The organism is Nitratidesulfovibrio sp. HK-II, from assembly GCF_003402415.2.
Lineage (GTDB): Bacteria > Desulfobacterota > Desulfovibrionia > Desulfovibrionales > Desulfovibrionaceae > Cupidesulfovibrio.
Genome location: NZ_AP036014.1, coordinates 115,344 through 173,014 on the forward strand (window position 1 = coordinate 115,344; position 57,671 = coordinate 173,014).

Sequence of the window (57,671 nt, forward strand, 5' to 3'; positions counted from 1 at the left end):
GGCCTTCGTGTCGGCGGACTACCAGCGCGACTACGCCCCCCTGCTGCTGCTGTGGAAGGGCATCGGCCAGTTCATCCTCAAGCGCCCCGGCGTGCGCCGCCTGTTCGGCCCGGTGAGCGTGAGCCTGGACTATACGCCCTACTCGCTGAACGCCATCATGGACTACCTGACCCGCCACCACGGCTGCGAGGCCACGGCCCGGCTGGTGCGCGGCCGCGCCGCCCCGTCCATCCGCCAGCCCGGCTGCCTGCGCCGCATCGAGCCCGCCGGGCTGGACTGGAACGCGCTGTGCGCCCTGGTGCGCGACATGGAGGGGGGGCGCACCATTCCCATCCTGTTCAAGCACTACCTGAAGCTGGGCGGGCGCATCGCCACCTTCCACGTGGACCGCGCCTTCGGCTCGCTGGACGCCTTCCTGATCATCGACCTGCTGGAATCGCCGCCGCGCATGCTGCAACGCTTCATGGGCGCGGAGGGGCTTGAGCGCTACTACGCCCAGACCCCGCGCGCGGCCGGGGAGGTGGCGTCCGCCGACGCGGGCCCGGTCGCCCTGGCCGGGGAGGCGTAGGTGTTCGCCCGGTTGACAGACGCCGCCATGCGGGTACCCTTGCCGCCATATACCGGCGAAATGCCGCGCACGCCGCATGGTGGCGGCGCGGGCCGCAGGGCGCTGTGCGCCGTCATGTCCGTGGGCCGGAACATGGGGGGCGGCATGCGCCGCGCGGCAGGCTACGCGGCGGGCTGCATGGCCCGCCTGCGCGCACGGCGGGGGCCGCTTCCCGCGTCCGTGCCCGCCCTGCCCGCGCCCGTCCGTGTTCCCCGCGCGCAGACGCGCGGGGCCGCGCGGCCGCCGGAAACGGAGGCACCCATGATCTACGTGGTCAGCGCCTGTCTTGCGGGCGTGGCCTGCCGCTTCGACGGAGAGGCCAACCCCCGCGAAGGGGTCATCGAACTGGTGCGGCAGGGCCTGGCCCTGCCGGTCTGTCCGGAACAGCTGGGCGGGCTGGCCACGCCGCGCCCCCCGTGCGAACTGCGCGACGGCCGCGTGCTGTGCCGCGAGGCCGACGGAACCTTGTCCGACGCCACCGACGCCTTCGCGCGCGGCGCGGAGGAAGGGGTGCGCCTGGCGCGGCTGGCCGGATGCACGGAGGCCATCCTGAAGGCGCGCTCGCCCTCGTGCGGGTGCGGGCGCATCTACGACGGAACCTTTTCCCGCACCCTGGTGGACGGCGACGGACTGTTCGCCGCCGCCCTGCGCAAGGCGGGCATCGCGGTGCGCTGCGACGAGTAGCCGGGGCTGGCCGGGCTCAACCGGACCGTGCGCCCGGCCGGATGCATCGGCGCATTCGGCAACTGGTGACGGCTGGCGACGGCGCGGTCATCCGCACTGCGGCAAACCAATTTCCGAAGCCGGAAGGAGACCACCATGTCTTCCTTCCGGCTTCGTACGTTGTGCCGGGGCGGCGTGCCGTCCCCGGCGGCGCGGCCGGTATGGCGGCGGATGCCCGTGCCGCGCTTGTGCATACGTGGGACCGGGGTGATTTGCACACGTGCAAGGCTGTTTGTGCAAAGCGCATGTGCATCGTGTTGCACAAGAAGAGTCTGCACATTTTCATGAAAAATGGTAACATGCTGAAAATATGTGTGTTCAATGTTTGGCACGCCCTGTGCTTATTCCCCGACAGCGCATGACAACGCTGCCCTTCACAGAGTGCAAGCCCTAGCCTGATCCCCCTGGCCGCCGCGACCCGCCGGTCGCGGCGGCCCCCCCCTCCCCCCGGCATCGGCCAGCGGAAGGGACAGGGCAAAGCGCTTCGAAGGCAACCCCCCACGTGCGGCCCGGCACGTTTCGGGCGGCAAGGGAGCTTCGCGAGTCCCCTCGCGGATACGGTGGACGTGTGGCGTCCCGTTCCCCCGCCGCCCCTGGCCCCCCTCCGGTTCCCCCTTGCGGAGATGGGCACGGGCGATGAATTCGCGGCAACGGCCGCCGGGCCAAGGCGACGGCCCGAACGGCCGAAGCGATACGGGAGCATCGGCAGCAAACCGAAACGCCCCCGCACTGTGCCGGACAGACCTCCTCCAGTCCGCACGGTATCTCCAGCCGGGGGCTCGTAGCCCCCGGAAGCGACCAGCGGCCGCCACGGCGACCGACGACATAGTGCCCAAAGCACACCGAGACAGCGACCAGCCCAAACTCCTCCTTCGTTGATGCAGTGACCGCAGGGGCGGCGGGACAGCCCACCCGCCGCCCCCCCTTCAGCCCAAGTCCTGATTCCCCCTGATTCTCCTTGGTTCCCCCGCCTCTCTTGGACAATCCGATCCCCTTGCAGGACCCCGGCCGACACTGGCCGGGGTCTTGTTTGCGCGGCGCGGCCCGCCGCCCGCGTTGACACCCGTCGCCCCCCGCGACTACCATCCGCGCGGCGGCCGGACGCTTCCGGCCCGGAAATTCTTCCGGCCCCACACCCCAACCGGCTTCGTATAAGGACAGGCATGGACAGCTACATCGTTCGCGGCATCCTCATCGGCGGCTCCCTCGGCGTGTTCGCGGCACTGCTGGGCTTTAGCGACAGCATCCCCCGCGCCTTCGGCGTGGGCATGATCGGCGGGTTCCTGGCGGGCATCACCCTGGAGCGCCGCCGCAGGAAGTAGCCGTAGCGGCCGCCTGTAGCCGTTTATCCGCCTTTCCCGATTCCTCTCCGGCCGTATCGCCGCGCCCTGTGCGCCGCGCCAAATGCAAACGGGCCGCCCCGGCAATGCCGGAGCGGCCCGTGTCGCGTCTGCGTTGTGCAGCCAGTTACTTCTTGGCCTTGGCCGCCGCCTCCAGCGCCATGTCCACGGCGTCGGAGAACAGGTCCAGCGGCAGCGAGCCGCGAATGACCAGATCGTTGACCAGGAAGTACGGGGTGCCCTGCACGTTCAGGGCGCGGGCCTCGGCCATGTCTTCCTCGATGATCTCCTTGACCTTCTTGCCCTTGATGTCCTGGGTCAGGCGCTTCATGTCCACGCCGGCTTCGGCGGCGGCCTTCTTCAGGAAGGCTTCGCCCTCGGACATCAGCCGTTCGCGGTCGCGGAACACGGCTTCGTAGAACGCCCAGGCCTTCTTGCCGTCCTGCAGGCTGGCGGCCACGTGGTATTCCGAGGCCAGGCGCGCGTTGTCGTGGCTGTCCAGCGGCATGTGCTTGAAGACGTAGCGCACCTTGTCCTTGTAGTTGGCCATCAGCAGTTCCATGGTGCCCGCCGCCTGCTGGCAGTACGGGCAGGTGAAGTCGGAGTAGGCCACGATGGTCACCGGGGCGTTGGCCGGGCCGCGCATGGGGCGGCCTTCCAGGTTGGCCTTCTTGGGCTGGGTCTGGTCCACCTGCCACTGGGCGATGAGGGCCTTCTTGCGGCGCACGTTGGAGCCCTGCTGGGCGATTTCCAGCACGGTCTCGCTGTTGTCGCGCAGCACTTCCATGATCAGTTCGGGATTTTCCTTGAGCAGGGCGCGCAGGGCGGCCTTGAGCTCTTCATTGGAGGCGGATGCGGCCTGCACGGGCGCGGGAATCACGGAAGTTGCGGCAAGGGCCAGCGCCAGCAGCAGGGCGATGAACAGGGTGCGGAGCATGCGTCTTCTCCCGGAAAGGGGGGATGGAGGTCGGGGCAGGGCGCGCCGGGGGAACAGCCCCGGATCGGTGAATCCGCCGATCGGTCGCATGGCAGGGCCGTGCGGGAGCGGGCGCGCGACGGTACCCGCCCCTTCTACACGCCCGCGATTGCGGGGGCAAGTTGGCGCGCGCTTGCCGACGCTGGCGCAAAAGACGGCGAGGCGGGGCCAATGGAGCGGGATGGCGCGACCTTGCGGGGGCGGGGCGGGGGGGGCGACGGAACACGGTGCGGGTGGTGGCGGCGCGGCGAGGAGGGTGCCGCGCCGCCACGGGTCCGGTCCGTCCGCGCAGGGAGAAGGAGGAAAGGCGGAAGAAGGAAGGCGATTGGCAATGTATCCCGGTGTATTCGGAAAACTGCTCCTAGGCCATGCCGAAAAAGCGTGCATACGCCACCGAGGCCATGCCCACGGCGATGGTGCCGAAGAAGCTGCCCGTGCGCCAGGCCACCAGCGTGGCGGGCACGGCGGCCAGCAGGTACAGGTTGTCGGCGGCAACGTGCACCGCGCCCTGTTTCATCAGCAGGTCCGGGGCCAGCAGCGCGGCCAGCACAGCGGGCGGCACGAAGGACAGCCAGCGGGTGATGACGGGGTTCAGCTCGCGCTGCGACAGCAGTTGCAGGGGCACGGCGCGGGGGATGTAGGTGACGGCAAGCATGCCGCACAGCATCAGGAAAAAGGTGGTGGTCATGTCCGGTCTCCTCGCGGCGGCTACAGGGTGGGGGCGCGGCCTGGCCCGTCAAGTTGCGCCAGCCCGGCCAGGTCATCCGTTGCGCTTGGGCTGTCCGGTCCGTCCGCGTTGCTGGCCGCGTGTTGCGCGGCATCGGCGCGCGTGGGCAGCAGGGTGCACAGGGTGGCCGCACACACCGTGGCGATGATCACGTTCCATTGTCCGGCCCCGGCCAGCGCCAGCAGCACGGACAGCGCCCCCGCCAGCACGGCGGCCAGCGCGAAGCGCCGGGCCTTGCGGCAGTATGGCAGCAGCAGGGCGATGAACATGGCGGGCAGGGCGTAGTCCAGGCCCAGGGGGCGCACGTCGGCCACCAGTTCGCTGCCGAACACGCCGATGATGGTGCCGATGACCCACGCGGACTGCGCGGTCATGTTCAGGGCCAGGGTTTCGGCGCGGGGCGGTTCCGGCCGCGCATCACCGGGGGACGCGGGCAGGCGGCTGACGTGCAGGGCGAAGGTTTCGTCCGTCAGCTGGAAGGCGAACAGCGCTTGCAGCATGCGCGGCCAGCGGCGCAAGGCCGGGGCCAGCGCGGCGGACATGAGCAGGTGGCGCAGGTTGACCACGAAGGTGGTCAGCACCACCGTGGCCGGGGATGCGCCGCCCGCCAGCAGGCTGACCGAAATGAGCTGGGCCGACCCGGCGAAGACCATCAGCGACATGCACACCGCGCCCGTTGCGGGCATGCCGGTCTTGCGGGCCAGCACCCCGAAGGCGAAGGCCACCGGCACGTAGCCGAGCACGATGGGCAGAGCCTGGCGCATGCCGGACAGCACGGCGGACAGGCGGGATGCGGGAGCGATGGCCCCGGAATGGCGTGATGCCATCGGGTGTCCCTTGCCGGGCGACGAAGCGGTATCCATGGTGCAACCTCCGGGTTGCACATGACCATGAAATCTGTCACCTGAACAGATACAGTCAAACGCAAAAACAAGCATAACAGATGGCGTGGCAACTGGCGTTGACCTGGCCCGCCCCGCCGCATCCCCCCCGGGCCCCACGTCCGGCGCATTCGCAAGGAGGCCCCATGCCCACCCGCCCCTTTGTCGCCACGCCCCCCGGCATGGACCGGGACGCCGGTTTCGACTCCCCCGCCGCCCCCGGCGCCGCATCATCCGGCGATGCCGCCGCCTTCCAGTACCACCGGGTGGAACGCCACGTGGCGGACATGATCCAGTCCGGGCGGTTCCGCCCCGGCGACAGGCTGCCCTCGCTGCGCGGGCTGGCCACCTCCATGGGTCTGTCCATCGCCACCGTGGGGCATGCCTACCTGGAACTGGAGCGCAAGGGCATCATCGAGGCGCGGCCCCGCTCCGGCTATTTCGTGCGCAGCGGCATGCGCGGCCTGCCCGTGCCGCAGGCCCGCCCGGAACCGCCCACCGGCCCGCGCGAGGTGAACCGCGCCCGGCTCATCTCCACCGTGCTCGAAGCCGTGGGCAACCGCGACCTGGTGCCCTTCGGGGTGCTGTGCCCGGACGAAACGCTGCTGCCGGGCCGGGCGCTGGGGCGCATCCTGTCCGAGGTGATGCGCTCGCGCGCGGGCGAGGCCGCCGCCTACGCCACCATTCCCGGCGACCTCGAACTGCGCCGCCAGATCGCCTGGCGGCACCGCGAATGCGGCGTGGGCGCTGGGCCAGACGACATCCTGATCACCAACGGCGCGGTGGAGGCCCTGTACATCGCCCTGCGCTGCCTGACCCGGCCCGGCGACATCGTGATGATTCAGTCGCCCACCTACTACTGCTTTTTGCAGCTCATCGAATCGCTGGGGCTGCGGGCCATCGAGGTGCCCAGTTCGCCCGAGGCCGGGGTGGACCCGCGCGACGTGCGGCACATCCTTGACCGGCACCGGGTGGCGGCGTGCGCCTTTTCGCCCAACTTCAACAACCCGGACGGCAGCCTGACCCCCGACGACGCCAAGCGCGAGATACTGGACATGCTGGCCGAGCGGGGCATCCATCTCATAGAAGACGACGTGTCCACGGACCTGCATTACGGCCCCTCGCGCCCGTCCACCTTTCTGCAATGGGACGTGCACGGGCTGGTCACGCTGTGCTCGTCGTTCTCCAAGACCGTTGCGCCGGGTTTTCGCATGGGCTGGATGGTCACCGGGCGCATCGGCGAGCGCGCGCGGGAGATAAAGGCCACCACCAACGTCTGCGGGGCCACCCTGCCGCAGTTCGCCATGGCCGAATACCTGAGGCAGGGGCTGTTCGAGCGGCAGCTGCGCCGTTTGCGCACGGCCTTTTCGCGCCAGATGCAGGCCATGCGGATGCACCTGGCCGACTGCTTTCCGCCCGGCACCGGGGTTACCCGGCCCGAGGGCGGCGGCGTGCTGTGGGTGGAACTGCCGCCCGGCACCGACGGGGTGGAATTGTTCTTTCGCGCGCGGCAGGCGGGCATATCCGTTGCGCCGGGGGCCGTGTTCAGCACGCAGGAAAAGTTCGCCAACTACCTGCGCCTTGGCTGCAACGGCCTGTGGAACGAACGCATGGCCGAAGGGCTGCGTACCCTGGGACGGCTGGCCGGGGAGTGCCGCGTGGGATAGGCCGGGATAGGGCGGGATAGGCCGGGATAGGTGCGGGCTGGGCCTGGGTCGGGTGGTTCGGGTCGAGGTCGGAACGGACAGGGCACGGCGAAGCATAGGGCAGACATGCCACGGGCCGGAGGAGCAATCCTCCGGCCCGTGGCGTTTGCGGAGGGGAAGCGCGGCGATGGGGCGGGCATGGGAGTGGCCCGGCCTGCCGTCATGGCGGTGCGCTCACGGGGGGAGGCGGTTTTCGCGCATTGTGCGCCGTTTCGCGTCCGATCCGGCATGGCCGGGCCCCTTTCGGACCGCCCCGCAACCTCCTTCCCGTCCCCCTGCGGCCGGATGCAGCCGAAAGGCGCGGGGGTACCGTGGCTCCGCGCCATCGGGGCGCGCAGTTCCCTGGCGGCGGGGCGGCCGACGTCCGCCCCGCCGTTTTGCCTGCACCACACGGGTACGCCATCTGGCGTCCGAAGCACCGCACCCATCTATACACGGAGGCACATATGAACTACGGCTTGTCCACGACCGGGCTGAAGAACATCGCTGACCCTCGCCGCCGCAAGTTGGCGGGCTCGCTGGAAGGCGCGGTGGGCCGCGCCCGCTCGGCGCGCACCATGCAGGAGTGGTATGGCGAACTGGTGCAGGGCATCCGCTCCATCGACGCCTTCGGCCACGACGGGCAGGACCCGCTGCCCGAGGACGAGGACAAGGATGTGCGCCAACGCTTTCAGCGCACCATGTTCGACGACACCGACGTGCGCGCCTTGCCCGACTATGCCGCGTTCCGGCAGCCCCGCGACCGGGGGTACGACATGTTGCAGGAAGAACGCATGCGCGACCTTTTCGCGGGCAGGAATGCGCCGCAGCCCGCACAGGCGACCCTGGTGGAAGATGCTGCGGCGTCGGAGGCCGCGGTCGGCGGTCTTCTGGGCGGCAACGGCGCGCAGGGCACACCGTGGTGGCAACGGGCCATGGAGAATGCCTTTCCGGGCGACGCGCATCCCTGGCAGACCCCGCCGCTGGTGCCCTGGAGTGCGAGTGCCCCGCGCAAGAACGGCATGGAACGTCAACGGGCGGGCGAAGCCGGAGGCAACGGTTCCGACGCCCAGGCTTCCCGAGGTGGTTCGGTGCTGCCGTCGCACGGACAGGACGACCCCTTCGCGGGCACCCTGCTGGCGGCCAACGCCAACGCCCGGCAGAATGGCAATGCCACGGACGCGGGGGGCGGCGCGGGGCGCGGCCCAGAGGACGGCAAGGCCGCGCATGGCCGCCGCACGCCGCCGCTGGAGGATTTCGCCGACCCGTCAAAGAACATCCTGCGGCCGGACAAGATACAGGACTACTACCGCAAGCCCGGCGACATCACCAAACTGCACGAGACCACGGCCAAGGAATTGGCAACCGTATCCAAATCAGGGTCGTGCGGGCCGTACCAGCTGACCGGGGAAACGCTGGGAGATTTCATGAAAAGCCCGGAAGCTGCGAACCTGCCGGAAAAGTATCGGGCGTTGAAAGACAACCCCAAGGCCATTGCCGCCGCTTGGCCGGAAATGGCCCGCGAGCACCCCGACGCGTTGGCCGCCGCCAACGAGGCGTTTATCAAGAGAACCCATTACGAGCCGACACTGAAAGCCTTTGAAAAGGCTGGCCTTGATACGGGATCGGAAGCCATCAAAAACGCGGCCTTTTCCATGGGTGTGCTCAGGGGGCCGAACGCATTTTTGAAAAAAGTGGCGAAGCATCTCCCGGATAGAGACACATTGCAGAACATGGGAGTTGAAGAGCAGTTGGATGTATTGGGGAGGGCGTTCAAGATGGGGTACGGTGGTGACAGAGAAGTGAAGAAGCGAGTTGATTGTGAGTTTAATGGAAATTTGATAAATCTCCATCGAGCATTGAAGTCGAAAGCGGAGGCCGCAGGTGGCAAGAAATAGGATTGCACATTTTGCAATGTTGGCCTTTTTGGTCATCTGTGCAGATTGCCATGCATCGAGTGAAGAATGGCAGGGTGTGCGAACGGGAATAGTGGGCATGTATTCAATATATTATTCAGGAACAAGTTCCGGATTGGGTATCGATACGAGCGTTACACGCAGCATCCATGCAGTCTGCGCATTCGGTGACCTGTGCCGTATCGTGGGTGTAGAGAAGAAGATAGAGCGCCTTGGGAACGAGTTTGTCCTTGTTCGTTCGGTGCGGCGTCTTGTCGCAGCGGCACCGGGGGATTTCGATGTAACGGGCGTTCTTGGCAGGCAGACGAATGGGTATCTGTTTCTGAATTCCCCGCTGGGCACAGCGGACAATCTGGTAATTCCCGAAGGGTTTCCCTTGGAAAGAACGGTGCGGTCCGTGTGCGCGGAAGGCGACATCTGCCGGGTTCGAGGCAAAGGTACGCGGGACCCTTCTTGGCGGCAGATGGTCATGCCCTCGGAATTGCACGAGGTGGAACTGGTGCAGCGTGCTCGCCTGGTGACGGTGGAGATGACGGGCGTCTACTCCGGCGGCAGCGCGGGGAACTTTGATGTCGTCGGGGATGAGGAGGACCAGTTTCTCGACGGGCTGGAGCGGTTCGCGCATACCCCTGTGGGGCGCACCATGCCTTCCTGCGAGCGGTACCGGGTGGTCGCATTGGTACGGGATACCGATCCCCACCGCGTGGTGGACCTGCTGGCTGTGGGCTGTGCCCGCCCGGACCAGGATGACATTCCGGCGGCGGTGGAGGGTGGGCCGCAATAAGCGGCGCATGCCGGGGACAGGCGAACGCGGGAAAGGATGTCATCAGATCGTGGGCGATTGCCGGGGACTGGGAACATGGAGCGAAACCACGCAAACGGGCCGAAGGATCACTCTTTCGGCCCGTGGTGTTTGTAGGGAATGGGGTGGCGTGGCGCGCAGGCTACCGCGCCAGCGGGTCGGTTTCGCTTTCCGGCGCGAAGAAGAAGGCGGTGTCGAAGGGGCCGAAGCTGCCGGTGTCGGCCATGATGGTGAAGAATTCCACCCGGCCGTAACGGCGCAGGCGTTCTTCGGTCACGCCGTTGCGGGCGTAGTAGTCCGCGCGGGGCTGCGGGTTGCGGGTTTCCGTCAGGTCGTACACGGCCTCGTCGGTTTCGCCCCAGGCGTGCAGCACCCACTTGCCGTGCAGGTGCAGCCAGGCGTGCACCACGCGGCAGTCCTCGCATTCGCTGGCCACTTCCAGCGCGGCGTCGAAGCAGGACGGGCGGTGCGCCCCGGCGGCGCACTGGCAGTCGTGGTCATGGGCATGGTCGTGGCCGCAGCCGCAGGCGTCGGCTTTGGGGGGCTGGAAAGGATCGTGGCTGTGCATGGCGTATCCTTGCGTGCCGCATGGCGGCGGTGGTGCGTGATGATGGTTGCGCGCGTGTACTGTGGGGACGGACCGGATGGCCGTCTGCGTTGCAGGGGCCGCGCGCGTTGCAGGAACTGCGCATGATGTGCGCGGGTGCCTGCCCGGCCCGGTGACGGTGCGCCGAAAGGGCGGTGCGCGTCAAGATGGCGGAGTGCGGACAGCGCGCCGAGAGCGGGAAGGGAGCGTTGCGCCGTTCGCGCCCGCGTTGTCGTCCGTTCCGTTGCCGCGTGTTCAGTCGTCTTCGTGCCGTCTCGCGTCACTTTCCGGCGGCATCCCCTTCGCCCAGCGCCAGCAGGGCCGCGCCCAGGGCGTTGCCCACGTCATACCGGCCGGGAAAGGTTACCGTGGTGGACAGCGCCCGCGCAACGGCGGGCAGCAGGTGGCGCGATGCCGCGCCGATGCCCACCATGGGCACCCCCAGCGACACGTTCACCCGCAGCAGCCCATGCCGGTGCCGCTGGGCCAGATAGGCCGCGAAGTTGCCGCCCACCTCGCGCCGGGCCACGTGCTGGACCACGGCATCCTCGATGCGCTGGCTGGCGGCGGTCAGCACGGCGCGGGCCGCGTCCTGTGGGGTATTGGGCGGGGTGTGGGGAGTGATGCTGCCTGGGGGCAGCAGGGCGGCCAAGGCCCGCGCCCCGGCCAGCGCGGCGGCGGCGTTGCCCGCCCCGGCAGGCACGCCGGGCAAGGCGGAAAGATCCAGCAGGCCCAGCACGTGCAGGGCGTCGGTGGGGGTGAACCCGGCCACCTGCACGGCGCGCTGGCGTACCAGCCGATCTATGGCCCGCTCCAGCGTGCTTTCCGGCAGGCGCAGCGCGCGCAGCAGGTCGCCCGCCGGGGTGGGGCCGTGGACGTTCAGATGATCCAGCACCGCGCGCTCGGCGGCGTCCCTTGTCGACGCGTCGTGCTCGTCGCTGTTCGTGATGTCCGGTCCTTCGCATGCGCCCTCGCGGCGCATGGGACAGATGCACCGCGCCCGGCCGCCGGGCCGCAGCCATTGTGCCGGGTCGGGCAGGGGACCGGCCATGCACAGCGGCACCACCCGCAGCGGCCCCACGGACAACGTGCCGTCGGCCTCCGGCCGCACCAGGCTGTCGCCGCCGATGCCCACGGTGAACATTTCCACGGCTTCCACGTGGGTTTCCCAGTCGCCCACCACCATGCCGTCGGCCTGGATGACCGGGCGGCCCCGGCGCAGCAGGGTGACGTCGGTGGTGGTGCCGCCCACGTCCACGATGAGGGCGTCCGGCGGGGGCGGGGTGTCGGTGCCTGCCCATGGTTGGGTTGATGCATTCGGCGATGCGTTCGGGGTCGTGGCTGGCGCTGCGGCGTCCTTGCCAGCGTCCTCCACAGGCAGCCGACCGGCTGCATGGGCCGCGCCGTACCCGGCCATGGCGGCGGGGCCGCTGGCCACGGTGGCCGATGCGTTGCGCAGGGCCTCTTGCATGGGCATGGCCGTGGCGTCGCCGCGCACCACCACCACGGGGGCGGCAATGCCAAGGCCGTCCAGCGCGGTGCGCACCCCGTCCAGAAAGCGGCGCATCACCGGCAGCAGTCGCGCGTTGAGCACCGCTGTGGCCGCGCGCTCCTTCATGCCCGCGCGCGCACTGGCCAGGTGCGAACAGAACACCGGCTTGGGGTCCACCATGCCTATGGCCCGTTCCGCCACCAGCTCGTGGGCGGGGTTCACGAAGCTCATCATGCCGCACACGGCGTAGGCGTCCACCCTGTCCTGCATCAGGCGGATGGAGTCCACCAGCCGGTTGAGGGCCAGCGGGGCCTCTTCCGAGCCGTCCAGCTTGTGGCCGCCGGGGATGGCGTCCATGGCCGCGCAGGGCACGGTGATGCGCCCGGCGTAGCCGATGATGAACAGCCCCACCTCGGCCCCCTGCCCTTCCACCACGGCGTTGGTGGCCAGGGTTGTGGACACGGAAACCAGGTCCACGGCGCTGGCGGGCAGGCCGGACGCGGCCAGCGCGGCGGCCATGGCCCCGGCCATGCCCCGGCCCAGGTCATGGTGGGTGGTGGGTCGCTTGGCCGACGCCACCACCCGGCGGGAGTCTGCATCCACCAGTACGGCGTCGGTGCAGGTGCCGCCGGTGTCCACGCCCATCACGTAACGGACGGGGCGGGATGTTTGCGTATCGGGGGCCGTGGCGGTGGGGATATTGGCGTGGGTGGTCATGGAAAAACCTTGAAATGCATGGGGATGATGTCGGAAATCCGTTGGCTGGCGGGCTGTTCTGCCTAGGCGAGTTTCAATCCATTGTCCACGACCCGCTCCGGCACCGCCAGCACCACGCTGCCGTCCGCCTGCGCGAACCCGGTGACCAGGAATTCCGAGCGGAACGGCCCGATCTGCCGGGGCGGAAAGTTCACCACGCCGATGATCTGGCGGCCCAGCAGGTCGTCCGCCTTGTACAGGTGGGTGATGCGCGCGCTGGACTTCAGCACGCCGATGCCGGGGCCGAAGTCTGCCCACACCTTCCACGCGGGGCTGCGGGCTTCCGGAAATTCCTCCACCTGCACGATGGTGCCGGTGCGCAGTTCCACCTTTTCGAAGTCGTCCCAGGTGATGGCGGGCAGGCCGGATGCGGCGGCGGGGGTGGTCATGTGGGTTTCTCCGGTGATGGCGTGGTGTGTCCCGGCTGCGGCGCGCGGCGGCGCGCCGGTCATTCGGGCTTGGTGGCGGCGAACAGCGCCCCTTCGGTGACGGATGAACTGCGGAACCCGGTGCGGCCGATGCAGACCGCGTCGTGGAATCCCGCCTCGCGAAGCATGGCCAGGAACGCCGTTCCCGGTACCGCGCCGCCTTGTCAGCGAAACCAGCTGGACACCACGTCCGCGCCCTGCGGGGCGGGGCCGTCCAGTGCCTGGTCGGCCAGGCGCAGGCGGCCGCCCGGCCGCAACACCCTGTGGATTTCGCGCAATGCGGCGGGCTTGTCCACTATCAGGCTGAACACCCCGTTGGAAATGGCCACGTCGAAGCTGTTGGCGGCAAAAGGCAGGGATTCCGCCCCGGTCTCCACGAAGCGTATGGGCGCGGACTGTTTCGGGGCACGGCTTGCGGGGGGCACGGCCCGGTCCGTGGCCGCACGGTTGGCGCGGGCGCGGTCCAGCATGTGCGGGCTGGCGTCGGCCCCGGTCACCGTGCCGTGGGGCCCGGCCAGCAGGGCGGCGCACAGGGTGTCCACCCCCGCGCCGCAGCCCACGTCCAGCACGGCATCGCCGGGGCGCACAGGACAGGCGGCCAGTTCCGGCGGCAGGCAGCGGTCGTGGGGGGCCCCATCGACAGGCCCGCCGACAGGGTTGCCGTCTGGCGCCTCGTCTGGCTCGTCGGTCAGGCTGTTGCCGAAGCACACCGGGGCATCCAGCTCCGCGTCCGGCATGTCGCAAAAGATGTCGCCCGGCACGCCGCTGCCCGAGGCGGAGGGGTATGCGGCGGGGGAAGGTTCCGGCAGCAGACACGCGGGCGGCCACACGCAGGCGTCCACCGTGGCGAAAGGGTTGCCCACGCCGCAGAAATGCGCGCGCACTGCGGCGGGCAGACGGCCGGTGAGCGCTGCGTCATAGCCCAGCCCGGCCAGCCCGGCGTCGCCCACCGGGTAGCGGAACTTGCCTTCCGGCCCCTGGGCCACGGCGGTGAAGCGGTCACGCACGGCGCGGGCGACCACCATGCGCTCGGCGGGGGTCAGCCCCGGCGTTGGCGCTGCGGCGGGTGGGGATGCGGCGGCCCCGACCGGGGCCTGCGGCGGCGCTCACACCCCAGTGGAGCAGGAATCGCCCCCGAAGGGCGGCGTGCGGCGGTGCATGGGTGCCTCGTGGTGGAGGTTGCAATGAAGGCGCGGGCCGGTTTGCGTGGTATGCGCGGTGCGCCCGGTGTGTGGAGGGCCGCGTGGTATGCGCCCTGCCTGCCGCCGTCATAGGGGGCGGCGTGGTGTGGCGTCAATCAAGGCGAGGAGAGTGACAGGGTGGTTGGGTGATATGCGGCCTGCCACAAAACGGGGGGCGAAGCCTTGTTCCCCGCACCCCTTCTCGAAAATTTTTATTTGTATTTTCTACATAGTAGGCGAGCACAAAAGACGGGGTTCCAAGGGGCGGTAGCCACGTGGCCGCCGGAGGCGTCCAAAAAACAGATGTTGCCAACAAGTTGAACGGGGCGCGGGTATCCCGCGCCCCGTGGCGTATGCATCCGTGGCGACAGGCTATTCCCCGGCGGCCTCGGCCAACTGGCGGCCCAGGGCGCGGCAGCGTTCCAGCCCTTCGTCGTCGGGGTTCCAGGCCTCGCGGGCCGGGTCGCCCACCTGCGAGAAGCCGCACTTGGCCAGCCGCTCGGCCAGCACCTTGGGCGATTCGCCGCTCCAGCCGTACGAGCCGAAGGCGGCGGCCTTCTTGCCCCGGAACTTCAGCCCTTCCACCTCTTCCAGCAGGCCCGCGACAGAGGTCAGCACGCCCCGGTTCACCGTGGGCGAACCCACGGCCAGCACCTTGGACCGGAATATCTGGGTGATGATGTCGTTCTTGTCCACCAGGCCGGAATTGAACAGCTTCACGGTCAGCGTGGGGTCGGCCTGCGCGGCCCCGGCGGCGATGGCCTCGGCCATGCGCCGGGTGGAGTTCCACATGGTGTCGTAGACCACGGTCAGCTGGTGCTCGGCGTAGTTGGCCGCCCATTCCTGGTAGCGCCGCACGATCTGCAGCGGGTCCTTGCGCCAGATCACCCCGTGGCTGGGGCAGATCATGTCCACGGCCAGGCCCAGCCCCAGCACCTCGTCGATCTTCTTGGTCACCAGCGGGCTGAACGGGGTGAGGATGTTGGCGTAGTACTTGATGGCCTCCGCCCACAGTTCGCACTCGTCCACCAGGTCCGCGAACATCAGTTCCGAGGCGTAGTGCTGGCCGAAGGCGTCGTTGCTGAACAGCACGTTTTCGCCGGTAAGGTAGCACATCATGGAGTCTGGCCAGTGGAGCATGGGCATTTCCACGAACACCAGCTCGCAACTGCCCAGCGACAGCGTGTCGCCGGTGCGCATCACCCGGAAGTCCCAGTCCGCGTGGTACTGGCCTTTCAGCGATTTCACCCCGTTGGCCGAGCAGTACACCGGCGTCCTGGGGATGTGGCGCATCAGCTCCGGCAGCGCGCCGCTGTGGTCCGGCTCGCCGTGGTTGGCCACCACGTAGTCGATGGACGAAAGGTCCACCACTCGCGCCAGGTTGTCCACGAATTCGCGGGCATACGGCCCCCACACCGTCTCGATGAGCGCGGTGCGGCCGCCGGGGTCGCGCACAAGGTAGGCGTTGTAGCTGGAGCCCTTGTGGGTGGAATATTCCTGCCCGTGAAAGGTGCGCAGTTCCCAGTCGATCTTGCCCACCCAGCGGACGCGGTCGGTAAGTTGCATGGCCTGCCCTCCCGGCGGCGCACATGGCGAACCCTTCCGGCCGCGCCGCGTGGCGCGGAAGGGTGGAAAAGAGGAATGCCTATTCTGGCAAGCTGGCAGGATACGCGGCAGGTGTCAACGCGCCCGGCAGGCCACGCCGGACAGGCGGCGCCGGAGGCCGGACAGGATTGACCGGCCAGGATGGACGGGATGGCCCGAATGGACCGGATGGGCTGGACTGGACGGGCGGGGCAAGCCGCCCGGCATGAAAACGGCGGAGGGATGGTCCCTCCGCCGTCGGGTGTGGCGAGTGCGCCCGATGCCCCGAGCCGGAACCCGGAACGGTTTCCGTGAATACGGGGCGATGCGGTACGCTGTGCCGCCGGGGTGCCAGTGCGGCCCGGCGGACGGTGCGCGGCGTGCCGCGCGGGGTTGCGGCGTCGGCGGGATGCCGTCCCGACGTCGGCGGAACACCTTGCTGACGGCAGGGGAGCATGCCTTCCCGACACCGGGGATGATGCGGAATCAGGCGTGGCAACCGGCGCGGATACCCTCCTCGCCGGGCACCCACACGCATTCCTCGGACGAGGCGCGGGGGATGGTCACGGTCAGCACGCCGTCGTTGACCGAGGCGGAAAGGCCCTCGGCCACGGCGTCATCCGGCAGCACCAGGATGCGCCGGAAGCTGCCGGGCTGGCGCTCCATGCGGTGCCAGCCCCAGCCCTTGTCCCGAGAGGAGGACCGCGTGCGGCCCCTGATGGACAGCCGCTGGCCGTCGGCCTTCACGTGCAGGTCGGCGGCGTCGCCATCGCCCATGCCGTTGTCGTCGACGCGCGAGAGGCCGGGCACGTCGGCCACGACCACGTAGGCGTCATTGTCCACCGCGATGTCCACGTCCAGGCGGCGGGTATCCTTGAAGCCGCATTCGGCGGGCTGTTCCGGCAGGGCCTCGTAGAGCAGGTCCATGGTGCCAGCGAATTCCAGGGCTTCGCGCAGTGCGTCCGCCTCGCGCGCGCATTCCACGTCAAAGGGAACGGGAGCCGCGAGGCGTCCTTCGTCATGCCGGCCGGAACCGGCGTCTTCGCGTTCGGCACTCTTGCGGAACCAGTTCCGGGGGTGCAGTGCGTCCAGTTTCATGGCGGTTCCTCCGTTGTCGTTGCCAGCGGAATCGCGCCGCCAAGGCCCGGGCGTCCGGACCGGGCGGCGTGCGCCGATCCATGGCTGAAAACAATTATCACCAGCAAGAAGGCAACCGCGTCCGACCGTATTTTTCGCAGCGTGGGGGGGGCAACGCCCGCCCGTGCGGGGGCGGGTTGGGAGACGGGGGATCCGGCAGCCAAGCTGTATGTGGATCGCGGGCGCGCTCCGTGCGGAACCCGGCGCAAGGGGGCGGGCATTGCATTGGGCGGCCTGGCCGGGTATGCCTTGAAAATGGGGCAGAAGTCCGCGTCGCCGCGCGCCGGGCTTGCTGGCCCCCCTCCGGCCCGCCCGCCAGGCATGGCCTGTCCGTTTCCGGTTCCGCTTCCGGCCCGTTCCGTTCCGCCAACTTACAGGAGCACGATATGACGCAGCGCGTTCAGGTGGGTGGCCTGCAGATCGCAGCGCCGCTGTATGACGTCATCGTCCGCGACATCGCGCCGGGCACCGGCGTGGACCCCGACAGGTTCTGGACGTCCCTTGAGAACATGGTGGAAACCATGGGCGACAGGAACCGCGCCCTGCTGGACAAACGGTCCGAACTGCAAGAGGCCGTGGACGCCTGGCACCGCGAACGGCGCGGCGCGCCGCACGATGGGGCCGCCTACGAGGCCTTCCTGCGGTCCATCGGCTATCTCGTGCCAGAAGGGCCGGACTTTGCCGTGACCACCGAAGGCGTGGACCCGGAAATAGCGCTGGTGGCCGGGCCGCAGCTGGTGGTGCCCATCACCAATTCCCGCTACGCCCTGAACGCGGCCAACGCCCGCTGGGGCAGCCTGTACGACGCGCTGTACGGCACCGACGTCATTTCCGAAGACCCGGCGCAGGGCGGCGCGCCGCGTGGCGCAGCGTACAACCCCGCGCGCGGGGCGCTGGTGGTGGCGCGGGCCGCCGCCTTCCTGGACCAGGCCTTTCCGCTGGCCACGGGCAGCCATGCCGATGCGGCGCGCTACGACGTGCGCGGCGGCCGCCTGGTGGTCACCCTGAAGGGCGGCGCGGAAACGGGCCTTGCCGACCCGGACCGCTTCGCCGGGCACTCCGGCGCCCCCGCCGGGGGCAATGGCGCGGTGCTGCTGCACAACCACGGCCTGCATGCCGAAATCCGCATCGACCGCGATCACGCCATCGGGCGCGAGCACCCCGCCGGGGTGAAGGACGTGGTGCTGGAGGCCGCCATGACCACCATCCTCGACTGCGAGGATTCCGTGGCCGTGGTGGACGGGGCGGACAAGGCCCTGGCCTACCGCAACCTGCTGGGCCTGTTCCGGGGCGACCTTGCGGCCGAATTTCCCAAGGGCGGGCGCACCGTGCTGCGCACCCTGAACCCCGACCGCGAATACACCGGGCCTGACGGCGCGTCCTTCGCGCTGCCCGGCCGCAGCCTGCTGCTGGTGCGCACCGTGGGCCACCTGATGACCACCGACGCGGTGCTCACCCGATCCGGCGACGAGATTCCCGAAGGCATGCTGGACACCCTGGCCACGGCCTACATCGCCCTGCACGACCTGCGCGGCACGGCCAGCTACCGCAACAGCCGCACGGGCAGCGTGTACATCGTCAAGCCCAAGCAGCACGGGCCGGAGGAAGTGGCCTTCACCGTGGAGCTGTTCCGCATGGCCGAGGACGCCCTGGGCATGCCGCGCAACACCCTGAAGATCGGCATCATGGACGAGGAACGCCGCACCACCGTGAACCTGAAGGAATGCATCCGCGCGGCGGCCGAGCGGGTCATCTTCATCAACACCGGCTTCTTGGACCGCACCGGCGACGAAATCCACACCTGCATGGAGGCTGGCCCGGTGGTGCGCAAGAACGCCATGCGCGCCGAACGCTGGATCATCGCCTACGAGGACTGGAACGTGGACGTGGGCCTGGCCTGCGGCCTGGCCGGGCGCGCCCAGGTGGGCAAGGGCATGTGGGCCAAGCCCGACATGATGCGCGAGATGGTGGAAACCAAGATCGCCCACCCCAGGGCCGGGGCCAACTGCGCGTGGGTGCCCTCGCCCACGGCGGCCACCCTGCACGCCATGCACTACCATGCGGTGGACGTGGCCGCCGTGCAGAAGACCCTGGCGGGGCAGCGCCGCGCCAGCCTGGCCGACCTGCTGACCCTGCCCCTGCTGCCGCCCGCCTCCCGCCCCGCCCCGCAAGAGGTGGAAGAGGAACTGGCCAACAACGCCCAGTCCATCCTGGGCTACGTGGTGCGCTGGGTGGAACAGGGCATCGGCTGCTCCAAGGTGCCGGACATCACCGACGTGGGGCTGATGGAAGACCGCGCCACCCTGCGCATTTCCAGCCAGCACATCGCCAACTGGCTGCACCACGGCATCTGCACCCGCGAGCAGGTGGTGGCGGTGCTCAAGCGCATGGCCGCCGTGGTGGACCGCCAGAACGAGGGCGACCCGGCCTACCGGCCCATGAGCGCGGACTTTGACGCCAGCGTGGCCTTCCAGGCCGCGTGCGACCTGGTGCTGCTGGGGCGCGAGCAGCCCTCGGGCTACACCGAGCCCATCCTGCATGCCCGCCGCCGGGAGGCCAAGGCCAGGTTCGGCCTGGCGTAGGACGGGCGACGCCCGCCCCCGCCCGTGGCGTGCCGATACGACTGGAAAGATTCGCATGGCAGGCCCCGCCGGAAGACAGCTTCCGGCGGGGCTTTTCGTCGGGGTGGCGGGGGTGTGGTACGCGGCCAAACGTCAATTGGACGGGAAAATAATGGCGTTGGCCGGGGGCTGCGGTATGGCGCGACAAGGGGGCCTTGGCGGGGAGCAAACGTAGCGGACCGGGCAGAGCCCGGCAGGGAGGGTGCAGCCATGTCGGACGCCACCATCTGCGGCAAGGACATCATGGTCCTGCAGCAGTTCCGCACCACCTTGTCGGCCCAGGTGGGGCTGCTGGCCGAAGGCTCCTTCAAGAACACGGCGGTGTACCAGGCCGTGGCGGCCCGCCTGGAAAAGGATGATTTCTCGTGGGGCGACGCCCACTTCGTGGAGCAGAGCATTGCCCCCTACCATTCCGACGGCCGCATTCTCATCGAGATAGAGCGGCTGCTGGTGCAGGCGCGGGTGATCATGGACCGCGAAACGTCGGGCTTCTACGCCGAGGTCGATCCCAAGCCCATGACCTCGGACTGCCGCCGCGACCTGCTCTCGCGCATCCTCGTGGACCTGCAACTGGAATCGCAGAAGCGCGAGCGGCGCAAGTGGCTGCTGGAACGCACCTGCAAGCGGCTGGTATACCTCATGCTGGCGGGCTTCGGCGTGCTGTTGCTGCATGCAGAGGTGATTGCCCTGGCGCGGGCCGTGTTCTGGTTTTTCATAGGGCTGCTGGGCGGCCTGCTGCCGGGGGGTGGGGGGGGCGTCGCCCTGCCGTGGTGCGGGCCGGGCATCGGCCAGGTGATGCTGCTGGCCCTGACTGGCGGCTGCCTGGGCGCGCTGGTGACCGTGGCCATCCGCATGAACAATTACTTCAAGAGTTCACGGCTGCGCGAGGTGGAGTCGTTCTCGTCCCATGCCTATCTGCTGAACCGCATGCTCATCGGCGCGGTTGGGGCGCTGGCGGGGTGCTACCTGGTCAACGCCCAGATCATTTCGCTGTTCAACATCAGCAACCTGTTCGCGCCGCTGCCGAAGGGGGCGGACCCCTGCGGCGGGGCGGGGACGGTGTACAGCATCGACGTGCTGAAGACCGTGGTGGTGGGCATTGCCTTCGGGTGCTCGGAATACTTCATCCCCGCCACGTTCGGAAAGCTGCCGACCCCGAAGGCCGATGCAGGCGGCGCGGCCACCGCTGCCGGGGGCGCGGCCCCGGCCCGGCCCGTGGCCCCCGCGCCCCGTCCGCACCCCGCGCAGCCCGTCCGTTCCGGCAAGGCCGCCGGGGCGGATAGGGATGTTGCGCCGGTGGAAGCGCCTGTGCCCGTGCCCGCGCATGCACCCGATCCCCTGGAGTTGCTGGACCGGCTGAACCTGGACGAGCGGCTGGAAGACGATGCGACCGGCCAGGCGGGCGTGCCGGGTCAGGCGGATGCACCCGGACAGGCGGATGCACCCGGACAGGCGGATGCACCCGGACGGGCGAACGCGCAGGGCAAGGGCGGTGCGGCCGCGCGGCCCGGCAAGGGGGATGCGGGGTCCGGCGGCAGTTCCGGGGGCGGAGGGGCCTGACGCCGGGCGGATGCACGGCTGCCGGGTCTTCAGGTTGTTCAGGCCGCCGCCACGGGTGTGTGGCGGCGGCTTTCGCATGCCTGGCCTTGTGGCCGCCTGCCCTTCTTTCCCCTTGCCCCCTCCCCCGCCCTTCACTATGTTGCGATAATGGACGATTCGCCCCGCCGCTGCCGGATGTCGGCCGCACGGGGCGCGTCCGCCGCTCCGGAGTTGCCGCATTCGCCACGGCAGGCCGCGCGCCGCCGTCACATAGGGAGGTTGTCATGAAAGTGTTGATGATCGTCACGTCCAACGACAGGCTGGGCGATACCGGCCACAAGACCGGGCTGTGGCTGGAGGAACTGGCCGCGCCCTATTACGTGTTCATCGACGCCGGGGCGCAGGTGACCCTGGCCTCGCCCAAGGGCGGCCCAGCGCCCGTGGACCCGCGCAGCGAGGCGGACGAGGCCCAGAACAAGGCCACCCGCCGCTTCACGGCGGATACGGTTGCCATGGCCGCCCTGAAGGCCACGGTGCCGCTGGCGGACGTACGGCCAGAGGACCATGACGTGCTGTTCTACCCCGGCGGGCACGGCCCCCTGTGGGACCTGGTGGACGACGCGCGTTCGGTGGCCGTCATCGAGGCCATGCACCGCGCGGGCAAGCCCGTGGCGGCGGTGTGCCACGGCCCGGCCGTGCTGGTGCGCGCCACCACGCCCGACGGCAAGCCGCTGGTGGCCCGGCGCAACGTGACCGGCTTCTCCAATGCCGAGGAGGACGTGGTGGGGCTGTCGCAGGTGGTGCCCTTCCTGTTGCAGGACGAGCTGACCCGTCTTGGCGCGAAGTACGAGCGCGGCCCCTTGTGGGAGCCGCACGTAGTGGTGGACGGGCTGCTGGTCACCGGGCAGAACCCGGCGTCGTCCGAGCGCACCGCCACGGAAGTGCTGGGCGTGCTGTCCCGGTCGTGCGGCTGCACGCCGTTTCCGGGCGAACCAGTCAGGGAGCCGGGGGAGCCTGGGGAACCGGGGAAACAGGGGGCGTAGTCCGACGGTGAAGGGGGGGATGGACTTGGAAAGGCCATAAGGCCGAGTGAGATTGCGCATACGAAAGGAAGGCCCGGCAAATCTGTCGGGCCTTTTCTTTGGCTGTATATGCGGGTAGCAGATTTGAGCGACAGACCGATACTGGCGTTATGGTAGCGGGTGTTCAGGCGGCGGGTGCCCGGCGAATGTTTTTGCGTTCGCGCAGGCCTTGATCTGCAAGGATACAGGCTGTGTCCTAGGTTTCTGTTAGGGGGAGTCGAATGCGCTTCTTTGCCAATGGTCCTTCCCTGCCCGATGAACTCCTGCTCGCAAGAGATCAGGGCCGGGTTGTCTTTTTTTGTGGTGCGGGCGTTTCGCGTGCCAAGGCTAACCTGCCGGATTTTTTTGGGCTAGCTGGCGCGGTAACCCATACATTGGGGGTGCCTTCAGATGCCCCGGCAATGAGGATTATCGCTGAGGCGAGAGAAATAGGAGAGCGAACCGGGGTAGAAGGGCTCATTTCTGCCGACAGGATATTCGGCCTGTTGGAGCGTGATTTTTTGAGCCGGGATATCTATGAAGCGGTGGCCAAGGCGTTGGTGCCTGCGGACTCGCCAGACCTCGCCGCCCATCAGACACTCCTGAAACTTGCGACAACTCGTGAGGGTCTGGTTCGCGTGGTTACGACGAACTTCGACCGCCTGTTTGATGCATGCAGACCAGATTTGCCTACGTTTGCGCCGCCGAATCTTCCTGATCCATCCCATGCAAAAAGGCTCAATGGTGTGGTGTACCTGCATGGTAGGATTAATCCAGGCGGCAATGGGGCCGAGGGTGACGGACTGATTCTTTCCAGTTCTGAATTCGGCAAAGCGTATTTGTCAGAAGGCTGGGCAACCGCGTTTGTAAGAGGAATCTTGGAGCGATACGTTGTAGTTTTCGTTGGCTATTCCGCCGACGATCCTCCCGTCCAATATTTGTTGGAGGCGTTGAACAGGGCCTCCGGGAAACTGGAAGGCCTCTATGCGTTTCAGTCCGGAGATTCAAATTACGCCAATTCGAAATGGCAGCACAAAGGGGTTACAGCCATTGCCTATGATAGCGCGGATGGTCATGAAGCCCTTTGGAAGACACTCGAAGCATGGGCTGATCGGGCGGAAGACCCGGATGCGTGGGTAGCTGGCGTTGTAGAGATGGCAAAAGCCGGTCCCCAAGCTTTGCAACCGCATGAGCGTGGCCAAGTGGCCCACATCGTTTCAACGGTTGAGGGCGTGAAGAAGTTTTCTGAAGGAGATGCCCCGCCGCCTGCAACATGGCTCTGTGTCTTTGATCCTCACAGGCGGTACGCAACGCCGGGGAAGCAAGGCGGTTTTTGGGAAGAAGGGGTCTTCGTAGATCCATTTGATTTATATTCTTTGGACTTTGATGCGGTTCCCGACAAAGTAGCCCCCCAAGATTATTCTGCTAAACGTGTGGTGCCCGATGGCGCATGGGATGCTTTTGCCCTTAGCAGGCAGGATAGGCGTGATCGACAGGATCAGCATAATTGCACGATGCGGGGATATTGGTCCGGACAGTGCCCCAACCTCCTACCCAGGCAATTCCAGCTAGGCGTTTGGATCGGTAAGGTTGCATCTCAGCCTGAAGCCGTGTGGTGGGCAGTCCGCCACGGTCCGGTGCATCCCGAAGTCCAGAAGCAAATCACTTGGCAGCTTGAGCGGAACGGGAACAATGTTCCGCTCGCTGTTCGACTTGCGTGGGGGTATTTATTTGAGTTTTGGTCTGGGGAGCATGGAGAGAGTCGTCATGATTGGTATTCATTCGCGTCGGAAATAGGTGAGGAGGGCTGGAGTGATCTCGTCCTGCGCCGTTTTGCCAGTTTGGGTCGGCCTTTCATAAAGGTCGAGGGTGGTCTGGGGGATGGCCCCATTCCCGAGAAAAGGGGGGATTATGGTCTGAACCATCTTGTAAGTTGCGGCGTTGAATATCCGGATTTGCCCACGAATATTGTGGTGCCTGATGAGTGGTTGGCACGCGTCGTTGTGGTGTTGCGTAAAAATCTTGAGGTCGCGCAGGCGCTTGAAGCTGAAGTCGGTGGCTACGGCCTTAGCCGTATTTGCCCAATTGCCCCTGAGAAAGATGCAGATGGTGCTCCTTACGAGCGTGATAATGGTCTTTCCTCGTGGGTGTTGTACTTTGTTGAGCGTTTCCAGGGATTGATGGACCTCGATGTAGCGACTGCCAAATTCGAATTTTCAACGTGGCCCACCCCAGACGCCGCGATATTTGCACGGTTGAGGATATGGGCTTTGGGGCAGTCTGTTCTGGTACCTGCAGAACAGTTCAGCAAGGTTATCAATGAGGTTCCGCCTGAAATGTTTTGGGGTATGTCTCATACCCGTGACCTTCTTTTATCCATTTCTGGGAGATGGGAGGACTTGGATGTAGAGACGCGAAATCGCATTGAACAGAAAATTTTGGACGGGCCAGGGCGATGGGAGAATGAAGAAGAGGCCGAATATAAAGAGCGGAGAGCTTGGGCTGTTCTTGGAAGACTGCATTGGATCAAGGCGCAGGGTTGTAGTCTTGCCCTCGATTTAGAGCAGGCAACACAGGAGTTGCGGAAGGATGCGCCGGGTTGGAAGCCTGAGCACGCGAAGAGCGCGGCCCGGTCCTTTGAAGGGCGGAGCGGCTGGGTTGGCACGGATACAAAATATTCAGACATCCTAAAAGAGTCCTTGGCGACAACACTTGATAGGGCAAAAGAACTCTCTGGGCATCAGAATGGAGAGTTTGTTGACCGCGATCCATTCGCGGGCCTTTCACAAGAACGGCCTGTGCGGGCCTTTGCAGCCTTAAGGTTTGCAGCGAAAAAGGGTGGATTTCCTGAGTGGGCTTGGCGCAAGTTTCTTGCCCAAGATTGTAGGAAGGATGATCGCGTCAAGTTTACCGTATTTATTGGAGTGCAGCTTTCACGCTATCCAAGTCAGTCGTTGGTGGGCATCATCTGGCCTGTGGCGGATTGGCTCCAGAAGTCCGCCAAAGTTTTTGCTAAAGAATGCCCAGAGATATTTTTCAGTCTAGTCTCGAAGGCGACTGAATCACTGCGACTTCAGTCTGTTGAGAATGGTAGCGTAGCTGTACGGCGCGGCAAGGATGTGGACTGGTCCATGGAAGCCATCAATGCCCCTGCCGGGAAACTCGCTGAAGCGTTGTTCGGCGCCCCGCAGATAGACGAGTTACGGGCACAGGCTGGATTTCCAAAAGAATGGCTTGAGTGCGCGGAGGATCTTTTGGCGTTGCCAGGTGCTTTGCGGAGGCACGCCTTGGTGATTTATGCCCATCGGTTGAGCTGGTGCTTTTTTGTCCACTCCGGGTGGACGCAAGAAAATTTGCTGGCCGTTTTGAATGCAGACGAAGATGAGGACCGGGAAGCGTTGTGGGCAGGGTTATTGTGGGGAGGAAAAGTTCAAGGGCGTGAGCTTTTTGTGATTTTGAAGCCGCATATGCTGTGCATGGCCAAAGTGGAAAATTTGGAAAAGCATGGGCACGTTGAAGTGCTCACAGGTCTGCTCCTGTCTGCGTGGTCAAGGATAGACGCAGATACCGGCGAAAGGTGGGTCACCAGCGAGGAGTTGCGTGATGTCCTCCTCCATTCCAGCGATAATATGCGATCTCGTGTTCTTTGGCACGCGGAGCGTTGGGTAAGAGAAGATTCGGGGAAGTGGCATCCTTTATTGCTTGAGCTTCTGCATGACGTGTGGCCACGCCAGCTTGCAGCAAAGTCTGGTGCAATATCGAAAGTATTATGCGATATTGCGTTTATTAGCGAAGAGAACTTTGAAGATATTGCGAAGGCAGTTATTCCATTGCTTGTCAGGGGCGAGGGTGGCTATTTAAGATTGCACAATTTCTATAGGATTCGCAAAAGCATCACAAGGCGATATCCAGGCACGGTACTCGCGCTTTTTTATGCGGTACTTCCTGATAGCGTGCGTGCCTGGCCTTATGAGATGGGCGAGGTGTTGGGGTATATGGTGGAGGCTGATGCCACCCTGCGTAGCGATGAGCGATTCATTGAGCTTAAACGCAGGTGGGATGCCCGGTAATATTCCATGCGTGATCGAAAGGAAGCCAGCAGGCTTCGGCAATAGATACACAAGGCCGCGATGTGAAATAAACAGGGTAGGCGGGTCGAATGACCGCCTGCCCTTTTGCGTTGGCCTGTTACGGGGGGGAGGTGCGGCGCGTTGCCGAGGCCCGACCGTCAGGGGCCGGGGCTTTCGCCGTTCCGCGTGCCCCCGCCGCCCCCGTTGCCCGTCGCCGTGGGCCGCAACAGGCAGGCGATGGCGTGGAACACGGTCTGCACATAGCGGCCGGAGAGCACCTCCGGCAGGGGAAAGCAGGGCGGATCTTCGGACGGCTCACACCCGGCCAGGGCCGCGAAGGTGCGGCGCGAAAGGTCTTCCAGAGGCTGTTCCAGCATGTCCACCCACAGCCGTTCGCGCTCGCCGGTGGCGTCATCGGCACAGCCGGGGCCGAGCTGCGGGCTGGGGGGAGAGGGGATGTCCGACAGGCGGCAGCGCAGCGGGCGTCGGGCGAAGAGCATGCACAGGCCCGCTGGTTCGGCAGGTCCGGCCCCGTCGGCGGGCGGGGCCGTGGCGCGTTGCGCCGTGTCCGCCTCCGGGTTCCCGTTTCCAGCGGCCCTGGCCAGCAAAGGGCAGAACATGGCTGTGACCGGCCCCGTCGTGGTGCGGGCGCCGCTTTCGGTGTCCCCCTGGCGTTCTTCCCCGCCGTGTGCGGCTGGCGCGCGGTGGGCGCGGCAGGCCGCCTGCACGGCCCCGCGCTGTGCGGCGGTGAGCAGGGTGTCGGCGTTGCGGGCCAGGGCCGCCGCCTCCACCAGCGTCACCACCGGGGGCACGCGGCAGCAGCGGGCGTGGTCGCGCCCGCACTGCGGCGCGTCCGCCATATGCGGCATGGCGCGCAGGGCGGCATCCAGCCGGGCGGACAGGGCCTCGTATTCGGCCAGCACGGGCAGCAGATCGTCGTGGCGGGCGGGTTCCGGGGCGGGTTCGCGCAGGGTCAGGGCGCGGTTGCGGCGGCCGTAGCGGCGCAGGGCGCTCCACTGGCGATAGTTGGCGGGCTTGGAGCGCAGGCGGCGCATCAGCCGTTCGGTGCGGCGCTGGCCCAGCCCCCGGCGCAGCAGGTAGGCGTTCAGCACCGTGCCGGTGCGGCCGATGCCGTAGCGGCAGTGGATGTACACCCGGCGGCCCAGGTACACGGCCTCGTCCAGCCAGTCCAGGGCCTGTTCCAGCGCGACCTCGTCCGGGGCGTGCTCGTCCTCTATGGGCAGGTAGAACACGTCGAAGCCCTGCTCCTGCTCCAGGTCGGCCAGCACGCACAGCTCTTCGCACAGGTTCAGGATGGCCTGGATGCCCTGCTCGCGCAGGGCGTCGAGGTGTTGGCGCGTTACCGGCGCGGGACCGGCGGCAATGTGCTGGGTGACCCAGGTGATGGGGAACGCGGGATGCCCGGAGGGAACCTGGGTGGTCAGGGCGTCGCGCAGGAAGGCCGCCACCCCGCGCGCGGCGCGCAGCAGCAGGCCGCCCTGGCGCGAGCTGCCGCCACCGCTTCCGCCGGGCGGCGTCTGGCCGGGCGGGCCCGAGGGCGATGACGCGTCGGACGTGCTCATGGCGCGCCCCCGCCCGCCGTGTCCAGCCGGGCCAGGAAGTCGTCGGCCATGGCCTCGGCCTCGTCGGCATCGCCGATGCGCACGTCCAGCAGGCGCGTTTCGGCCAGCAGCATGCCCAGCATGGCCAGCCGCTTCTGGATCACCGCCTCGGCGTCCGGGCCGTGCCGGGCGTCCAGCAGGTCGCCGCGCGTCTTCACGGCAAAGCCCTGCCGGGCCAGCACCCGTTCCAGCACCCGGATGCGCAGTTCGCGCCCTTCGGCCGCCGCGCCGCCGCCCTTGAACCGGAACTGGATGTAGTTGGTGCGGTCTTCGGGTGCGCACAGGGTGTCCACCAGCGCGAAATGATAGCCGAAGCGCATCATCAGGTGCGCGTAGTGGGCGGAGATGACCGCGTAGCTGGCCAGTTGGGGCGCGTCGCGCCGGAAGATGCCCGCGCTGATGCGGTCCAGCTCGTTCCAGTCCGCCGCCGGGGGCATGTTGGCCCACAGCTCGCGCGCGGCGGACAGGCCGAACCACAGCGCCCACATGGGCGTGGAGCGGAAGTCGTCGGGGCCGATCTCTTCCTTGCCCGCCGCCGTGGGAAACAGCCCGTCCTCGATGTTCAGCACGTACATGATCATGGGCACGTCGGTGCGCAGCTTCTTGGCCCCGCCAAGGCCGCGCCCGCCGCGCCCCACCAGCGAGAACATCTCGGCCACGCCGCGCTCGTGGGCAAAGCGCACCAGGTCGTGCATGGACCGGCAGTTCTCGGGCGAAAAGTCGCTGGATGCCGGGTCCGTCAGGTTCAATTTGGCGATATGCTGCATGGCCCGGGCCAGGCGGCGCATGCCGCCGCGCCGTTCGCGGGCCGCTGCCGCCGCCCTGCGCCGGGCGCGGGGGGGGGCGCTGGTTTCCGCCCCCTTGTCCGGTGCGGGCCTGCCCGCGTGAATGCGGCCGGTGCCGCCGTCCACGGTGACAACGGAACCGTCGGCGATGGCCGTGAACGGGTCGGCGATGCCGGTGACCACGGGCAATCCGAACTCGCGCGCCACCGAGGCGAAGTGGCAGGCCCGGCTGCCGGTCTGGGCCACCACGGCCTCCAGCCGGTCGATGATGCGGGTGAGCGAGGGGCCAAGGGTGGTGGTGACCAGCACGGTGCCCTGGGGCATGTCGCCTATCTCGCAGCAGATGGCCGCGTGGCGGGCCGTGCCGCTGCCCACCCCGGCGGATACCGGCTCGCTGCCTTCGGCCAGCACGGGCAGCGCGTCATGAGATGCGGCGGGCACGGGCGCGGAACCATCCGCCCCTTGCGCCCCGTCACTCGCACCGGCCGTCCTTTCCGGCACGACGCCGTGAGCCGTGCCGCCGGGCACCGGGCGCGACTGCACGATGAAGATGCGTCCCGCCGTATCCAGCACCCACTCCACGTCCTGCGGCTCGCCGAACAGGTTTTCCAGCTCGCGGCCGTAGCGGGCCAGGCGCTTCATGTCTTCCGTGGTCAGCAGGGGCACGGTGGGCATGGGCTGCTCCACCGTGGGTACGCCCTGTACGGGACGTTCCAGGATGCGGCTGCGCGGGCGGCGCGACAGCCACGCCGACTGGGCGGCCTTGTCGCCGCTGACCAGCACGTCGCCGGTGCCCGCCACGGCATGCACGGCGGTGACGCCCTCGGCCAGTTCCTCGGCGGGCAAGCGGCGCGGCGGGTCGGGGTCGCGGGTGTAGATGACCCCGGCGCAGGCCGCGTCCAGCATGGGCATGAGCAGCGCGGCCATGGGGGTTTCCGCATCGGCCAGGCCGTGCAGGATGCGGTAGGACAACGCGCGCGGCTGGTACTTGGAGGCCACCACCCGCTTCCAGGCCGTGCCCGCGTGGCCCGGCTCCACCCCCAGCACGCTGGCGTACTGCCCGGCGAAGGATACCGGCCCGTCCTCGGCCACGGCGCTGCTGCGCACGGCCAGGGGGGCGCGCTGGGGGCTCATGGCGTAGGCGGCGGTAAGGATGTCCTCTTCCAGCCGGGGCGGCAGGTCCGCCTCCATGATCATGGCGCGCAGTTCCTCGGAGATGGCGGCCAGCTCGTCCGGCCGCGAAAGGCGCAGGCGGCGCAGGCGCGCGTCGATGGGTTCGCGCAGTTCGTTGTGTTCGATGAAGTAGTGGTAGGCGGCGGCGGTGATCACCGTGGCGTCGGGCACGGGCAGCATGGTCTGGCTGCGTACGGTGGCCAGCCGCGCGGCCTTGCCGCCCGCCCTGTCCGGGTGCTGGTGCGCTTCCGCCAGGGGGATGACGTAGGGGGGGGCAAGGTCCGGCTCGGGCACGCTGACGGCCATGCGCATGTAGAAGGCGATCTTGTTGCAGTAGTCGGCCAGGCCCATGTACCGGGCGGGGTTCATTTCCATCAGCTGGCCCAGCATGGCGCGCACCGCGTCGTCCAACTGGTCGGCCAGTTCGATCACGCGCGACCAGTCCACCTTCTCGTTGCCGTAGTGGATGTCCTCCAGCTCGGCGATGAGTTCGAGGCTGCGCGAGTCGTGCCGCAACAGCTCGCGGAACGCGTTGTACTTGCGCCGCAGCAGGGTGCCGGGCGCGAAGACCTGGTAGGTCCAGTGACGGAACAGTTCGCCGATGGCCATGGCGCTCCCTTGGGAAAGTCGTGATGGCGGAAACAGGTTGTCAGGCCCGGCAGGGCAGCGTTGACGCGCCCGGCCCGGCCTTTGCCGGTCGCCGTTCCCGTGGCGGCAGGGGCGTTACCCGTCCCTATCGCCCGGGCGTTATCCGCCCAGCACCTCTGCCACCTTGCTTTCCAGTTCGTCCTTGTCGATGGGCTTCACGCAGTACTCGTTGGCCCCCAGGCGCAACGATTCGCGCGCCGTTTCCAACGTGGGGTAGCCGGTCAGCATGATCACCCGGATGTCCGGGCGCAGCTTCTTCATCTCTTCCAGCACCTCCACCCCGGTCATGCGCCGCAGCTTCATGTCCAGGATGGCCAGGTCCGCGCCCTTGCCGCGCACGTGGGCGATGGCCTCTTCCTCGTCCGTGAACACCGAGACCGCGTGGCCCTTGCGCTCCAGGATGCGCTTGATCAGCACCCCCGCGTCGATGACGTCGTCCAGCACGATGATGTCCGCCATGGGCTTCCTTCTTTGTTTTCTGCCTCTTGTTCCGGGGCGTGTGTTGTTTTTGTTCGCCTCCGGCGGGCAGGGGGCATCCGCCCCCTGCACCCCCTTTAAGGAAAGATTACCCGACAAATAAAAAGTTTAGGGGGGAGGGGGCCGGGGAGGGAGACCCTTTTCAAAGGGTCCCCTCCCCGGTTCGGTTCTCATTGTTGGGATATTCCTGCGGTTCCTCTTCCTGCACCTTGGCCCGGGGGTCGGTATCGGGCAGGTCTGCCGCGCCCAGGGGTTCCAGGGGCAGGACCACGCGGAACACGGTGCCGGGGCCGCGCGTTGCGCCCTGGGGCATGTCTTCGTCGATGAAGCCTGGGGGCAGGGGGCTGTGCGCCTCGATGAACCCTTCGTGGTCCTCGATGATGCCGAAGGACACGGACAGGCCGAGTCCGGTGCCCTTGCCCACGGGCTTGGTGGAAAAGAACGGGTCGAAGATCTTTTGCAGGTTGGGTTCGGGAATGCCGATGCCGGTATCGGCGAACCACGCGGTGACGGTCATGTTCATGATGTCCAGCCGGGTGCGCACCTTGATCAGCCCGCCGCCGGGCATGGCCCCGGTGGCGTTGTGCAAGAGGTTCATCCACACCTGCTTCAGCTTTTCGGGCGCGCCGTAGATGACGGGCAGCCGGTCGTCGAGGTCGGCGAGGATGGTCACGTTCTCCAGCGAGAAGGTGTGGCGCACCAGGGTGACCACTTCCATGATGGAGTTGTTGAAGCACATCTCCTTCTTCTGGCTCTGGGTCTGGCGCGAAAAGCCCAGCAGGTCGGAGACGATCTTGCGGCAGAACTTGGCCTGCTTTTCGATGATCTGCAGGTCCTGGTGCATCTGGGCGTCGGGGGGCACGTCCTCTTGCAGCAGCTGGGCATAGCCCAGGATGATGCCGAGGGGGGTGTTGATCTCGTGCGCCACGCCCCCGGCCAGCTTGCCGACCGATTCCATCTTCTGCGACTGGATGAGCTGGTCCTGAAAGCTGCGGATGGCGGTGATGTCGCGCGCGGTGGACAGCACGCCGATGATGCGGCCGGTCTCGTCGGACACGGGCACCTTGACCAGGTGGAACCACTCGTCGCGGCCGTGGCCGAAGTCGGAGGCGGGGTCGTTTCCGGTGGTGTCGCGGCGGTCTTGCGCCTCTCGGTACACGGGCATGCCGGTGGTGAGGATGGCGCGGTTTTCGGCCACGCGCAGTTCGGCGGCATCGCGCGCAAAGATGTCGAAGTCGCTCTTGCCGATGATTTCCGACGGGGGCAGACCCAGCGAATCGGCAAAGGCCTTGTTCACGGAAAGGTAGCGCAGGTGCTCGTCCAGCAGGGCCAGCCGGTCGGGGGTCACTTCCAGGATGGTGCGCATGATGCCCTGCTGGCGGGTAAGGTCGCGCTCGGTCTCGCGCAATTCGGCGATGTGGGCGCGCAGGGCGTGGGCCATGACGTCGAAGGTGTCGGCCAGTTCCTCTATCTCGTCGCCGGCAAAGGTTTCGTACACCTCGCACTGGCGGCACTGGGCGAGCTTGGCGGGGTAGGCCCGGCCGTCGCACCCGGCGCAGGCGGTGCCCTTGACGTACCAGCAGCGGCGCTCGGTGTCCCCGTAGGCGGGGCATTCGGTGCGCCCGCACTGGCGCTGTTCCCAGCAGTTGCGGCGCAGGGACGTGGTGGCGGGCAGGTGCAGGTTGCCGCGCACGATTTCCTCGGCGTGCTCCTTCAGCGCGCCGATGCGGGCGGTGATGCGCTTGGCGAAGTGCGCGCTGATGACCACGGCCACCAGCAACGCCACCACCGAAAGCCCGCTGATGGCGAAGATCATGCCGTTGACGACGTCGAGCACCTTGGTGCGCGAAAGGCCGATGCGGATGGTGCCGAATTCGCGCCCGCCCACCAGCACCGGCGCGGCGAAGTCGTAGATGCGTTCGCGCCCGGTGTCCAACAGGCGCACGGAAAGATGGCCGTCCTCGGCCTTGTTGGCTTCCAGCAGGTCCAGCGGGAAGGTGCGGCCAAAGGTGTGGGCCAGCACCTGGTCGCGGTCGTCCACGATGAAGGCGTAGACGATGTCGCTGTCCACGTTCAGCAGTTCGTCCACCAGGTTCTTCAGGCGCAGGAAGTCGGTGGACAGCATGGGGTCGGCCGCGCGCAGGGCCAGGTTGGTGGCCAGCACCGCGCCGCGCCGCTTGCTTTCCTCGATGAGCGCGTTGGCCGCGATGCGCGTGACGAACACGGCCAGCAGCGCGGCCACGAACAGCACGATGAGCGTGATGCCGAGGTTGAGCTTGCGGCGAAAGTTCAGGCGGCGCAGCCGGTTCATTCCGCGCCCACCTTGGAGGGGTCCAGCCGCAGCTTGGTGAACAGTTCGCGGCAGGGGTCGTAGTCGCGGTCGGTGGTGGGAATGATGCCGCGCATGCCCGCCGCGGCCAGGATGCGTTCCTGCTCGGGGTCGTTTTCCGAAAGGGCGAACATGGCGTCGGCGATGCGCCGCACGATGTCCGGGTCCAGCCCCTTGCGCGCGGCATAGACCCAGCTGGGGTATTCGCGGGTGGTGGCCACCACCTTCAGGGCGGAAAGGTCCACCTTGCCCTCGACGATGCCAAGGGTGCCCTCGCGGATGGAGGCGATGTCGTAGCGCCCCGCGTACACGCCGAGCACGGCCTTTTCCTGCTTGCCGCCGGGGCCGGGGGCAAAGGCGATTTCGGCGAAGTCGCTTTCGGTCAGCCCCTTGTCGCGAAAATGGCCGAGCACGAACAGGTAGCCCCCGGCGGAATAGGGGTCCACGGCGATCCACCGTTTGCCCTGGCAGTCTTGCTCGTTCCTGATGGCGGCGTTGTCGGCCCGGGCGATGACCTGCCCCCGGAAGGTGGCGCGGCCCGAAGGTTCGACGATGCCCGCGAAGGCTTGCGCGCCGCTTTGGGCCAGCAGCACGTAGGTCATGGGATTGGAGAAGGAAATGTCGATTTCGCCGCGTTCCACCATGCGGCGGTGCGCCTCGAAGGTGTCGGGGAACACCTGGCGGATGGCGAGGCCGGTGGCCTTTTGCAGGTATTCCACCAGGGCGCGGTGGCGCAGGTACGAGGTGGAGTGGGAATACTGCGGCAGGTAGGCGTAGGTGATGGCGGGCACCGCCTCGGGGGCCTTCACCTCCGCCCGGCGGGTCAGGTCCACGCGCGTCACGGGCTCCACGTCCCACCACAGCTGGATGGCGGCGGCGAAGGCCATGACAAGGGCGGCTATGGCAAGAAAGCGGGTGCGCACCGTGTGGCTCCGGAATGCGAAGGGCGGCCTAGCCGCCGGGGCGGGTGCCGGGGGTTGCGCCGCCGTGCAGATCGGCGGGCGGCGTGGCGGCCCAGGCCTGCGCGCGGGTGAACCACCCTATTCTGGACATGACGTTGGCATAGATGATGCGCAGCGGAATGTACAGGAGCAGGAACCAGAACACGATGGACGGCTGCTGCCCGATGAGCGGCGCGTCCCACGGCAGTTCCGGCGTGGCCCCGGCAAAGCGCATGTCCATCCAGGCCAGGGCGAAGGGCAGGGGAATGATGGACACGCAGAACATGGCCCCGCCCAGCGAGAAATAGTGGCCGAAGGCGTCGTGGGCCTGGCTGTTGACCGCCTTGTAGCTTTCCTTGTCGCCCGCGCGCAGGGCCGCTTCCGATAATTTGTGGTGGTGCTCCATGCCGTGGCGCAGCTCGGCCAGGCGGCGGCGATTGAGGCGCGTGGCGCACAGCGACAGCGCGCTGCCGAAAGCCACGCACCACAGGGCCAGCACGGCCGTGCCCAGCAGAAATCCCGCCAGGGCGTTGCCCGGCAGGCGATAGGGCGCAATGAGCAGGGGGTCCAGCCAGGCAAGGGCGGCGTGCAGGGTGTCCATGATGCGTCAGGTTGCCTTCGTTTGCGGGAAAAGGAAAGGGGGGCGGGGCGCAGGCCCCGCCCCCCGGCGAATGGCGGTGCAGCCCCGGCTAGCCGAAGATGCGGTAGTTGAAGAAGCCGCGCAGCACGTAGTCGATGCCGACGTACAGGGCCAGCACGATGAACAGGCGCTTCAGCCACATGTCGGAGAAGTACTTGGAGGTGCGGGGGCCGATGACCGAGCCGATGAAGATGCCCACCAGTTCGGTGCCGATCATGGTCCAGTCGAGCGGGGTGCCCTTGCTGACCAGGGTGGCGATGGAGGTGACCATGGAGATGAGCACCGCAAGCGCCGAGGTGCCGGCGGCCAGGTACATGGGCAGCTGCGAGATGCTGGTCAGGAAGGGCACCAGCAGGAAGCCGCCGCCCACGCCCAGGAACGCGGCGATGGCGGAGATGACGATGCCGCCCACCACGGGCAGGATGGGGTTGAACGAAAATTCAACGCCCGAGAAGGTGAACACGCACTTGGTCAGGCTGGTGGAGATGACGTGCACGCCGATGGACTTTTCATCCACCTGCTCGCCGCTCTTGATCTTCTTCACCGCTTCTTCAAAAGCCTTGGCGGCTTCCTTGGCCTTCTTCTTGGAGGCCTGGCCGGCGGGAGAGGTTTCCCAGAACAGGTACAGGCCCAGCACCAGCACGAACAGGCCGAAGTAGCCCTGGTACTGGGAGAACGACACCTTGCCCGCGAAGAAGTACGCGGAAGCCCAGGCGCCAGCCAGCGAACCCGCGCCAAGGGCCAGGGCCAGCGGCAGCACCAGGCGGCCCATCTTGTAGTAGTTGAACGAGGAAATGAGGGCCGAGAAGCCCACCAGCCACTGGTTCGACGCCTTGATGGAGTCGGTGGCCACCTTGTTCAGGGGCAGGTCCTTGCCCAGCGACTTGGCGTAGCCGCCAAGGCCGAACACCGACATGTGGCCGACACCGGCCATGACGCCGCCGAACGCGCCCACGGTGGAGAAGATCCAGCCTACCCACACGGCCCAGGCAAAGGACAGGATGGGGCTGACATGGGGGGCGCCGGGAATGCCGAGGAAGCCGGCGGGGGCGTCGGCCTTGACCTTGCCGGCCTGAACCGCGCCGTCGATGGCGTCGGACAGCTTGTCGGCCCAGGCGGGCTCGAACCACAGAAGGCTTACGGCAACGACGGCCGCGAGCAGCAGCAGGTGTTTGGTGTGCTTGGACACGGTCTCTCTCCTTGGGATGGTGTTTCGGTGCGCTTCCGAAATGGGAACGGGGGCCGCCGCCTACGGGGGGCGACAGGGCGGCGGCCCCCGTCGTGCCTACTTTTCTTTCTTGAAGATGATCAGCGGACAGTTCTTGCAGATGTCCGCGCCGGGGAAGTTGTCGCCGGGGCGGGTGATGGCGCCGCTGCCCAGGTTGCGCTTGCGTTCCAGCAGGCGCTCCACGGTGGCTTCGATGTGTTCGCCGGGGATCACGAAGTTGATTTCGCCGCGCTCGGTCTTGCCCGCGTTGTAGCTGCCGGAGCAGGCGGGCAGCATGTTGGCGGTCTTTTCCTGGTACGAGTACACCGTGCCGCCGCAGGCCGAGGAGTTCATGGTCACGTTGGTCTTCAGCGGGTGCTGGTCGGTGGCGGCCATGTAGTCGACGGCCAGGTGGTAGGCCTGCATGTTGTCGCAGTAGAAGTGGACCACCGAGGGATCGACCACGGCGTCGCCCAGCGGGCCCACGGCGACGGCCTTCAGCCCTTCGGGCAGGCGGGGCTTGGAGCGCACGAAGCGTTCGGCCTGGGCAAGGTCGCGCACGTACTTGGCGTGGCTCTTGATTTCGTTGTCGTCGATTTCCTTCCAGCCGAAAGAGACCAGCGCGTTGGAGCAGCCGAGGCCCTCGGGGCCGGACAGCACGGTCTGGCCCTTCATGCGGGCGGCGATTTCCCACTGGCAGAAGGTCATGGGCTTCACGGGCAGGTAGAATTCGGCCTTGTCCTTGAAGGCTTCCAGCTCCGCCTCGTCGAAGAAGAACTTGACGGCGATGGGGTAGTGGTACAGGCGCAGCTCGTCCATCAGGGTGTGCTGCATTTCCTTGTAGCTCAGCGACATGGTGCGTTCTCCTCGGGCGCGCGGCCCGTGTTGCGTGTCGTGCCTGCCTGGGCGCGGCGTTGCCGCGCGGCCTGTGGCTGGGAGCGCCGCATCCGTTCCCGCCCCGCGTGCCCGCACGTGCGGGGAAGGTGGCGGGGCATGACCCGCGAAGGCGTGCGCCTTGGGCGGGGCTGGTCCGGATCTCGTCCGGGCGTGGGCGCATCCGGTGGTTCTGCCTGGGCCTGCCAGCCGGGGCAGCCGGATGCGGGATGGCGGCGTGTCGGTATGCCGCCCCTAACAGCGGCGAAAAAACCGGGCAACGGAAAACGGGAATGCGAAAAAATGTACTTTTTGCACAAGCTGAACAGGAATGGTGTGTGCATTATTGAGAGGTTTATGTGAAATAAATAATAACTATGAATTTTAAATAATTATTGCGCGTAAGGGTGGGTGCTCAGGCCAGCGTGGAGATTGCGCGGGGATATTTGCCCGTCTTCATAGCATGTTCAGGATGGAATGGACATATGAATCAGGTGTAAAATCAGCACGACGCCACGGCTTGCCCGGGGCATGCGGTTGCCCGGAGCGCAGCAAGGACCGGAACGGGCGCCAGGATGCAACCCGGTTGCATTCGTATGCGGCGCGCGGTATGCGGGCGTGGCGGCGCACGGTGGCCCTGGTCCGTCCCCGTTTGGTTCGGTCCGGCTGCCGGGCCCGGCCGACCTTGCCCGGCCCGTGGCGTCGTGCCGGTTTCGGCCATTCGGGACAGTTGCCGCCGTTTCACCTGCCGCAACAGCACACCATTTCATCCAGCGCACCATTCCCCACCCACACCATTTCATGGACGCACGCCTCATCCATCTCGCCCAGACCGCCCTCGCCGTGTTTCTCGAAGCCCTGCCCTTCCTGGTGCTGGGTTCGCTGGTGTCCGCCTGCATGGAGGTGTTCGTGCCGCGCGCCTGGGTGGAGCGGCGGGCGCCCAAATCGCTGCCGGGGGCGCTGGCCTTCGGCGTGGCGCTGGGCACGGTGCTGCCCACCTGCGAATGCGGGGTGGTGCCCGTGGTGCGGCGCATGCTGTCCAAGGGAGTGCCGGTGCCCGCCGCCGTGGCCTACATGCTGGCCGCGCCGGTGGTGAACCCGGTGGTCATGGTGTCCACCTGGGTGGCCTTTCGCGGCGACATGACCATGACAGCGCTGCGCGCGGCGGTGGTGGCCGCCACGGCGGTGGCGGTGGGCATTTCCGTGCGCCGCATGGCCGTGGGCGAGGCCGTGCGTCCCGATGCGGGGAGCGCCGCGCACCTTTGCGGGTGCGGCTGCGTCCATGACCACGCTGCCGAGCACTATGCGCCAACGAGCCCGGCCGCGCCGCTGCTGCCGCGTTTTGGCGAGGTGCTGGCCGCGGGCATGGCCTCCGTTTCCGCCGGGGGAGAACAGGCCGCGCCTGTCCCCGCCGCCCCGGCATCCCGCGCGGCGCAATGGCACGGGGTGGCCCGGCACATGACCGCAGACCTGCTGGACGCCTGCGCCTGGCTGCTGCCCGGCGCGCTGGCCGCCGCCACGTTTCGGGCGTTCACCCCGCCCGAGGCGCTCTTTTTGTTCATGGACACCCCGGCCCTGGCCATTCCGGCCATGATGGGCCTTGCCGTGCTGCTCAGCGTGTGCTCCGAGGCCGACGCCTTCGTGGCCGCGTCGTTCGTGGGCTTTCCCGCCTCGGCCCGGCTGGCCTTCGTGGCGCTGGGCCCCATGCTGGACCTGAAGCTGATGGCCATGTACGGCGCGGCCTTTCGGCGCGGGCTGGTGCTGCGGCTGGTGGTGCTGCCCACCCTCTGCGTGTGGGCGGCGTGCATGCTGCTTGCCGGGCTGGGGGTGCTGGAATGAACGCGTACCGTCGCGGGTTCCGCCGTCCCCCGGCCGCCGCCCTTGCCGATGCCGCGCTGCTGTGGGGCGTGGCGGCGGTCATTGCCTGGCTGGGCTGGTCGGGCAATTATGGAATGTTCCTGAACCCGCGTTTTCTGTGGCTGAGTCTGCTGGCGGGCGCGGCGCTGGCCGTGCTGGGCGTGGCGGCCCTGCTGCGCGATGATGCCGGGCCCCGCCCCGTGCCGCTGCGCCGGGCGTTGCTGCTGGGGCTTCTGGCGTGCGTGACGCTGACGGCCACGGTGGACTGGTGGGGCGCGGGCGCGGCCATGCCCGGTGCGGTGACGGGCCAGCTTGGCGGCGGGGCGGCGGGCTTGCCGGTAACCGCGAGTCCAACTGGCCCGGCCCGATCCATGCCCCCAGGAACCGCCGTGGGGCCGGACATGCGGCCCGATGCGCGGCCCGATGCACGTTATGACGACCCGGACGCCTTTGCCGGACCGTCTGATGGCTGGGAGGCCACCGGCAAGCCCGGTCCGTTCGATGACGCGCCCGTGGCATCCGGTGGCGAAGACGAACTCGGTCCCCGCGCCACGTATGCGGGCACGGACTACGTGCGCATCAACGTGGCGGAGCTGTTCCTGCTGGAGCGGCGCAACAGGCCGGAAGAACTGGAGGGGCGCTACGTGTTCCGGGGGGCGGTGACCCGCCATGCCGCGCTGGACGCCCGGCAGTCCGTGGCCGTGTTCCGGGTGAGCCTGTACTGCTGCCTTGCCGACGCCACGGCGGGCGGCTTCGTGGTGCGGCCCGGCGCGCAGGAACCCGCCGGAAAGCGCCCGGCGGATGGCGGCGCTGTCTCGTCCGGCTCCGTCACCTCTTCCGCCCCATCCGGTTCTGGCTCATCGGGGGCGGCGCACGCCGCGCAGCCCACGCCCGGGCAGGCGAAACCCGGTGCGGCAGGCACGGCGCAAGCGGCCCCTGCGTGGCCTGTTCCCGCGCAGCCGGTTCCCGCGTCGCGGGACATTCTGGCAGGACTCCGTGACGGCCAATGGGTGGAGGTGTACGGCCGCCTGACCCGCGAAAAGCTGCCCGCCAAACTGGCCCGCCTTGCCCCGCGCGAAGTGTTCTCCGGGTCGCTGAACCCCGGCTGGGTGTTCACGGCGGACGCCATCCGGCTCATCCCGCCGCCCGGCGATCCGTTCATCTTCCAGTGGCGCGAGGCCGAACCCTACCTGTGGTAGGCGAGAAGGAAGGACGTTGTGCATTGCTGTGAACTTATGGATATGTTTCTGGAAGACAGAAGGTTGAATGTGCATTACGATGAAGTGCGGAGGGAGTATTATACAAAACTCAGGGGTAATTCTGCTATTCAACTGTTCGTGTACTGTCCGTGGTGCGGGGTTAAATTGCCAACGCCATTGGGAAGTGTATATTATGGTACATTGCGGGAAATGTTTGGAGATGATGTTGATATAAAAGATATGGATATCCCGGAAGAGTTCAAGACGGATGCGTGGTGGAGAAACAGCAAGGTCGATCTTGAAGCTCTTGCTGAGAAATATGAGAAGGAATGGGAAGAGGAAGTGTCTTTGATACAGATTGCAGGCGCGTGATCTTTTGTGCTGATCGTGGGTGATGCTGTGTAGGGTCGCCCCCACCATGCCCGCGCGGGAGCATGTGATCTCATGTTGCGCCGCTGTACAGAAATAGTGTTTGGATGGTTGTCAATGCCGTGGCCCGGTGCTGTCCAATCCTGGCGCGGGGCGGTTGTTTGAGGATTACTTGGCACGCTTGTGCTCATTTATTCCCCAGTGCTCGGCGAGGCCTTGCCCCTGACGGGAGGCGGCGACGTCTGGCCCGCACGCGGCACGGGAGGATTGAAGCAGGGGGGCGCGCGAATAGGCTACAACTCGGCGGGAAAGGGCGCCCGAAGCTCGAAACCGGGCTGGTCACTTTCCACTTCAATTACAGGCCCGATCGTATTACGGTTCCGCCTCGCCCCGTACGTCACCTCCATCTGAAGGGCTTGCTTTGAAGATCGCCATTTGTACGAAGAAAGACCTGGCGGGCTGCCTTGCCCTGAACAGGTTGCTGGCAGGCATTGCGGACAGGCACGATGTTTTCGTGGTGCTTTCCGACTACGTGCTGGAGGCTGAAAAGGCCAACCCGTACGCCGCATGCTTCGTGGCGCATGAACGCGACATGGTGCTGGAGCGCATCTTTCCCTTTCTGGATGCGCGATACCCCTCCGGTTCTTCCGCCGTGTTCTGCACCTACGCGGGGTTGCAGGCCCGGTACGGCGTTCCCATGGAGTTGTGGGGACCCATGCGCTCACCGCAGGCGCGGGACGCCATGCGGGACATCGCGCCAGATATCATCATATCATGCCGGTACGACTACATATTTCAGGAAGATGTCATAGGGATTCCCAGGCTGGGCACCTATGGGCTGCACCCGGGCGCCCTTCCGGTGCTGCAGGGGTTGTGCAGTCCGTTCCGGGCCATGGAGCGGGGGGATGCCCGGTCGGGGTGCACGCTGTTCCAGCTCGATTCGGGGCTGGACACCGGGCCGGTGGTGGATATCGGCTGGGCTGACGTGGCGTATGAGCGGTCGGTGCTGTGGAATTTCGTGCAGACCTACTTCGCGGGCATCGACACGCTGTTGCGGCACCTGCCCGTGCTGGAGGAAGGCCGCAGACTGCCGACGAAGCCGCAGGACGCATCCCTGCGGCAGTATTTCTCGTACCCCAGCGAGGAAGAATTCCGGGCGTTCGTCGAGCGCGGCGGGCATCTTGTGCTGCCGGGCGACTACCTGGACCTGTTGTCGTGGTTCCTGCCGCAGGGGCTGCGGGACGCGCACCTGCCCGAGTTGGAGCGGCTGGTCAGTTCCCTGGAGTGCTGAACCGCCAGGCCGCGCGAAACAGCAGGGCCAGCACGCAGACCACGCCGCCCACCACCAGCAGCACCTGCGTGGTGCCCATGACCACGGTGGCCAGGCCGAACAGCACCGGCCCCGCAACCTGCCCCAGGCGCTCCAGGGCCCGGTAGATGGACGCGGTCTTCTCCCGCCCCAGGGTCTGCGCCGAGCGCAGCGCAAGGATGCACAGCATGGAGGCCGGGGCCGCGATGCATTGCGACAGCCCCAGGGCCACCACCGCTGCCGCCGTTCCGGCCAGGCCGGAGGCGGTGGCGGCCAGCAGCAGCGACACTCCCGACAGCAGGCCCGCAAGCATGAGGAACAGGGGTTTGTCCTTCGTGCGGTCTATCCATTTGCCCAGCAACGGCCCGGCGGTAATGAAGCACAGGCCGTACAGCATGAACACCCGGCCGATGTCCGATTGCTCCACCCTGGCGTTGGCCAGGGTGAGCGGCAGCAGATAATGGAGAAAGCCCGTCAGGCAGATGGCCACAGGAATGCCGACGAGCAGCAGCATCAGGTGCATGCGCGGGTCTTTCAGCAGGGTCAGGCTGCCGGTAAAGGGTGACGTGCCCACGCCCCCCGTCGGGGCGGGTGGGGCCTTCGCCGCGCCGTCCGCCGCCATCCCGTGGGGCGCTGCCGCCCCGCCAGCGGCACCGTGCGCATCCGCCCCGGAACCCCTGCCGAACAGGATGGCGCGGATGGCGAACAGCGTCACCACGCCGGCCATGGTGAGCACCGATTCGTAGCGCATGTGTTCCGCCAGCATGGCCCCGGCCGCCGATCCGCAGATGCTGCCGGAAAAGATGCCCGCGAACACGCTGGCCAGCCCGGCCCCGGCCTGGGCGTGCTCCAGCGTGCCGATCTGCGAGGCCATGAGCACCAGCCCGAAGCCGAACCCGGTGACCACCCGCGCCAGGATCAGCATGGGCAGGCCCGTGGCCATCCCCCCCAGCAGCAGCCCCGCCGCAGCCGCCACGGCCCCCAGCATGTAGGCCCTGTGCCATCCGTACCGCTGCGAGAAACTGCCGGAAATGAGCAGGGCCACACCGGCGCTGATCATTTCCGCAGAGATGGGAAGGCCGATGACCACCTTCTCCGAAAGACCCCACAAGGGCTGGTACAGCTTGCGGGCCAGCAGCGGGATGAAGGATATGCCCATGTCGTACCCGAGAAAGAACACGAAGCCGCCCACCCGCAACGCCTGAGCGGCCTGGGGAAGCCGTTGCGAGGCCCCTTCGGCGGCGGAAGGGGCGTCCGCCTCCGCTCCCAGGCTGCGCCGCGCGATGAGCCCCAGCAGTTTGGCCAGTTCCAGCAGAAGCAAGAAGCTGATGACCAGTGACGTCCCCAGGTCGATGGCCAGCTTGGCGACGCGGCTGGTGATGACCTGCGGGTCCAGGTCCAGCCGAAGGCGCATGACCTCCTGACGCTGCCGGAAGCGGCTGGGCCAGTACCTGTCCAGCGGTTCTTCCACGGAAAGGGTCGCGTCCGTGGCGCCCGGCGTGTGGGGCGCGCCCTGTGCGCCCTGTGTCTTGGACGGCCTGCCCGCGGCGGCCAGCGGTGTGCCGTCAGGGGCCAGCAGTGCCGCGCCCCGCAACTCCTCGTTGTCCGCCACCAGTTGCGCCAGCAGCTGCTCCTTCCCCTTCAGTTGGGTGACGTCCACGCCCTTGTGGATGAGATATTCAACGTCGCGCCCCACCGATTGTGCGAGAATGGCGGCCTTGGTGCGCACGGCCTGCTCGACGAATCCGTCGAACAGGACGAGCGCGCCGCAGGAATAGGCCAGCTGCGTGCCGCCCACGATGACCAGCAGCAGCCTGCCCAGCGAGGCGTGCAGGCGGGTACGTGCTTCCGCCGTGCCGGTGAGCAGGCCGAGCCACCCGGGCAGGATCAGGCCCACGACGATGCACGCCCCCAGCACCAGAAAGCCCGACCAGCGCAGAAAGCCGCGCGTGGCGGCGTCCACCTGCGCGCTTTCGATCTCCATGGCCACCCACCCGGCCAGGGCGTTGTGCTGCAAGGGGATGAGGACGCGGTAGCCCGTGGGCGTCTTGCGGGGCTTTGGGGGGGAGTCTGTCGTATCCTTCGAGTCAGCCGAATCGGGCGAATCGGGCGAACGGGACGCACCCTGGGATGCGCCTGCGGCGGAAAGTTGTTCCAGGTCGGCGGCCCCCTCGCGAACCGCCGAAGCCGACGTGCCAGCATCGTCTTTCGCGTCGGGCGCGGGCAGGGCGTACAGCCGCGCGCCGCGCGCGTCGAACACCTCGACGCTGTGGATGCCCCGCACGCCGTGCCGCAACTCCGCCAGCATGTCCTCCATGCCCGCGTACGCGCCAAGGGGCTTTCCGAAACGCATTCCCCGCTCGATGCTCCGGGCCAGATGCTCGCCGCAACTGCGGTAGCCGGAGAGGATCGAGTCGGCGGCCAGCGAATCCAGCGTGGAGGAAGAGAGCAGCACGTTGAACCCAAGGGTGAGCACCAGCACCCCCAGGGACAGAAGCATCGTATTCACGCGCAGCCGTTGTATGGCGCTGATGTGCAAGGCGCTTCTCCTACCGCGTGTCGGAAGGGGCCGGGCGGGTTATGGTTTCGTGCAGTTCGTCCGCCGCCACCAGTACGTCGAAGGGAAACTCGAAGCCGATGGCCTTGGCCGTGGCCAGGTTCAGGGCGATGGAAGGCTCGGACTTGTCCTGCATGGACAGCGCGCGGGGCGAGCCGCCGGTGAGGATGGAGCGCGCCTGGCGCGCATGAAATTCTCCGATGGGCTCGAAATCCCAGGTGGAAAACCCCATCAGCGCCCCGGCCTTCACGTATTCGGAGCCGTCCCTGGCAAAGGTGGGCAGCTTCCAGGCGGCAAGCGTGTCCAGCAGGGGGGCAAGGCCGTCGCCCCCGATGTCGAAACAGTTGAGCGGGCCGATGAAGAAGGCGTCCATGCCTTGCTCACGCAGCGCTTCAAGCCCCTTGCGGCATTCGTCCGGCGTTTCGGCGGAAGAAAGCCCGCCGTACCGGACAAGCGAGAACCCCAGTTCCGAGGCGATGGCCTCTGCGTCGCCCAGGGCCGCATACACCCGTCCCTCGGGGGTGTCCGGGTACATGACGCCCATCTTCCGAAAGCGGACCACGTCGTGGAACACCCGGAACATGGAGGACCACCGGTCCACCGTGACGCGGGTGGTAAGGTTGTCCACCCCGGAATCCTGCGCGTTCTTGACCACCCCGGCGGCGACCGGGTCGGCCATGCCCATGCCGATGATGGGCGTGCGCCCGTCGTTGGCGGCAAGCAGCGCCTTGACGGCGGCCGTGCCCATGCCCACCACCAGGTCCAGGTCCTTGCGCCGCATCAGTTCGGCCGCCTTTTCCGGCAGGGTGCGCATGTTCTCCGGCTCCCAGCCGGGGCTGAACCGGGCATCCTGGGGAAATTCGCAGCGCAGGCCGCCTTCGCGGGCCATGGCGGCGCGAAAGGCGTCCCATGTCCGCGTGTACAGCCAGAACGGCCCGGCTTCGAGGTAGCCGATGCGCTTGGCGGCGGGCTGGGCATGCGCCGTGGCGCACCCCGTTCCCCACAGCGCGGCGGAGAGCAGCAGGGCGACCATGGCCGCCAGCAGGTGGTGGATGAATCCGGTGATGTGCGCCCTTGCGGAAGGGGGGACCGGCATGCGCCTTGGCGGGCGCGCGGGCGCGGCGGGGAGCGGGGCGGGGGGGCGCGAAGGAAGGGCGGCGCGGCGCACCCGCGTGGCGCGCGCGACGGCCATGCGGCAGCCCACGGGCGGCTGCGCCGTGGCTGCCCCGGCCGTCGTTGCGCAGCTGGCCGCACGATTGCGGGGGGTATGTGCGGCCCGGTCCTCGTTCATGGTTCCTGCCTGCGCCGTTTCGGGCGGGTGGCTATTGGGGCTTGGCGGGCTTGCCGGATGCGGCGATGACCAGCAGAAGGCCCACGACCGGCGTGAGCAGCATGCTAGCGAAGAAGTTGCCCCAGAAGCCGAAGCGGGTGTGCATGCCAAACAGGCCGACAAGCAGGCTGAAGCCTAGAAGAAGAGCGAATAGTTGCATGATCGCCTCTCGTTATTGTTTGGGCGTTTGCACTTGGGGCGGGTTCAGCAGGGTTTTGTCCAGGCGCTTGATGTAGTCCATGATGCTTTCGTCGGGAGCCCGCAGGCCAATCCCCTCCGGCGCGGAGGACGCGGGCGGCGTGCCCTGCGATGCTTCCTGCTGTGCTGCCTGGGGCGCGGCCTGTGATGCGGCCTTGGTGGAAGCTTCGCTCTCCGGCACGGACTTGGCGGGCGCCTTGGCCGTGGCGGCCGGCGCGGGCTCCGTTCCATCGGCGGGGGCCGAGGACGAGGCGGGCGCGGCCTGCGATTCGGTGTTCAGGATGAGCGGCAGCCCGTCCCTGCCGCCCACCACCACGATCTTGGCATTGGGCGAGGCCGCCAGGTCCCTGGTGGCGCGGATGCCTTCGTGGCGCAGGAAGTTCGGCGTCATGTTCTTGTTGACCAGTTCCTGGTACAGCTGGATTCCCTGCCCTTCGATGGCCTTGCGCTTTGCCTCCTGCGTGGCTTCGAGCAGCAGGTAGTTGTAGCGCAGGTAGTTCTGCTCTGCGACCAGCTTGTCTTCGATGGCCTTGCGCAGCACTTCTGGCAGGGTGATGCTTTTCACCACGAAACCGTGGATCATGATGGGAATGCGGCCCATTTCCTCTATGGCGTCCACAAGCATCTGATCCTGCAATTCCTGCCGCGCGGTGGAATACAGGTCGTTGGGGCGGTAGCCGCTGATGGTCTGGCGCACGGCGGAGGTCATGATGGGAATGACGATCTTGTTGCGGTAGTTGGGGCCGATGTTCTGGTGCAGGGTGGGCAGCCTGTCGCGGATGATCTGGTGCCGCAGGGAAACCTGCACGTTGATGGTCAGGCCGTCCACGGTCAGCACGTCGATGTTCTGCGTTTCTTCCTGCACGCGCACGTCGTAGACGTACATGATGTCCCAGGGCTGGATGACGCGGATGCCTTCCTCGTAGGTCCTGTCCAGCACGGTGCCGCCGAAGAAGCGCGAATACAGCACGCCGAGTTCGCCGGGCCGTATGCTTATGACCATGTTCGGCCACAGGAAGATGATCAGCAGCGTCACGACGACGCCAATGCACACGAGCCTGACGCGGTTCCGGCGCACCATGTTGCGCAGATCGGTGAAGATTCTGTTCATTGATCCAACCGGTAGGTTTGTTGTGTGTACTGGGCTGCGCCGCGCCAGAAGACATCAAGCGTGTAGTCTATGCACTGCCGTTCGAACTGGATGCAGCGCTCCTTGTCGTTTTCCGTCTGCCCCATGCACAGGTTGTGCAGTATGGGGCACATGCCGACGTGCGCGGCGAATTCGCCAAGGCTCGGGCGCGACCGCACGGACTCGCGGGCAAGGCGCACGACCTTCTTGGTGTAGGCATTGTTGCAGATGTGGATGCGCTGCGAGTATTCGTGGTAGTCCTCGTAGCACTTCAGCCTGCTGCGGATGGCTTCCTCGTTGCCCCTGGCGTTCACCACCGAGGGAATGGTCTCGCTGACCTTCCTGTACAGTTCGCGCACGAGGTTGATGTTCGAATTCCCGCGCAGGTCCTTGGCCAGCGAGGCCAGCGGGGTCAGCGATGCCAGCCCGGCCAGGGCGAGGCAGAGGCAGAGGCAGAGCGCGGCCGCCAGCGCGCGCGTGCGTGGCTTACGCGGCTTCATGCCGTCCCTCCCGCGCCTTCCGCCGTATCGGCGAAGGCGCCTTCGCGCATGGTCAGCACCCTGTCCGCGATGTGGAAGTATCTGTCGTCATGCGAAATGGCCAGCACGGTCCCCCCCTGCCTGGTGAGGCCCGGCAGCAGTTCCTCGTAGAAGAATTTCCGGAACGCGGGGTCGAAGTCCGCCGCCACCTCGTCGAACAGGTACACCTCGCGTCCCTCCAGCAGGGCGCAGGCCAGGGCAAGCCGCTTGCGCTGCCCGGCGGACAGGTCCAGCGTGGAGAAAGAGCCGTCCTCGCGCAGGTGCACCTTGGTTTCCATGCGCATGGTGCGCAGCACCTCGTGCAGGCGCTCCGCCGTGACGTGCAGGCCGAGCGGTCGCGGGAACAGGTGGTAGTCCGTGGGCACCACGGTGAACAGGTTGCGGTAGGCCTCCATGTGCATGTCCGACACCAGCGCGCCGTTCAGGTGGATGTCGCCCGTCTGCGGGGCGTACAGGCCCGAAAGCACCTTCATGAACGTGGACTTGCCGGAACCGTTGCCCCCCCGGATGAACACCAGTTCACCCCTGCCCAGCGTGAATTCGTCCACCTGGATGCCGAAGACCCGCATGCCGTTGGGGTCGCGGTAGTCGAAGCGCACGTCGCGCATGTCCAGCGATTCGAAGCCCGGCACCTCGGGGTCGGCATGCTGCCAGCGCGTCTCCACGCCCTGCCGCTCGAAGGGTTCGGTCACGGCGTCCAGCCGGGCCTCCACGCTGGCCAGTTCCTGCAGGTTCATCTCCACCTTGGTCATCATGGGCACGGTGGTGACCAGGCTGATCAGCGGGCTTAAGCTGAACATGCACAGCACGAGCAGGGTGGAGGTTTCGTCCGCTTCAAGGCCCAGAAAGCCGGGCATGAGGAACAGCACCAGCCCCAGGATGAGCAGGTTGAACATGGCGAAGAACGAGATGCCCAGGGCGTGCCGCTGCTCGGTCAGGGCCCGCGCGTCCGAGGCGGCGTCCAGCCCGGGAATGATCTGGCCCGCGAAGAGGTCCGTGGTCTTGGGCTTGTGCACCTTCAGTTGCTGCAACCCGTCGTGCAGGTCGCGCAGGCTGCCGCTGAAGCGCATGTCGGCCTGCATGGCCGGGCCCATCTGGGCCTGCACGCTGTTGATCAGGCGCAGGAACACCACCAGCCCCATGGTCATGAAGGCCAGCACCCCCAGGGTGCCCGCCAGCGAGACGGTGGCCATCTTGACGCAGGCCACCACGATCATGACCGTATTGGCGGCAGCGGCCACGAGCATGCGCGCGGCCTCCACCACCATGTCCCGCCCGTCCAGCAGCGCGGCCTGGATGCGCCCCTTGTCCAGCTTTTCGTATTCCAGCAGCGAGATGCCGCGCAGCTTGGTGGCGATGCGCATGCGCCATTCCATGATGCCGCGCAGGGCGATCTGCGCCGAACGGCCCGTTATGTACCGGAAGAGGAAATAGAACGACGCCAGGCAGACGAGAAAGCCCAGAAACGTGTGGAAGCGTATGCCGTCGCCGGAAAGCTGTTCCAGCCCCTGCAGGACGGTGAACACGGCAAGGCCCTGCATCACACCCGAGGCCAGGCACGCGGCGACGAGCTTCGTGCCCCCGTCGCCGGCGTGCGTCCAGAGCAGCTTCAGAAAGTGCGATTCCTTCAGTTGCAGCATGAAGTTCGTGCGCCTTGGGGTTCAGGTGTGTGCCGAGCGGCGGCTCGCCGTCTGGCCCGTTGCACCGGTGTGGCCTGTCCGGCGTGCCCGGGCTGGCGGACAATACGGAAAAACCACTGGAAGAGCACAGGGTCGGCCCTTCCAGTGTTCTTTCAGAAGCCCGTCTGAAAACGCTATGCGGGCGTGGCGGCCTGCGCTTCGGCCTTGGGGGCTTCCGCGTCGGCCGGGGCGTCCTTGCTGATCTTCTGCTTCATGCGGGCGACCAGGCCCTTGCCTTCTTCCATCTTGGTCTTGAAGTAGGCCTTGGCCTCCTGCGCGTCGAAGTTCTTGAGGGTGCCGCCGTTCCGGAAGTGGCGGTCGAACACCCAGCCCAGCGCATAGGTGGAGGCCCCGCCCATGATGCTGATGGTGGCCGCGCCCGCCGTGTAGCCGATGAGCGGTATGCTCTTGAGCAGCGAGGCCGCCAGCGGCACGCTGGCCGTGGTCAGCACGCCGCCGCACAGCGAGGAGATGATGGACTTCACGCGCTCCTTCTTGAACTCCACCCCGTGCGCCTTGGACAGGGCGTGGATCATTTCCAGTTGCACGGCGGTAAGCCCCGCGAAGTCCACCAGGGGCACGGGAATGAAGCCGATGCCGATGGCCGCGTACACCCGCTTGCGGATGATCGCGTCGATGTCCGACTCGCCGGGGCAGCCGCAGGCGGGGGCTTCCACCGCTTCGGCGGTTTCGGCCGACAGGGCTTCCTGCCCTTCAACGCCATCAGTCTGGGCATCCATGGTCTTTTTCGCCATTGTCGTCGCCTCGTAGTGATTGGTTGCAGGGTTCATGGAAATCATCGGGGCATGGTCGCATTGTGGCTGCCCGCCAGCGTGGCGTCGAAAATCTCGTCGGACGAGATGAGCAGCAGCAGCGGAATGTCCATGCCAAGGTTGTTCGCTGTGACGAGATTGAGGGTGATCTTGGGGGTGTAGGCTTCTCTTTCCAGTTCCGCGCCGGGGGGCAGCAGCCCCAGTTGCCGGGCCATGCGGTCCGCGTAGAACCGGCCCAGCGGCACGTAGTCCAGGGTGGAAAGCCCCATCAGCGCCCCGCGCCGCACATGCACGCTGCCGTCGCGGGCAAAGGTGCGGATGCCGCGGCTGGCCAGGACGTCGAACATGGGTTGCGGGTTTGCCTGGGTCCAGTCGAAGCAGTTGAGGGCCGAGATGTAGAAGGCGTCGATGCCTTGCCGCAGCAACTGGTCCACCCCCTGCGTGCAGGTGGCGATGCTTTCCGCCTTGTCCAGGTGGGGGTATTCCACGAGGGTGAAGCCCCGTTCCCGCGCCACCTCGCGCGCCTCGTGCACGTTGGAGTAGGAGAGGCCTTCCGGGCTGTCGTGGTACATGATGCCCAGCCGCTTGAAGGGCAGCGCCTCGTGGAACAGCGCGAAGACCTTGTACCACTTGTCCTTGACGTAATGGATGGTGAGGTTGGGGGCGGTCTTGCCCGTCCGCGCATCCACGATGCCCGCGCTCACGGGGTCGGCCACGTCGATGGACATGATGGGCGTCCTGCCGTTGTTCTCGGCGAGCAGCGCCTTGGTGGCGGCGGTGCCCATGCCGAGGATCACGTCCACGGAAGGGTCGTTCATCAGCCTGCGGGCCGCGTCCCGATATGCGCTCTCCGGGGCGTCCCAGCCGGGGCTGATGTGCAGGGCCTCGGGAAAGGCCACGTGTTGCAGCACCCCCCGCTCCTTGAGCGCGGTGATGACCTGCTGGCGGATAAGGGAAAACTCCCAGTACGGTCCGGCCTCGAAGTAGGCCGCCGTCTTTTTCGGCGGCTCGCTCCGGGGCTCCGTGGCGCTGGCGGCGTGGGCCGTCCGTGCGGCGGTGCACAGCATGGCCGCGCAGAAGAAAAGTGCTGCGGCATGAAAAAGGGCGCTGAAGGACCTGCTCATGGACGTATACGTTCCCCATTGCAATTGCATGTCGCGGCACGCAAGGCTTGCATATAGGTTAACAGGGCAAAAGCGTTATCGTCTACACCTAGTTAGGGCCGATTGAGCCTGCGGATGCATCTGCCCGACACCCCCATGGGCGGCATGACATGCGCCCCGTGCGCCCCGTGCGCCCCGTGCGCCTGTCGCGCACCGGGGGCGGTGCGGCAGCGCGCACGCTTCACGCACCGCATTCCCCGACGTTTTCCAGAAGAACCGCCGCAACGCGCAGGTGTGGTGCGCTGGCCGCCACGCTGCACTGGTAGCCCGGCCCCACGTCGATGTCGCGGGTGGTCCACGCCGCGCACTCCCGTTCCCATCCGGCGGGCCAGGCGGGCCGGGCGGGCCGGGCGGCCTGGTCGTGCCCGGCGGCGTTCGGCAGCGAAACCAGCCACTCCTGCGCGTCGCGTTCCGTGCGCACCTGAAAGCCGTGCAGCGGCAGGCTCAACCCCCTGCCCAGCGCCTTGAGCACGGCCTCCTTCCGCGTCCAGCAGCGGTAGAAGGCCTCGGTGCGCTCCGGGTCGGACAGACTGCGGACCAGCCGGCATTCCTGCGGGTGCAGTTGCGCCGCAAGCTCCGCAATGTCCGGGATGGGCCGCGTCTGCTCCACGTCCATGCCCACGGCCCCCTTCTGGCAGAACGCCGCCCACACCATGTCGCCGGAATGCGTAATGGAAAAATCGATGGCGTTCCGCGCCGGGGGAGCGCCCAGCCCGTCTGGCGGACAGGTGGGCTTTCCCCATGGCGTGCGGGGAAAATCCGTTGTCCATGCGCCCCCTTGGGCGGCCCACAGCATGCGCCGCACAAGGGCTCTGCCCACCAGGTGCCGGGCCGCGTCCAGCGCGTGCACGAAGCGCCCGGCGTGGGTGCGTTCCCGCGCCGTGGTGAAGGGCATCGCCGCCTTGATCCACGCGGTGGCGTCTCCGGAAAGCCGCACCCCCACGCAGGTGAGCGTGGCGTCGTTCACCGCTGGGAGGGGGTACGCGGAAAATGCCCGGGGGTCCGCCATGTCACGCCGCCGCCTCGCAGGCCCGTGCGATGCGGTCCGCCAGGGTTTCCCAGTGGTTGCGCAGGTAGAAATGGTCGCCCTGAAAGATGCGGATGCGCAGTTCCTTCGTGGTCAGGCGTTGCCACTGGCGGGCCATGTCGTCGGTAATGACGTCCTGGTGCCCCCGGAACACGGTGATGGGCACGGGCAGCGGTTTCATGGGCGCTGGCAGCCAGTCTTCCAGCGCGGTGATGTCGGCCCGCAGGACCGGTTCCAGATATCGGCGAAATTCGTCCGATGCGGCGATGTCTTGCGGTATGCCGCCCATGTCCACCACGCTTTCCCAGAGCTGGCGGGGCGACAGTGACGCCATCGGGGGGATCGGGGGGCGTTCCTGGCAGCCCGGGGCCGAGGCGGCGGAGATGAACAGCGCCCTGGGCAGCGGCACGCCGCTTTCCCGCGCCCGCACCGCGCACTGCAGGGCCAGCAGCGCGCCCATGCTGTGGCCGAACAGGGCATAGGGAGCGGTTTGCGCCACGGGCCGGATGTGGTGGAAAAGGTCTTGCGTCAGCGCCTCCATGCTGGTGTGCGGCGCTTCGCGAAGGCGGCGGCCCCTGCCGGGCAGTTCCAGGGGGCGGAAGGCGACCGTGGCGGGCAGGCACTGGCCGAGCCGGGTGTAATAGGCGGCGCTGCCCCCTGCGTGGGGAATGCAGAACAGCGTGGTGGGTCCCCGCCTGGTCGCGGCGTCCTCCACGGGGTGCCCTGGCCGGGTCCCGACAGTCGGGCTTTCGAAGGGGGGGGCTGCCCCGTCGCTACCCGGTGAATGCGGCCCGCGCCCGTTCACAGCGTCACCCACCCGGCGTTGTCGTCCAGTTGCTGCATGATGATGCGCGAGGCCTGGTCGTCGTGCCCGGAGCGGGCGTGCAACTGCTTGAGCACGATATTGTCCCCGACCATGCCGCAGATTTCGAGTTTTCCGACGTCATGGCCGATGATGTACTTGAAGCGCTTGCCGTAGCCGTTCAGCCGCGCCCTTGCCGCGTCCACGATGTCGACGCCCTGCTTCAGGGGAATCTGGAAGTGGTGGCGCACGCGGGATACGGGCATGCACTGGTACAGGTAGTACGGGTTGACCCCGATGCCGAGCAGGCCGTTCATCAGCGCCACGATGTCTTCGGCGGTGTCGTTGACCCCGCGCAGCAGCACCGCCTGGTTGTTCACGGTGGCGCCGCAGAGCCGCAGCCGCCGGATGGCTTCGGTGGCGGTGGGCGTTATCTCGCGCACATGGTTGAAATGCGTGGCGATGTACAGTGCCTTGCGCTCGCCGAACTCGCGCAGCAGGTCGATCAGCCCGTCATCGAACAGCCGCAGCGGATAGGTTACCGGGGTGCGCGAGCCGATCCGCACGAAGTCCACGTGTTCGATGTCCGCCAGGCCCGTCAGCATGGTGCGCAGGGCGGCGGTGGACAGCATCAGGGGGTCGCCGCCGGACAGGATGACGTTGTTTATCTCCGGGTGGTCGGCAATGTAGCGCAGCGCGCCGGCGAAATCCCTGGGGGGGTGGCCGTCTGGTTTTCCCACCATGCGCCTGCGAAAGCAGTGGCGGCAGTACATGGCGCAGCATTCGGTGACGACCAGCAGCGCCGTGTAATCGTACTTGTGCAGGACGCCGTTGCCCTTGTCGTGCTTGTCGTCCCCGTAGGGGTCGGCCGTGGTTTCCCCCATGGCGCCGGCCACGACGAGTTCCTCGGCGCTGGGAAAGCACATGCGGCGGATGGGGTCGTCGGGGTTCGTCCTGTCGATGAGGCTCAGGTAATATCGGGGAACATTTACGGGGTGTACGTGTGCGACTTCGCGCAGCGCCATCTCCTCGTCTGGTCCGAAGGACGCATATTCCTTGAGCTGGTCAATGGTTACGACATTGTTGGCGAGCTCTTTCTTCCAATCGAGCCGCGACCAATCCGTTTCACCATTCATTACAGCATCCTCCTGTACTCGGCGTAGGGTAGCGCATCGCTGTGGAGTTGTCGTGCGAGGAGTGTCTGGATTTGCAAAGGATGCAGTGGCGTCGGGTGCTGCGACAAAAAAACAGGCGCTCTCCCCCATCAGGCGGCGTGCGCCGCATGGCCGGGGAGATGCGCGGTATCGGGCCAGGCATGCGTTGCCTTTCGGGGACGGCGACCGTCGCCGGGGTGGCGGGCGTTCATGCCTGCGGCAAGCCGATGTCTGCTCGCGGATTTCCGGCCGGGCATGCCCGCCACGCGCGTGGGGGCGCGGCCGTATCCGTGCGGGCATGGCGCGCCCGCAGGGTAGGGTTTTCCTCCGTGAGCGTTCACCATCCCGCATTGCCGTGTAGATACTGCATAGGTGGGGGGCAGGTACAGCCTTAAGTGATAGGTTAACCTTGCCAACATGTTGAGGGGTGGGGTAGTTCTCGCGGCATAGAGAGGTTGTTCATGAAAGACGCCATGATGGATGACGGACTGCAAGAGATTGTTCCGCTTACCGGCTGCCAGAAGGAACTTTGGCTGGCCTGCCGGACGTCACTGTCGGAATATGCCGAGGTCTCCATCAGGGGCAGTTTTCCCATCGCCAACGCAGTCTGCCCGGACCGGCTGCGAGAGGCCATACGCATCGTGTTGCGGCACACCCCCCTGCCGGGAGCCACGCTGTGCGCGGATGGCGACGAGCCGTGCTTCATCGTGGGCGCGGCAACCGATGTGCCCGACAGGGGGGACGACATCGATTTCCGGTTTCTGGACCTGCGGGATGCCGCCAACCCGGAACAGGCCGCCAAACAGTATGCCGCCGCCTTTTTCGAAGAGCACGTGGACAACCCGCTGATGCGCTATGCCCTGCTGCGCACGGGGGAGTCGGAAAGCCTGTACCTGGTCAAGAGCTCGCATCTCGTGCTCGATGGCCTGGCCTTTTTCTACCACACCGCGTTCGTGGCCGACGTGTATACCGAGCTTGCGCAAGGCCGCACGCCGGGTCCGTACGAGCGCTGCTCGTGCCTCGAAGAATACCGGGCAGATGCGGGGCACGCCGCCTCGTCCCGCTTCGCCAAGGACATGGCGTTCTGGGAAGAGCATCTGGAACGGCTGCCAGAGAAGCGCATTTTCCGAGCCCTGCCGGGCCGCCCCGACGTGCTGGGGAACACTCGCTACAAGAAGTACCTGTTGGCACAGGACGCCTCGCGCCAGGCCGGGGAATTGCAGGCCAGATACGGCGTGAGCCCCGCCGGGCTGTTCACGGCGTTGCACGCGCTGGTCCTTTCGTACATGTGCGACGAGAAGGACATCGTGGTGCAGACGCCCCTGGCCTTCGGCGAGCGCAAGGCGTTCCGCAAGCGGCAGGGGGCGCACATCTGCATGCCCCCCACCCTGCTGGACATGCGCCAGCACGAGACGTTCGCCTCGCTGCTGGCCGACGTGGGGGCACAGAGCGCCGCGTTCTTCCGGCGCGCGCGCACGCCGTTCCAGTTGGCCGTGCGCAACCTGGGCCACAAGAATCTTGCCTACATAGCCGACACGTTCATCAATTACCTGCCCAACGCCCCCGAGGGCTCGCCCGATTTCCACATTCGCGAGGCCGTGCAGCATCACAGCGTGCATGAGCCCGTCCTGTTCGGCGCGCTGGTCATGGAAGAATGCCATACCCGGCGGCTTTCGCTGACGGTGCGCAGTTGCCGCAACCATTTCAGCGAGCGGGACGTGGACCGGTACGTGCGGCGCGTGGAGTACCTGGTGCGCCAGTTGGCCTCCGGCGCGGACCTGCCCCAGCTGGACTACCTGCTGGAGGAAGAGGCGGGCGAACTGCGCGCCTGGCAACGGGGCGACGAGCGGCACTACCCCGTGCGGTCCATGCCCGGCCTCTTCGACGAAAAGGCGGAAGCGTTCGCGGGGCGCGATGCCGTGCGCGACGAGCACGGGGCGGTCCTGTCGTACGCCGAGCTGCGCGAGAACTCCCTGCGCTGCGCCGCGTGGCTGGCCGGGCAGGGGGTGGGCAGGGGCGATGTCGTCGCGGTGCTGGCCAGGCGGGCGCTGCTCCTGCCGGAGATCATCCTGGGGATACAGCGGTGCGGGGCGGTGTATCTGCCCGTGGACCCGAAATCCCCGGCGGATCGCATTGCGTACATCGTGGCCGATGCCGGGGCGGTCCTGACGCTTGATGTCAATGACGCCGCCTACGCCGGGGCACCCCCCGTGGCGCCGCCCCTGGGGCCAGACCCCGGAGACGGCGCCTATCTCATTTATACTTCCGGCTCCACGGGCAGGCCCAAGGGCGTGCTGGCCCCCCACGGCGGCTTCGTGAACATGATTCAGGGGCAGATCGAGGTCTTCGGGGTGGGGCCGGAGGACCGCGTGTTGCAGTTCGCGCCGCCCGTGTTCGATGCCTCGCTCTCGGAAATGTTCATGGCCCTGCATGCCGGGGCCTGCCTGTACCCGGTCAGCGACGCGTACCGCAACGCGCCGTGGGATTTGAAGGGATACATGGCGGACAACGGGGTTACCGTCACCACCTTTCCGCCGTCGTACCTGCGCCTGTTCGACGGGGAACCGTTCCCCGGCCTGGGCGTGCTGATCACCGCCGGCGAGCCGCCTGTGGCGGCCGACGCGCTGCACTACGCGGGCGCGCTGCGGTACTTCAATGCCTACGGCCCCACCGAAACCTGCGTGTGCGCCTCCATGAAGCGCGTGGCCCCGGACGAGGCCCTGCCGATCAGTTCCGGGCGGCCCATCCCCAACGGCGTGGTCTGCATTCTGGATTCCTCGGGACGGCCGCGCCCGGCGGGCATGGTGGGCGAGCTGTGGGTGGGGGGGGCCAGCGTGGCCCTTGGCTACCACGGCAACCCGGAACTGACCGGGCAGCGATTCCGGCCCCTGCCCGGCTCCACGCCGGACAAAGACGGCAGTAGGGCCTATGCCACGGGCGACCTGGCCCTGTGGTCCGAAACGGGCGAGATACTGCTGGTGGGGCGCGCCGACGACCAGGTGAAGGTGCGGGGCAACCGGGTGGAGCTGGGCGAGGTCGCCTTTCTGCTGGAGCGCTGCGAGGGCGTGCGCCAGGCCCAGGTCCTGGCGGTCAAGGACGGCAACGGGCAGACCGAGTTGGCGGCGTTCATGATGCTGCGCCCGGACGCCACGCAGGAAGCCGTGGCCCGCTGGAGCCGGGCCAACCTGCCGCCGTACATGGTGCCAACCCTCTGGCACGTGCTGGATGCCATGCCGGTGACCCGGACCGGCAAGGTGGACCGCACCGCGTTGCGCCGCATGGCGGAAGCCCCCGTGCAGGCTCCGCGGCGAGAACGCCCCGTGGACGAACGGCTGCTGGATGCCTGCCAGCGGACCATGGGCGGCACGTATGATCCGGAGGCGAACTTTTTCGACCAGGGCGGCAACAGCCTGAAAGGCATGCTGCTGTTGCAGGAAATCCGCAAGGTTTTCGGCGTGGACCTGGCCTTTCGCGACTTCGTCGCCTGCGAAACCCTGTTCGACGTCGAGGCCATGTTGCGCCAGCGCGGGGAACAGGCAGCGCCGCCGCCATCCGCCACGGTGCCCCTCAGCCGCGCCCAGTACCGGATATGGGCGTACCAGCAGGCCAACCAGGGCACCGTGGACTACAACATGCCTCTTTTGCTGGAGGTGGGCGGCGAGAACGCGCGGGCCTTCACGGATGCGCTGCGCCGGGCCCTGGGCGACCAGGAACTGCTTTGCTGCACCATCGGCGGCGACATCGACGCCCCGCACCTGGCGCGTGGCGGCGAAGGTGCC

General features: G+C 67.2%; 43 protein-coding genes (2 of these 43 cut by a window edge). 15 read left to right on the forward strand and 28 right to left on the reverse strand.

Going from position 1 to position 57,671, the window contains the following annotated elements; translation table 11 throughout:
- From RVX_RS00440 to RVX_RS00450, 3 genes are all read left to right on the forward strand, one after another.
- A protein-coding gene (locus tag RVX_RS00440; protein ID WP_116307244.1) for a lysophospholipid acyltransferase family protein crosses the window boundary here: on the forward strand, positions 1-568 show its end. It extends 1,373 nt beyond the left edge of the window; 568 of the gene's 1,941 nt are visible here — the last part of the coding sequence; its start codon lies beyond the left edge, outside the window; it ends in the stop codon at positions 566-568.
- A gap of 300 nt (positions 569-868) precedes the next feature.
- Positions 869-1,291 (forward strand): DUF523 domain-containing protein, encoded by a 423-nt coding sequence (locus RVX_RS00445; protein WP_007525598.1) that lies wholly within the window; start codon positions 869-871, stop codon positions 1,289-1,291.
- Positions 1,292-2,493: 1,202 nt separating this feature from the next.
- A complete protein-coding gene (locus RVX_RS00450) occupies positions 2,494-2,652 on the forward strand; it encodes a hypothetical protein (protein ID WP_116307242.1) in 159 nt (52 codons plus the stop codon).
- A 145-nt stretch (positions 2,653-2,797) separates the two neighbouring features.
- Here the strand turns inward: RVX_RS00450 and RVX_RS00455 are convergent, their stop codons facing one another.
- From RVX_RS00455 to RVX_RS00465, 3 genes are all read right to left on the reverse strand, one after another.
- On the reverse strand, positions 2,798-3,607 hold the full coding sequence (locus RVX_RS00455; protein ID WP_116307240.1) for a DsbA family protein: 810 nt from the start codon (positions 3,605-3,607) through the stop codon (positions 2,798-2,800).
- Positions 3,608-4,007: 400 nt separating this feature from the next.
- A complete protein-coding gene (locus RVX_RS00460) occupies positions 4,008-4,334 on the reverse strand; it encodes an AzlD domain-containing protein (protein ID WP_116307238.1) in 327 nt (108 codons plus the stop codon).
- 20 nt (positions 4,335-4,354) lie between these two features.
- Positions 4,355-5,236, reverse strand: coding sequence for an AzlC family ABC transporter permease (locus RVX_RS00465; RefSeq protein ID WP_116307236.1), 882 nt, complete (start codon positions 5,234-5,236; stop codon positions 4,355-4,357).
- Between the two features lie 164 nt (positions 5,237-5,400).
- On the opposite strand from RVX_RS00465, the gene RVX_RS00470 reads away from it, so the two are divergent.
- The 3 genes from RVX_RS00470 (at position 5,401) to RVX_RS00480 (ending at position 9,639) form a co-directional block, all read left to right on the forward strand.
- Positions 5,401-6,921, forward strand: a complete 1,521-nt coding sequence (locus tag RVX_RS00470; protein ID WP_116307234.1) for a PLP-dependent aminotransferase family protein — start codon at positions 5,401-5,403, stop codon at positions 6,919-6,921.
- A 485-nt stretch (positions 6,922-7,406) separates the two neighbouring features.
- The gene (locus RVX_RS00475) at positions 7,407-8,837 is read left to right on the forward strand and encodes a hypothetical protein (RefSeq protein WP_116307232.1); all 1,431 of its coding nucleotides are present in this window, start codon (positions 7,407-7,409) and stop codon (positions 8,835-8,837) included.
- Between the two features lie 133 nt (positions 8,838-8,970).
- Positions 8,971-9,639, forward strand: a complete 669-nt coding sequence (locus tag RVX_RS00480; RefSeq protein ID WP_147307537.1) for a hypothetical protein — start codon at positions 8,971-8,973, stop codon at positions 9,637-9,639.
- 160 nt (positions 9,640-9,799) lie between these two features.
- Here the strand turns inward: RVX_RS00480 and RVX_RS00485 are convergent, their stop codons facing one another.
- From RVX_RS00485 to RVX_RS00510, 6 genes are all read right to left on the reverse strand, one after another.
- A complete protein-coding gene (locus RVX_RS00485) occupies positions 9,800-10,225 on the reverse strand; it encodes a hypothetical protein (RefSeq protein ID WP_116307228.1) in 426 nt (141 codons plus the stop codon).
- 298 nt (positions 10,226-10,523) lie between these two features.
- The gene (locus RVX_RS00490) at positions 10,524-12,452 is read right to left on the reverse strand and encodes a hydantoinase/oxoprolinase N-terminal domain-containing protein (protein ID WP_116307226.1); all 1,929 of its coding nucleotides are present in this window, start codon (positions 12,450-12,452) and stop codon (positions 10,524-10,526) included.
- 62 nt (positions 12,453-12,514) lie between these two features.
- On the reverse strand, positions 12,515-12,880 hold the full coding sequence (locus RVX_RS00495; protein WP_116307824.1) for a tRNA-binding protein: 366 nt from the start codon (positions 12,878-12,880) through the stop codon (positions 12,515-12,517).
- Positions 12,881-13,083: 203 nt separating this feature from the next.
- Complete coding sequence (locus tag RVX_RS00500) at positions 13,084-13,944, reverse strand: class I SAM-dependent methyltransferase (protein WP_116307224.1); 861 nt, start codon at positions 13,942-13,944, stop codon at positions 13,084-13,086.
- A 528-nt stretch (positions 13,945-14,472) separates the two neighbouring features.
- Positions 14,473-15,666 carry an anaerobic nitric oxide reductase flavorubredoxin gene (locus tag RVX_RS00505; protein WP_116307222.1) on the reverse strand — a complete coding sequence of 398 codons (1,194 nt, stop codon included), beginning with the start codon at positions 15,664-15,666 and terminating at the stop codon, positions 14,473-14,475.
- A 504-nt stretch (positions 15,667-16,170) separates the two neighbouring features.
- A complete protein-coding gene (locus RVX_RS00510) occupies positions 16,171-16,782 on the reverse strand; it encodes an Hsp20/alpha crystallin family protein (RefSeq protein ID WP_116307220.1) in 612 nt (203 codons plus the stop codon).
- Between the two features lie 425 nt (positions 16,783-17,207).
- Between RVX_RS00510 and RVX_RS00515 the strand changes: the two genes are divergently transcribed.
- The 4 genes from RVX_RS00515 (at position 17,208) to RVX_RS00530 (ending at position 26,112) form a co-directional block, all read left to right on the forward strand.
- Positions 17,208-19,403, forward strand: a complete 2,196-nt coding sequence (locus RVX_RS00515; protein ID WP_116307218.1) for a malate synthase G — start codon at positions 17,208-17,210, stop codon at positions 19,401-19,403.
- Between the two features lie 249 nt (positions 19,404-19,652).
- A complete protein-coding gene (locus RVX_RS00520; RefSeq protein WP_116307215.1) occupies positions 19,653-21,002 on the forward strand; it encodes a hypothetical protein in 1,350 nt (449 codons plus the stop codon).
- 263 nt (positions 21,003-21,265) lie between these two features.
- The gene (locus RVX_RS00525; RefSeq protein WP_116307213.1) at positions 21,266-22,024 is read left to right on the forward strand and encodes a type 1 glutamine amidotransferase domain-containing protein; all 759 of its coding nucleotides are present in this window, start codon (positions 21,266-21,268) and stop codon (positions 22,022-22,024) included.
- A 260-nt stretch (positions 22,025-22,284) separates the two neighbouring features.
- On the forward strand, positions 22,285-26,112 hold the full coding sequence (locus RVX_RS00530; RefSeq protein WP_420192390.1) for an SIR2 family protein: 3,828 nt from the start codon (positions 22,285-22,287) through the stop codon (positions 26,110-26,112).
- 158 nt (positions 26,113-26,270) lie between these two features.
- Here RVX_RS00530 and RVX_RS00535 read toward each other — a convergent pair whose 3' ends face one another.
- The 8 genes from RVX_RS00535 to RVX_RS00570 form a co-directional block, all read right to left on the reverse strand.
- The gene (locus RVX_RS00535) at positions 26,271-27,695 is read right to left on the reverse strand and encodes a protein-tyrosine phosphatase family protein (RefSeq protein WP_116307209.1); all 1,425 of its coding nucleotides are present in this window, start codon (positions 27,693-27,695) and stop codon (positions 26,271-26,273) included.
- Positions 27,692-30,301: a PEP/pyruvate-binding domain-containing protein gene (locus RVX_RS00540; protein WP_116307207.1), complete on the reverse strand. Its 2,610-nt coding sequence runs from the start codon at positions 30,299-30,301 to the stop codon at positions 27,692-27,694. Before RVX_RS00540 ends, RVX_RS00535 begins: the two co-directional genes overlap by 4 nt.
- A gap of 138 nt (positions 30,302-30,439) precedes the next feature.
- Positions 30,440-30,799: a response regulator gene (locus tag RVX_RS00545; RefSeq protein WP_116307205.1), complete on the reverse strand. Its 360-nt coding sequence runs from the start codon at positions 30,797-30,799 to the stop codon at positions 30,440-30,442.
- Between the two features lie 160 nt (positions 30,800-30,959).
- Positions 30,960-33,128 (reverse strand): ATP-binding protein, encoded by a 2,169-nt coding sequence (locus RVX_RS00550; protein WP_116307202.1) that lies wholly within the window; start codon positions 33,126-33,128, stop codon positions 30,960-30,962.
- On the reverse strand, positions 33,125-34,069 hold the full coding sequence (locus RVX_RS00555) for a phosphate/phosphite/phosphonate ABC transporter substrate-binding protein (protein WP_116307200.1): 945 nt from the start codon (positions 34,067-34,069) through the stop codon (positions 33,125-33,127). The genes RVX_RS00550 and RVX_RS00555 overlap by 4 nt, the downstream gene beginning before the upstream one ends.
- 28 nt (positions 34,070-34,097) lie before the next feature.
- Positions 34,098-34,688 carry a hypothetical protein gene (locus RVX_RS00560; RefSeq protein ID WP_116307198.1) on the reverse strand — a complete coding sequence of 197 codons (591 nt, stop codon included), beginning with the start codon at positions 34,686-34,688 and terminating at the stop codon, positions 34,098-34,100.
- Between the two features lie 88 nt (positions 34,689-34,776).
- Complete coding sequence (locus RVX_RS00565; RefSeq protein ID WP_116307196.1) at positions 34,777-35,916, reverse strand: sulfite exporter TauE/SafE family protein; 1,140 nt, start codon at positions 35,914-35,916, stop codon at positions 34,777-34,779.
- Between the two features lie 96 nt (positions 35,917-36,012).
- Positions 36,013-36,789, reverse strand: a complete 777-nt coding sequence (locus RVX_RS00570; RefSeq protein ID WP_116307194.1) for a DUF169 domain-containing protein — start codon at positions 36,787-36,789, stop codon at positions 36,013-36,015.
- Between the two features lie 819 nt (positions 36,790-37,608).
- Here RVX_RS00570 and RVX_RS00575 point away from each other — a divergent pair.
- The 4 genes from RVX_RS00575 to RVX_RS00590 all read left to right on the forward strand — a co-directional run bounded on the left by RVX_RS00575 (position 37,609) and on the right by RVX_RS00590 (position 41,523).
- Positions 37,609-38,646: a permease gene (locus RVX_RS00575; RefSeq protein ID WP_116307192.1), complete on the forward strand. Its 1,038-nt coding sequence runs from the start codon at positions 37,609-37,611 to the stop codon at positions 38,644-38,646.
- Positions 38,643-39,863: a hypothetical protein gene (locus tag RVX_RS00580; protein ID WP_116307191.1), complete on the forward strand. Its 1,221-nt coding sequence runs from the start codon at positions 38,643-38,645 to the stop codon at positions 39,861-39,863. The genes RVX_RS00575 and RVX_RS00580 overlap by 4 nt, the downstream gene beginning before the upstream one ends.
- Before the next feature lie 36 nt (positions 39,864-39,899).
- Positions 39,900-40,235 carry a DUF6980 family protein gene (locus RVX_RS00585; protein ID WP_147307535.1) on the forward strand — a complete coding sequence of 112 codons (336 nt, stop codon included), beginning with the start codon at positions 39,900-39,902 and terminating at the stop codon, positions 40,233-40,235.
- Between the two features lie 418 nt (positions 40,236-40,653).
- A complete protein-coding gene (locus tag RVX_RS00590; RefSeq protein WP_007525642.1) occupies positions 40,654-41,523 on the forward strand; it encodes a formyltransferase family protein in 870 nt (289 codons plus the stop codon).
- Here the strand turns inward: RVX_RS00590 and RVX_RS00595 are convergent.
- The 11 genes from RVX_RS00595 to RVX_RS00645 all read right to left on the reverse strand — a co-directional run bounded on the left by RVX_RS00595 (position 41,504) and on the right by RVX_RS00645 (position 53,874).
- The gene (locus RVX_RS00595; RefSeq protein ID WP_420192391.1) at positions 41,504-44,041 is read right to left on the reverse strand and encodes an MFS transporter; all 2,538 of its coding nucleotides are present in this window, start codon (positions 44,039-44,041) and stop codon (positions 41,504-41,506) included. The genes RVX_RS00590 and RVX_RS00595 overlap by 20 nt on opposite strands.
- 49 nt (positions 44,042-44,090) lie before the next feature.
- A complete protein-coding gene (locus tag RVX_RS00600) occupies positions 44,091-45,389 on the reverse strand; it encodes an ABC transporter substrate binding protein (RefSeq protein WP_116307188.1) in 1,299 nt (432 codons plus the stop codon).
- Positions 45,390-45,420: 31 nt separating this feature from the next.
- Entirely contained in the window at positions 45,421-45,588 is a 168-nt protein-coding gene (locus RVX_RS00605; RefSeq protein WP_172596628.1) for a hypothetical protein, read from the reverse strand.
- Positions 45,589-45,600: 12 nt separating this feature from the next.
- A complete protein-coding gene (locus RVX_RS00610) occupies positions 45,601-46,737 on the reverse strand; it encodes a prohibitin family protein (RefSeq protein ID WP_116307187.1) in 1,137 nt (378 codons plus the stop codon).
- Positions 46,734-47,255: a hypothetical protein gene (locus tag RVX_RS00615; RefSeq protein WP_116307186.1), complete on the reverse strand. Its 522-nt coding sequence runs from the start codon at positions 47,253-47,255 to the stop codon at positions 46,734-46,736. The genes RVX_RS00610 and RVX_RS00615 overlap by 4 nt, the downstream gene beginning before the upstream one ends.
- Entirely contained in the window at positions 47,252-48,934 is a 1,683-nt protein-coding gene (locus tag RVX_RS00620) for a cyclic peptide export ABC transporter (RefSeq protein WP_116307185.1), read from the reverse strand. The genes RVX_RS00615 and RVX_RS00620 overlap by 4 nt, the downstream gene beginning before the upstream one ends.
- Positions 48,935-49,107: 173 nt before the next feature.
- Complete coding sequence (locus RVX_RS00625) at positions 49,108-49,728, reverse strand: YcjF family protein (RefSeq protein WP_050804024.1); 621 nt, start codon at positions 49,726-49,728, stop codon at positions 49,108-49,110.
- A gap of 41 nt (positions 49,729-49,769) precedes the next feature.
- Positions 49,770-50,870: an ABC transporter substrate binding protein gene (locus RVX_RS00630; protein ID WP_172596627.1), complete on the reverse strand. Its 1,101-nt coding sequence runs from the start codon at positions 50,868-50,870 to the stop codon at positions 49,770-49,772.
- Positions 50,871-51,090: 220 nt separating this feature from the next.
- Positions 51,091-51,918, reverse strand: coding sequence for a 4'-phosphopantetheinyl transferase family protein (locus tag RVX_RS00635; RefSeq protein ID WP_116307182.1), 828 nt, complete (start codon positions 51,916-51,918; stop codon positions 51,091-51,093).
- 1 nt (position 51,919) lies between these two features.
- The gene (locus tag RVX_RS00640; RefSeq protein ID WP_172596626.1) at positions 51,920-52,651 is read right to left on the reverse strand and encodes a thioesterase II family protein; all 732 of its coding nucleotides are present in this window, start codon (positions 52,649-52,651) and stop codon (positions 51,920-51,922) included.
- An 86-nt stretch (positions 52,652-52,737) separates the two neighbouring features.
- On the reverse strand, positions 52,738-53,874 hold the full coding sequence (locus RVX_RS00645) for a KamA family radical SAM protein (protein WP_116307180.1): 1,137 nt from the start codon (positions 53,872-53,874) through the stop codon (positions 52,738-52,740).
- Positions 53,875-54,353: 479 nt separating this feature from the next.
- On the opposite strand from RVX_RS00645, the gene RVX_RS00650 reads away from it, so the two are divergent.
- On the forward strand, positions 54,354-57,671 hold the 5' portion of the coding sequence (locus tag RVX_RS00650; RefSeq protein ID WP_420192392.1) for an amino acid adenylation domain-containing protein. 13,740 nt of this gene lie beyond the right edge of the window; the window shows 3,318 of its 17,058 coding nt (coding positions 1-3,318); the start codon lies at positions 54,354-54,356; the stop codon falls past the right edge of the window.

What these genes read in the sequence shown, in the direction of transcription:
- RVX_RS00445 (WP_007525598.1), top strand. Translation starts at nt 869, where the DNA reads ATGATCTACGTGGTCAGCGCCTGTCTTGCGGGCGTGGCCTGCCGCTTC.
- RVX_RS00450 (WP_116307242.1), top strand. Translation starts at nt 2,494, where the DNA reads ATGGACAGCTACATCGTTCGCGGCATCCTCATCGGCGGCTCCCTCGGC.
- RVX_RS00455 (WP_116307240.1), bottom strand. Translation starts at nt 3,607, where the DNA reads ATGCTCCGCACCCTGTTCATCGCCCTGCTGCTGGCGCTGGCCCTTGCC.
- RVX_RS00460 (WP_116307238.1), bottom strand. Translation starts at nt 4,334, where the DNA reads ATGACCACCACCTTTTTCCTGATGCTGTGCGGCATGCTTGCCGTCACC.
- RVX_RS00465 (WP_116307236.1), bottom strand. Translation starts at nt 5,236, where the DNA reads ATGGATACCGCTTCGTCGCCCGGCAAGGGACACCCGATGGCATCACGC.
- RVX_RS00470 (WP_116307234.1), top strand. Translation starts at nt 5,401, where the DNA reads ATGCCCACCCGCCCCTTTGTCGCCACGCCCCCCGGCATGGACCGGGAC.
- RVX_RS00475 (WP_116307232.1), top strand. Translation starts at nt 7,407, where the DNA reads ATGAACTACGGCTTGTCCACGACCGGGCTGAAGAACATCGCTGACCCT.
- RVX_RS00485 (WP_116307228.1), bottom strand. Translation starts at nt 10,225, where the DNA reads ATGCACAGCCACGATCCTTTCCAGCCCCCCAAAGCCGACGCCTGCGGC.
- RVX_RS00490 (WP_116307226.1), bottom strand. Translation starts at nt 12,452, where the DNA reads ATGACCACCCACGCCAATATCCCCACCGCCACGGCCCCCGATACGCAA.
- RVX_RS00495 (WP_116307824.1), bottom strand. Translation starts at nt 12,880, where the DNA reads ATGACCACCCCCGCCGCCGCATCCGGCCTGCCCGCCATCACCTGGGAC.
- RVX_RS00500 (WP_116307224.1), bottom strand. Translation starts at nt 13,944, where the DNA reads ATGGTGGTCGCCCGCGCCGTGCGTGACCGCTTCACCGCCGTGGCCCAG.
- RVX_RS00505 (WP_116307222.1), bottom strand. Translation starts at nt 15,666, where the DNA reads ATGCAACTTACCGACCGCGTCCGCTGGGTGGGCAAGATCGACTGGGAA.
- RVX_RS00510 (WP_116307220.1), bottom strand. Translation starts at nt 16,782, where the DNA reads ATGAAACTGGACGCACTGCACCCCCGGAACTGGTTCCGCAAGAGTGCC.
- RVX_RS00515 (WP_116307218.1), top strand. Translation starts at nt 17,208, where the DNA reads ATGACGCAGCGCGTTCAGGTGGGTGGCCTGCAGATCGCAGCGCCGCTG.
- RVX_RS00520 (WP_116307215.1), top strand. Translation starts at nt 19,653, where the DNA reads ATGTCGGACGCCACCATCTGCGGCAAGGACATCATGGTCCTGCAGCAG.
- RVX_RS00525 (WP_116307213.1), top strand. Translation starts at nt 21,266, where the DNA reads ATGAAAGTGTTGATGATCGTCACGTCCAACGACAGGCTGGGCGATACC.
- RVX_RS00530 (WP_420192390.1), top strand. Translation starts at nt 22,285, where the DNA reads ATGCGCTTCTTTGCCAATGGTCCTTCCCTGCCCGATGAACTCCTGCTC.
- RVX_RS00535 (WP_116307209.1), bottom strand. Translation starts at nt 27,695, where the DNA reads ATGAGCACGTCCGACGCGTCATCGCCCTCGGGCCCGCCCGGCCAGACG.
- RVX_RS00540 (WP_116307207.1), bottom strand. Translation starts at nt 30,301, where the DNA reads ATGGCCATCGGCGAACTGTTCCGTCACTGGACCTACCAGGTCTTCGCG.
- RVX_RS00545 (WP_116307205.1), bottom strand. Translation starts at nt 30,799, where the DNA reads ATGGCGGACATCATCGTGCTGGACGACGTCATCGACGCGGGGGTGCTG.
- RVX_RS00550 (WP_116307202.1), bottom strand. Translation starts at nt 33,128, where the DNA reads ATGAACCGGCTGCGCCGCCTGAACTTTCGCCGCAAGCTCAACCTCGGC.
- RVX_RS00560 (WP_116307198.1), bottom strand. Translation starts at nt 34,688, where the DNA reads ATGGACACCCTGCACGCCGCCCTTGCCTGGCTGGACCCCCTGCTCATT.
- RVX_RS00570 (WP_116307194.1), bottom strand. Translation starts at nt 36,789, where the DNA reads ATGTCGCTGAGCTACAAGGAAATGCAGCACACCCTGATGGACGAGCTG.
- RVX_RS00575 (WP_116307192.1), top strand. Translation starts at nt 37,609, where the DNA reads ATGGACGCACGCCTCATCCATCTCGCCCAGACCGCCCTCGCCGTGTTT.
- RVX_RS00580 (WP_116307191.1), top strand. Translation starts at nt 38,643, where the DNA reads ATGAACGCGTACCGTCGCGGGTTCCGCCGTCCCCCGGCCGCCGCCCTT.
- RVX_RS00585 (WP_147307535.1), top strand. Translation starts at nt 39,900, where the DNA reads ATGGATATGTTTCTGGAAGACAGAAGGTTGAATGTGCATTACGATGAA.
- RVX_RS00595 (WP_420192391.1), bottom strand. Translation starts at nt 44,041, where the DNA reads ATGCTTCTGTCCCTGGGGGTGCTGGTGCTCACCCTTGGGTTCAACGTG.
- RVX_RS00600 (WP_116307188.1), bottom strand. Translation starts at nt 45,389, where the DNA reads ATGAACGAGGACCGGGCCGCACATACCCCCCGCAATCGTGCGGCCAGC.
- RVX_RS00605 (WP_172596628.1), bottom strand. Translation starts at nt 45,588, where the DNA reads ATGCAACTATTCGCTCTTCTTCTAGGCTTCAGCCTGCTTGTCGGCCTG.
- RVX_RS00610 (WP_116307187.1), bottom strand. Translation starts at nt 46,737, where the DNA reads ATGAACAGAATCTTCACCGATCTGCGCAACATGGTGCGCCGGAACCGC.
- RVX_RS00615 (WP_116307186.1), bottom strand. Translation starts at nt 47,255, where the DNA reads ATGAAGCCGCGTAAGCCACGCACGCGCGCGCTGGCGGCCGCGCTCTGC.
- RVX_RS00620 (WP_116307185.1), bottom strand. Translation starts at nt 48,934, where the DNA reads ATGCTGCAACTGAAGGAATCGCACTTTCTGAAGCTGCTCTGGACGCAC.
- RVX_RS00625 (WP_050804024.1), bottom strand. Translation starts at nt 49,728, where the DNA reads ATGGCGAAAAAGACCATGGATGCCCAGACTGATGGCGTTGAAGGGCAG.
- RVX_RS00630 (WP_172596627.1), bottom strand. Translation starts at nt 50,870, where the DNA reads ATGAGCAGGTCCTTCAGCGCCCTTTTTCATGCCGCAGCACTTTTCTTC.
- RVX_RS00635 (WP_116307182.1), bottom strand. Translation starts at nt 51,918, where the DNA reads ATGGCGGACCCCCGGGCATTTTCCGCGTACCCCCTCCCAGCGGTGAAC.
- RVX_RS00645 (WP_116307180.1), bottom strand. Translation starts at nt 53,874, where the DNA reads ATGAATGGTGAAACGGATTGGTCGCGGCTCGATTGGAAGAAAGAGCTC.